Here is a 55,838-nt window from a genome sequence, read left to right as displayed (position 1 = left end):
AGCAGCGCCTCGTGGGAGGCGTAGAACTCGACGGCCTTGAACTCGGCCGGGTCGGTGCCACAGGCCTTCATGAAGTTCAGCGCGTTGTCGATCTCCCGCGCGAGCTGCTCGTAGCGCTGCCCGGAGGGGGAGTTCTTCACGAAGTCCTGGTTCCAGGCGTGCACCTGGCGCAGGTCGGCGTAGCCACCGGTGGTGAAGGCGCGCACCAGGTTCAGCGTCGACGCGGACGCGTGGTACATGCGCTTCAGCCGCTCGGGGTCCGGGATCCGGGCCTCTTCGGTGAAGGCGAAGCCGTTGACGGAGTCACCGCGGTAGGTCGGCAGGGTGATGCCGTCGCGGGTCTCGGTGTCCTTGGAGCGCGGCTTGGAGTACTGGCCCGCGATGCGGCCGACCTTCACGACGGGCACGGAGGCCGCGTACGTCAGGACGGCGCTCATCTGGAGCAGCGTCTTCAGCTTGGCGCGGATGTGGTCGGCGGACACGGCGTCGAAGGCCTCGGCACAGTCGCCACCCTGGAGCAGGAACGCCTCGCCCTTGGCGACGGCTCCCAGTCGGGCGCGCAGCTGGTCACACTCGCCCGCGAAGACGAGCGGCGGATACGACTCGAGGTCCGCGACGACAGCGCGCAGAGCCTCGGCATCGGGGTACGAAGGCTGCTGCGCCGCGGGAAGGTCTCGCCAGGTCGCCTTGGCGGCGGGGGCTTGGGTTTCAGCGTTCACGGTCACCTCGTAAACATTACGTCGTCATTCGTCACGTCCAGCCTTGCGACCACCTGGTGAGACGGAAGTGGCTCGAAGGTTGACGGAGCCCGAAAATACGGAATCCATGGTTCATACCGCTTCATGAGACGGATCCTGCGCCTGGAGGGCGATCTGGGCTAAGGTGCGCAGCATGTACGCGCACTCGAACCAGAACTGGTGGTGGACCGCTCCGGGCGGCCCACTCCTCGCGCGTACGTAAACGACACTACCGACGCGAAGGCCGCCCCGAGGGGCGGCCTTCCGTGTTTTCCACGGACATCACGGAGCCGCTCCTCCCACCGGAAGGACGACCCGCCCATGTCCACGGCACTCAGCCGACTGCTCGACGATTCCTGCCCCCCGTTCGCCCTGCTCCGCCGCCGTACCCCCGGCCGTGACCACGACACCGTCGAGGTGCTCCTCGGCCCGGTCCACGAGGCCGAACGCCTCGCCGACCTGCCCGTGCGGGAGCTGCCCACCCTCGCGCTGGTCCCGTTCCGGCAGATCCGGGAGCGCGGGTTCGACGTGCGCGACGACGGCACTCCGCTGAGCGTGCTCGTCGCCGAGGAGGCGTACGAGATCCCGCTGGCCGAGGCGCTGGCCGCGCTGCCCTCGCACTCGGTCCGGGTCGACGGCGGCGGCTTCGACGTCCCCGACGAGGAGTACGCGGCCACGGTCGAGCGGGTCATCGAGGACGAGATCGGCCGCGGCGAGGGCGCGAACTTCGTCATCCGGCGCACCTTCGAGGGCCGGATCGAGGGCTTCGGCCGGGCCGACGCCCTCGCCCTGTTCCGGCGGCTGCTGGAGGGCGAGAGGGGCGCGTACTGGACGTACGTCGTCCACACCGGGGAGCGGACGCTGGTGGGCGCCAGCCCGGAGGTCCACGTACGGATGTCGGGCGGGACCGTCGTCATGAACCCGATCAGCGGGACGTACCGCTATCCGGCGGGCGGCCCGACCGTGGACTCGCTCCTCTCCTTCCTCGGCGACCGCAAGGAGACCGAGGAGCTGTCGATGGTGGTCGACGAGGAGCTCAAGATGATGTGCACGGTCGGCGACCGCGGCGGGGTCGTGGTCGGACCGCGCCTGAAGGAGATGTCGCACCTCGCGCACACCGAGTACGAGCTGCGCGGGCGCTCCTCCCTGGACGTGCGGGAGGTGCTGCGCGAGACGATGTTCGCGGCGACGGTGACCGGCTCGCCGGTGCAGAACGCCTGCCGGGTGATCGAGCGGTACGAGACCGGCGGCCGCGGCTACTACGCGGGCGCGCTCGCCCTGCTGGGGGTCGACGCGTCCGGGGCCCAGACGCTCGACTCCCCCATCCTGATCCGCACCGCCGACATCGCCCCCGACGGGACGCTGAGGGTGCCGGTCGGGGCCACCCTCGTCCGGCACTCCGACCCGGGGGGCGAGGTCGCGGAGACCCACGCGAAGGCCGCCGGGGTGCTGGCGGCGCTCGGCGTCCGGCCGGCGGCGCCCCGCCCGTCCTTCCAGGGGGCGGCGCGGCTGGCGGAGGACCCCCGGGTGCAGGCCGCGCTGTCGGCGCGACGGGCGGACCTGGCGCCGTTCTGGCTGCGGATGCAGGAGCCGCCCGCCGCACCGTCCGGCCACGCGCTGGTCGTCGACGGCGAGGACACCTTCACGGCGATGCTGGCGCACGTCCTGCGGGTGGCCGGGCTGGAGGTGACCGTACGCCGCTACGACGATCCGGGGCTGCGGGCGGCGGCCCTGGCCTGGGAGGGCCCGATCGTGCTGGGCCCGGGCCCGGGCAACCCGGCGGACGCGGCCGACCCCAAGATGCGGATGCTGCGCGCGCTGGCGGCGGAACTCCTCGGCTCGCACCGGGGCGGCCTGCTCGGCGTCTGCCTGGGGCACGAGCTGCTGGCGGCGGAACTCGGACTGCCGCTGATCCGCAAGGCGGAGCCGGCGCAGGGGGCGCAGACGCGGATCGATCTGTTCGGGGCCGAGGAGGTGGTGGGCTTCTACAACACGTACACCGCGTACTGCGCCGAGGGCGCGGAGCCGGCGGGGGTGGAGGTCTCGCGTGACCCGGTGACGGGTGAGGTCCACGCCCTGCGCTCCGCGGCGGGTGGCTTCGCGGGGGTGCAGTTCCATCCGGAGTCGGTGCTCACCCTGCGGGGGGCGGAGCTGCTGCGCGGGCTGGTGGCCCACGTGACGGCTGCCGCCGTGGCGTAGCGCCGCCGGGCCGTCGGGCGGGGGCCGCTTGGCCGCCGGACCGCTGCGCGGGGCCTCGTCCCCCCGCGCCTCAAACGCCGGCGAGGCCGGATTTCAGCCCGTCCGGCGTTTGAGGACCGGGGTCCGGGGCGGAGCCCCGGGGAACGATGGAAGGGCGGGTAGGGGACCCGGCCCCGCGCAGCGGCAGCCGCCACACTGCGGGTCAGGTGGGCACCAGGGTGTTTTCCGAGCGCCGCCCCGCGAGGTAGTCCGCCACGTTGGCGACCGTCGCGTCGATGATCTGCCCCACCGCGTCCGTCGTGTAGTACGCCTGGTGGGAGGTGACCACCACGTTCGGGAACGTCACGAGCCGGGCCAGGGTGTCGTCCACCACCGCCTCAAGCGACTTGTCCGTGAAGAACACCCCGGCCTCGGCCTCGTACACGTCGAGGCCCACCCCCGTGAACCGCCCCGCCCGCAATTCGGCGACCAGCGCGTCCGTGTCGACGAGCCCGCCGCGGCTGGAGTTCACCAGGATCGCGTCGTCGCGCATCAGCCCCAGCGCCGCCGAGTCGACGAGGTGGTGGGTGGACTCCAGCAGCGGCACGTGCAGGCTGATGAGGTCGGAGGAGGCGAAGAGCTCCTCCTTCTCCACGTACTTCATGCCCAGATCCACGCAGGCCGGGTTCTGCGCGACGTCCCAGCCCAGCAGCTTCATGCCGAAGCCGTGCGCGATCCGGGTGAAGGCCGCGCCGATCTTGCCGGTGCCCAGGACGCCCGCCGTGCGGCCGTGCATGTCGCGGCCCATCAGCCCGTTGAGGCGGAAGTCGAAGTCCCGGGTGCGGTTGGAGGCCCTGACGATGCGCCGGTTGACGGCCATCGCGAGGGTCCAGGCGAACTCGGCCACCGAGTGGGGCGAGTAAGAGGAGACCCGGCTGACGGTCATGCCCAGCCGGCGGGCCTCCTCCAGGTCGATGTTGTTGAAGCCGGTGGAGCGCTGGGCGATCATCTTCGTCCCGCCCGCCGCCAGGATCCGCAGCACCCGGCCGCCCAGGTCGGCGTTGACGCTGGAGGAGACGACCTCGTACCCGGCCGCGATCGGCGCCGTGTCCTCGCTGAGGAAGACGTCGAGGCAGCGGACCTCGTGCCGGCCCTCGAAGGCCCGCTCCAGGAGCGGCTCCTCGTCGGCGGTCACACCGAATGCCAGGATCTCCACGCTTGCTCCCGTCGGTCAGGCCATGGGTCGTTCGTCACCATACGATCCATGGCCCGCCCCTGCCCGGCAGCTCAGCCGAAGAAGACGCCGACTTCCTTGTACAGCGCCGGGTCGACCGTCTTCAGCCTGGCCGTGGCCTCGGCGATCGGGACCCGGACGATGTCGGTCCCCTTGAGCGCGACCATCTTGCCGAAGTCCCGGTCGTGCACCGCGTCGATCGCGTGCAGTCCGAAGCGGGTCGCCAGCCAGCGGTCGAAGGCGCTGGGCGTGCCGCCGCGCTGGATGTGGCCGAGCACCGTCGTACGGGCCTCCTTGCCGGTCCGCGCCTCGATCTCCTTCGCGAGCCATTCGCCCACGCCCGAGAGCCGGACGTGCCCGAAGGAGTCCTTGGTGGCGTCCTTCAGCACCATGTCCCCGTCCTTGGGCATGGCGCCCTCGGCGATGACCACGATCGGCGCGTAGCTCGCCGTGAACCGGGAGGTCACCCAGGCGCACACCTGGTCCATGTCGAAGCGCTGCTCGGGGATCAGGATGACGTTGGCGCCGCCCGCGAGGCCCGAGTGGAGGGCGATCCAGCCGGCGTGCCGGCCCATGACCTCGACGACCAGGACCCTCATGTGCGACTCGGCCGTGGTGTGCAGCCGGTCGATGGCCTCGGTCGCGATGCCGACGGCGGTGTCGAAGCCGAAGGTGTAGTCCGTGGCGGACAGGTCGTTGTCGATGGTCTTCGGTACGCCGACGCAGGGGATGCCGTACTCCTCGTACAGCTTGGCGGCGACGCCGAGGGTGTCCTCGCCGCCGATCGCGATGAGTGCGTCGACCTCGTACTTGGTGAGGTTCTCCTTGATCCGCCGCACCCCGTCCTCGACCTTGAACGGGTTGGTGCGCGAGGAGCCGAGGATGGTGCCGCCGCGGGGCAGGATCCCGCGGACGGCGGGGATGTCGAGGGGGACGGTGACCCCCTCGACCGCGCCGCGCCAGCCGTCCTTGAATCCGATGAACCCGTAGCCGTACTCCTGGTCGCCCTTGCGGACGACGCCCCGGATCACCGCGTTGAGCCCGGGGCAGTCGCCGCCGCCGGTCAGCACTCCGACCTTCATTGCATCTCCCTTCTCCATGACGGCCACGCTAGTGGTGACGCAGGTCACAGCAAGGGGGGTGGAGGGGTCAATTCCGGTGATGTTGAGGGGCGTTGCGTACGCCTGTTCACTCGTACGGGGAGTTCGGGGAGGTAAGTGCGATGTTCGACCGGCGGCCGGGGCCGCCGGTGCCCGGCTACGCGTCGTCGAGGCCGCGCTCTATGGCGTAGCGGACGAGCTCCACCCGGTTGTGCAACTGGAGCTTGCCCAGGGTGTTCTGGACGTGGTTCTGCACCGTGCGGTGGGAGATGACCAGTCGTTCCGCGATCTGCTTGTACGACAACCCCTTGGCGACGAGCCGCAGTACCTCGGTCTCCCGGTCGGTCAGCTGCGGGGCGAGTCGCTCGTCGGGGGCGGTCGGCGCCGGGTCGGTGGCCAGGCGGCGGTACTCGCCGAGCACCAGTCCGGCCAGGCCCGGTGTGAACACCGGGTCGCCGACGGCCGTGCGGCGGACGGCGTCGATCAGCTCCTGGGCGCCGGCGGACTTCAGCAGGTATCCGGTCGCGCCGGACTTCACCGCCTCCAGGACGTCCGCGTGCTCGCCGCTCGCCGACAGGACCAGGACCCGCAGCGCGGGATTGGCGCCGACCAGCTCCTTGCAGACCTGGACCCCGGGCATGCCGGGCAGGTTGAGGTCGAGGACCAGGACGTGCGGGGTGACGGCGCGGGCCCTGCGGACCGCCTCGGGGCCGTCGCCGGCCGTGGCCACCACGTCGAAGCCCGCGGCGGCCAGGTCGCGGGCGACCGCGTCCCGCCACATCGGGTGGTCGTCGACCACCATCACCTTGATCTCGTTCGGCGCGCTCGGCTCGCTCATGGCTTGTCCGTCCTCCCCCTCGGTACTTTCAGTTCCACTTCGGTGCCCTGTCCGGGGACGGACACCAGCTCGGCGCTGCCGCCGAGGTCGCGCAGCCGGCCGCGGATGGACAGGGCGACTCCCATCCGTCCCTCTCCCTCGGCCTGGTCGAGGCGACCGGCCGGGATGCCCGGGCCGTCGTCGCGGACGGTGACGATCACCTCGTCGCCCCAGTCCTCGACCAGGATCCAGGCCCTGGCGCCCTCCCCGGCGTGCTTGCGCACGTTGTCGAGGGCGGCGCCGACCGCCGCGGCCAGTTCCCTCGCGGCGGGCACCGGCAGCTGGACCGGGGTGCCCGGCTCGGCGAAGCTCACCCGGGAGCCGGCGTGCGGGGCGAGGAGGGTCCGCAGATCGACCTCGCCCTCGTCGGCGCCGGGCTCCTCGACCTCGTACGAGTCCACCAGCGCGCCCAGCGACTCGTCGCGGGAGATCCGGGAGGGGTGCACCAGCCCGCTGGAGACCAGGGTGCGCAGGGCCACTTCCTGTTCGCCCGCCATCCGGCCGAGTTCGGCGGCCTCGCCGCCGAGTTCGGTGCCGCGCCGCTGGACCATGGCGAGGACCTGGAGGACCCCGTCGTGGATGTCGCGGGCGAGGCGCTCGCGCTCGCGGGTGGCTGCCTCGATCTCCAGGGCGCGGGCCAGGGTGGCCTCGCTGGCCCGGGCGACCTCGACGACGTAGCCGATGGCGATGGAGGCGACCCACACGAGCAGGACGTTGTGCAGGGTGTCGCGGGTGGGGTCGCCGCCGTGGATGACGAGGTTGGCGGCGGCCACGAAGGTGGACGCGAAGCCGGCCCAGCGCCAGCCGCCCTTGAGGGCGAAGGCCAGGACCGAGCCGGCGGTCCAGATGCTGGGGAGGGTGGGGCCGCCCGCGGCGATCCGCTGGTGGGTGTCGGCGACCGGCGTGAGCAGGATCCCCGCGACGGCGACGGTGAGGTCGGCGCAGAGGAAGCGCTTGGTGCAACTGGCGGCGGTGGCGACCTTGGAGGAGGTGGCCAGGGTCCAGACGGCGAGGACGGCGAGGTAGCCGATCGCGACCATGGGCCGGTCGAACCCCTTGTAGGCGGAGGCGAACAGCACCACCGCGTAGACCATGGTCAGCAGCCGGTAGCCCGTCAGCGCCCGCCAGAGCGGCTGCTCGACCGACATGCGCACGACACGTTCGCGTTTCGCCATTTCCCCCGCCCCCGCTTCCCGCTCCCGCGGGCGGTACCGCCGCCCGTCCTACTCCGCGCTGTCGCCCGTGGCGCTCTTCTCGGCCTTGGCGGCCTTCTCCGCGTCCTTCTCGGCCTTCTCCGCGTCGGCGATCTGCCGCTTGGCCGCCGTCGCGTAGATGTCCACGTACTCCTGACCGGACAGCTTCATGATCTCGTACATGACCTCGTCGGTCACCGAGCGGAGGATGAAGCGGTCCCCGTCCATGCCGTGGTAGCGGCTGAAGTCCAGCGGCTTGCCGATCCGGATCCCGGGGCGCATCAGCTTCGGGACCACCTTGCCGGGCGGCTGGATCTTCTCCGTGTCGATCATCGCCACGGGGATCACGGGCGCTCCGGTGGCCAGCGCCACCCGGGCCAGCCCACCGGGCTTGCCCCGGTAGAGGCGCCCGTCGGGTGAACGCGTCCCCTCGGGGTAGATACCGAACAGCTCCCCGCGTTCGATGACCTCGATGCCGCTCTTGATGGCGGCCTCACCGGCCCCTCGGGCACCGGAGCGGTCCACCGGGAGCTGGCCGACGCCCTTGAAGAAGGCGGCCGTCAGCTTGCCCTTGACGCCCGGGGAGGTGAAGTACTCGGCCTTCGCGATGAAGGTGACCTTCCGGTCCAGCACGGCCGGCAGGAAGAAGGAGTCCGAGAAGGACAGGTGGTTGCTCGCGAGGATCGCAGGCCCCTCGGCGGGAATGTTCTCCAGGCCCTCCACCCACGGCCTGAAAGCGAGCTTCAGGGACCCGCCGATGGAGAACTTCATTGCGCCGTAGATCAACTCGAAAGCCTTCCTGTGTCTGTCGAACAGACCTTATCCCCTGCCTCCCCCGACAGCGGCCCGACGGCCCTGGTCGGTACCAGTCCGGTCGCGTACGGTGAAGTCACACAGAGCAACGCACCCACCTGATGTACATCATGATCAAGGAGACCCTGGTGCCCGTCCTCCCTGGAGCCGAGCCGTTCCGCCACGAGGGCGGAGAGGTCGGCGTCCTTCTCTGCCACGGCTTCACCGGTTCCCCGCAGTCGATGCGCCCCTGGGCCGAGTACCTCGCCGGAAAGGGCCTCACGGTGTCGGTGCCGCTGCTGCCCGGGCACGGGACGCGGTGGCAGGACATGCAGCTCACGGGCTGGCAGGACTGGTACGCGGAGGTCGACCGGGCGCTCCAGGAGCTGCTGGACCGGTGCACGCAGGTGTTCGTGTTCGGGCTCTCGATGGGCGGCGCGCTCACGCTGCGGCTGGCGGCCAAGCACGGGGACGCGATCAGCGGCCTCGTCCTCGTCAACCCGGCCAACAAGGTCCACGACCCGCTGGCCTTCGCCCTCCCGGTGGCCAAGCACTTCATCCGGTCGACGCCGGGCATCGCCAGCGACATCGCGAAGCCGGGCTCGGAGGAGGTCGGCTACGACCGGGTCCCGACCCGGGCCGCGGACTCGCTGCGCAAGCTCTTCTCGCTGGTCGACGCCGACCTGCCGCAGGTGACGCAGCCGGTACTGCTGCTGCACAGCCCGCAGGACCACGTCGTACCGCCCGTGGACTCGGCGCGGATCCTGGCGCGGATCTCCTCGACGGACGTCACCGAGACCCTGCTGGAACAGAGTTACCACGTCGCGACGTTGGACCATGACGCGGAGCGGATCTTCGCGGACAGTTTTGCGTTCGTCGGCCGGCTGGCGGAGAGCGTGGGCAGGGAGGGGGCGGAGGCGGGTGGCTGAGCACGAGGAGCAGTCGGGCGGAGTTCCGCCGCTGGACGAGGAGGCGGCGTGGGCTGCGATCGTCGCCGGGTACGGGCAGGAGCCGCCGGACCCGCCGGGGGCCAGGCCGTTCCGGCCGATCGAGAACCTGCTGCTGCCGGAGGAGGACGTGAAGCCGTTGCCGCCGGGGGCGGGGGCGGGGGCGCAGGCAGGAGCGAAGTCGGGCTCTGAGGACGAGGCGGAGGCCGAGGCCGAGGCGGACGAGCCTGAGCCGCCGGCCGCGGCCGCCCCGTCCCTGGGCAGCTCGGTGGTCTTCGCCCCGGGCGTGGGGATGGTGGGCCCCCGGGACCACTCCCTCGCGGAGCCGAAGGACGAGGACGAGGGTCACTTCGTGCAGCCCGAACCGGAGCTGCCGGAGGCGGACACCACGTCGAAGTTCGCCTGGCTGGCGGTGGTCGGCGGGCCGGTGCTGCTGCTCCTCGCGGTGCTGCTCCAGTGGGAGATGACCTGGTGGCTGACCACCCTGGGCATCGGAGGCTTCCTGGGCGGTTTCGCGACGCTGGTCGCGCGGATGGCGCAGGGCGACGACGATGACGACGATCCGGGGCGCGGGGCGGTGGTCTGACCTTTCGGACGCGCCGCTCGCGGCACGGCGCCGCGCCTTCCTGGCTTCGTGCCGCTGCGGCGGCCTCCGGCCGTTGGTGGCCGGGCGGGGGGGGTGGACCTCGGCTGGGCCCGGTGGGTCGTCTGCGGGTGGTGGGCCGCTGCGCGGGGCGTGGTCCCCTACCCGCCCTTCCACCGTTCCCCGGGCTCCGCCCGGACCCACCCTGGGGCTCCGCCCCAGACCCCGCGCCTCAAACGCCGGCGAGGCTGGATTCGCCCCGGCAGGGCTGGACCTGCCCTGCGGGCAATCCGGCCCCGGCCCGCACCTGGACAGCGCAACCAAATCCAGCCCCGCCGGCGTTTGAGGCGCCGCCGGAGGCAAACCAGCCCGTCCGGCGATTGAGGACCGGGGGTACGGCGGCCGGCCCCGGCAGGGGCGAGCTCCGTCGAGGCGGCCTTGCCCGGGCTACGGCGCAGCCGGGAGGCGGAGGGCCGCCAGGACCGGGAGGTGGTCCGTCGCCGCGTGGAGGTCCGCGGAGGCCAGCCCCGGCAGCCCCGCAGGGACACCGCAGGCCAGCACCTCCACCCCCCGCGAAGCGAACACCGCGTCGATCCGCCGGTCCGGCGCCGCCGCCGGGAAGGTCCGCTCCCCGCCCCAGGGGGACACCGTCCGGCAGTCCTGAAGGGTGGCGGAGAGCCGCCTGAAGACCGGGCCGTCCGGGGTTTCGTTCACGTCGCCGCCCACGATCGCGTACGGCGCGTCCATGGCGGCGACCCGGTCCAGGAGGAGTTCCGCCTGCGCCCCGCGTTCGGTCGCGTTCAGGGACAGGTGGGTGCTGACGACCCCCACCCGCGCCCCCGCGAAGCGGACCACCGCCGTGGCGAGGCCCCGCCGGTGCAGGCCGGGCGTGAGCGGCAGCAGTACGTCCTCCGTGCGCTCCACGAAGGCCCGTAGCGAGCACAGCAGCAGCGGCCCGGCCGCCGTCGCGCCGCCGCTCAGGACCACCAGGTCGGCCTTCGACGCGAGGCGCGCCGCGTGCTTGCGCCACCGGAAGAACAGCGGCGCCTCCTGGATGAAGACCAGGTCCGGCCCGCACGCCCGGATGACCCGGGCCAGCGCGTCCTCGTCGTCGCGCAGCGAGCGGACGTTGTAGCTGAGTACCCGGATCACGGCGGAACCGTCCGGCTCGGTACGGGACTTCGGCAGCGGGGGCAGCGACTGGTCCATGCCCGCAAGATATGCCGCCGCCCGCCGCTCCCCCAAGGGGCGCGGCGGGCGGAACGCCCGGAAGAGTCAGCCCTGGCGGGCCAGGTCGGCCGCTCCGACGAGACCGGCCTTGCCTCCGAGCTGGGCGGCCAGCACCTGCGCGTGCGGACGCCAGGCGCCGCCGACCAGCCAGCGCTTGAAGGACTTGCGGATCGGGTCGAGGACGAGGTCGCCCTCGTCGGAGACCCCGCCGCCGACGATGAACGCCGACGGGTCGAACAGGGACGCCAGGTCGGCGAGGCCCGCGCCGGCCCAGCGGGCCAACTCGCGGAAGGCGTCGACGGCCACCGGATCGCCCTGTCGGGCGGCTTCGCTGATGTGCTTGCCCTCGATGCCGTCGGGGGTGCCGTCGCCCAGCGCGAGGAGGATCGCCGCGTGCTCGGGGGTGGCGTTGGCGCGCTGCTTCGCGTACCGGACGAGCGCCCGCCCGGAGGCGTACTGCTCCCAGCAGCCCTGGCTGCCGCAGCCGCACAGCAGGCCGTCCGGGACGACCCGGATGTGCCCGAACTCGGCGGCGACGCCGAAACGTCCGCGCCGCAGCTTGTTGCCGATGATGATGCCGCCGCCCAGGCCGGTGCCGAGCGTGATGCAGATGACGTCCTCGTGGCCCTGGCCGGCGCCGAAGCGGTACTCGCCCCAGGCCGCGCAGTTCGCGTCGTTCTCGACGACGACGGGCAGGCCGATGCGCTGCTCGACCTTGTCCTTGAGCGGTTCGTGGCGCCAGTTGATGTTCGGCGCGAACAGGACGGTGGCGCGCTTGTCGTCCACGTATCCGGCGGCGCCGATGCCGACGGCATCGATCGTGTGGTTGCTGCTGACCTCGGACACGGCGGCGCAGATGGCCTCCGTGACTCCGTTCGCGGTCGGCGGGGTGGGCACCTTGTACGTCTCAAGGATGGTGCCCTCTTCGTCGACCACGCCGGCCGCGATCTTCGTGCCGCCGATGTCGACGCCGATGGTGAGTCCCATTAGTCCCTCGGTTTCCGGTCAAACCCCGCCAGGGCCAACCGTACCCGAGCGCGCCTGGGGTTCAGTCGAGATCGATCCGCTCGCCGGGGCCTGCGTCGGGGCCGTCGTCGCGGGGGTCGCGGTCGTGGGAGCCCGTACGGGGTGCCGGGGGCTCGTCGCGCGTCCAGCGGCGCTCGTGGCCCTCGACGGCGGAGCGGTAGGCGGCGAGCAGCTCGGACCCGGCGGCCGCGAGGTGGTCGAAGACCTCGGGGTTGCGCTCGATGACGGGTTTGGCCGCGGTCTTGGCCTGGTCCACGAACTGGCGCACCGCGCCCTGGGCCGCGGCGCCGAAGAGCGGGTTGTTCAGCGAGGAGACCTTGTCCGCGACGGCGCCGAAGAGCTTGAAGAGTTCCTCGGCGGCGGTCCCGGTGGTCCCGGCGCCCGCCTGTCCCTGGCCGCGCAGGCGCTCCTTCTCGGCGGCGAGGTCCTCGGCGCAGGCCCTGGCCCAGGCGTCGTCGTCGGTGGGACGGTCGGTGGCCTCGCTCATCGCGGGTTCTCCTTGCGGGGCGTTCGGTGCGGCCTCTTTCGACCTTACCCGAATGGGGGTACGCGGTTCAGGGCGTACGGGGCCACAATCCCGCGTCCGGCGTGAAACGGATGCGGAGCACGCCGTCGGCGAGTGCGGCGCCGGAGACGGAGCAGCGGCGCAGGACCGACGGCAGGGGAACGATCCTGCGGTAGGGGCCCGCGGTGAGGAGCAGCTCGTCGCCGCGGCGGATCAGGTCGAGCTCGCTCTTGCGGGCGCCGGGCAGCGGCACCTCCCAGACGAGCACTCCGTCCTCGGCGCGGCGGTCCTCGACGGCCCAGCCGGGACGGGGGGCGGGCGGCCGGGGCGCGAGCCCTTCCGTCTCCGCGAGGAGGGCCAGGTCCTGCGGGTCCCGCGGGTCCCGGCCGAGGTGGGCGAGGGGGATCACGGGGAGCTCGGCGGCCCACTCGGCGGTGTGCTGCTCCTGCCGGCCGGCGAGGGCGGCGAGCCAGGGGTCGGCGGATCCCCGCGGGAGGAGGCGGTTGGCGACGATCGCGGAGACCGGGAGTTCCTGGAGGGCGAGCCCGAGCCGGCCGAGCCGGAGCGCGTCGGCGGCGGTCGGTCCCGGCTCGGCGACGAGCCGTATCTCGGTGGTGTCGGCCTCGACGACGGCCTGTACGGCGGCGAGCTCCTCGTCCCAGCGGGCGGCGGTCTCGTAGAGCCACTGCGCGGGCATGGGCACGCCGGCGAGCTGGGCGAGTACGGGGCGCAGGGCGCGGGCGGCCTGTCGCTCGGCGGGGAGCAGCCGGGCGAGGTAGCGGCGCAGCTGGGCGGGGAGGGAGAGGGTGGCGACGGCCCGGTGCAGCGGGGGCAGGTCGACGACGACGAGGTCGGTGCCGGGGGCGGTGGCCGCCCGACGGATGGCGCGGAGCAGGGCGAACTCCTCGGCGCCGGGGAGCTCGGTGAGCTCCTCGGCGGTGAGGGGTCGGGCGCCGATCATCCCGAGGAGCGAGGATCCGCGCTCCTGGAGGGCGACGAGCTCGTCGCGGAACTCCCGGCCGGAGTCGACGCGGGCGACGCTCAGTCGTTCGCCGTGCGGGGGGTGGGGGGCGTCGGTGAGCAGCAGCACCCGGCGGCCTTCGCGTGCCGCGGCGAGGGCGGTGGCCGCGGCCACGGTGGTCTTCCCGGCTCCGCCGGGGCCGGTGATCAGGAGGGTGTGCATTGCGCTCCGACTCGGTGGTGATGGTGCCGCTTGCGCGGGCCCTGCGGGGCGCCACCCCACACCCCGCGCCTCAAACGCCGGCGGGGCTGGAATTGCCCTGCGGGCCATCCAGCCCATGCGGCAGCACACGCAGGCTGACCCCGCCGAATCCAGCCTCGCCGGCGTTTGAGGCGCGGGGGTTCGGGGGCAGAGCCCCCGACAGCGGCGCCGCGCCCCGGACCGTGGCCGGGCGCACCCGGACCCGCCGGGCGACCCCGCAGGGGATCAGGCGGATTCGACGCGCTTCTTCAGGCCCGCCAGGGCCCGGTCGATGATGACCTTCTCCGCCTTGCGCTTGATCATGCCCAGCATCGGGATCTTGACGTCCACCGTGAGCTGGTACGTGACCTCGGTCCGCTTGCCCCCGTCCACCGGGGCCAGCCGGTACGAGCCGTCCAGCTGCCGCAGCATCTGGGACTTGACGAGGGTCCAGCTGACCTCGTCCGGGCCGGTCCAGGTGTAGCCGAGGACGTGGTCGTCCTTGATCGCGCCCGCGTCGAGCAGGAGCCGTACCTTCTCGGCGCGGCCCTCGGCGTCGGCGGCCAGTACCTCGGCCTCCTTCACCTCGCCGGTCCACTCGGGGTAGCGGGCGAAGTCGGCGATCACGGCCATCACGTCGGCCGGGGCGGCGTCGATCGTGATGCTTGAGCTGGTGTGTTCCGCCATCGCGGTGGCTCCTCCGGGGAGTGTTCGAGGAAGTGTGCGGCCTCCGGCCGCCGCTCGAAGGCTACCGTGCGTGCGGTGGTCACCACTCCAGGGCCCATGGCCTTCCGGTGGCCGCGAAGTGCCCGACGTTCACGCACTCGGTGTTCCCGATCCGCATCCGCCGTGCCAGCGGCTGGTGCACGTGCCCGAAGAGGGCGTACCGGGGCCTGGTCCGCCGGATCGCGGCGAGCAGGGCCTCGCTTCCCCGTTCGAAGCGCCGGGCCACCGTGTCGTAGCAGAGTTCCGGCACCTCCGGCGGGATGTGCGAGCACAGTACGTCGACCTCGCCGAGCGCCTCCACCTTGGCCGCGTACTCCTCGACGTCCACCTCGTACGGGGTGCGCATCGGCGAGGGCAGTCCGCCGCCGACGAAGCCGAAGACGCGGCCGCCGATCTCGGCCCGCTGCCCGTCGAGGACGGTGATGCCGTGCCGGTCGGCGTACTCGGGCCACAGTCCGGGGATGTCGACGTTGCCGTAGGTGGCGTACGTGGGGGTGGGGAAGGCCGCGAACATCTCGGCGTACTGCCGGCGCACCGCGCCCTCGATCATCCGGTCCCGGTCCATTCCGGCCCACAGCTCCCGGCCGAAGGCGTGCGCTTCGGCGAACCGGCGTGCGGTGCGCAGTTCGACGATCCGGTCGGCGTTGTCGACGCCGAAGAGGTCGGGGAAGATCCCGCGCGAGTGGTCGGCGTAGTCGAGGAAGAGGACGAGGTCGCCGAGGCAGATCAGGGCGTCGGCGCCCTCACCCGCCCTGGCGAGGGCCTCGGTGTTGCCGTGCACGTCGCTGACGACGTGGATCCGTGTGCGACTTTTCCTGCCACGCTCGCTGCCACCCATGCGGCCACCCTAGAGGTGGGGGGTAACCGGAGGTAGGGGAACCGTGGAAGCCCGTCCTACCTGCGGTTACTTCCGAGTCGTGAACGGGGTCGACTACTGTCGGCTCGTAAGGGCCGTGTCTGTGACGCACGGAACATCTGGCCGGTTCCCTCTATCGGGAACCCACTACTCGTGGGTAACGTCCGGTCGGTCCACATGGTGGCGATGGCGCCCAGAGGAGCAGCAGTCTTGCGCGAGTTCAGCCTTCCGGCCCTGTACGAGGTCCCGTCGGACGGGAACCTGACGGATCTCATCCGCCGCAATGCCGCGCAGCATCCGAACACCGCCGTCATGAGCCGCAAGGTCGACGGTCGGTGGCAGGACGTGACCGCGACCGAGTTCCTGGCCGAGGTCCGGGCCACCGCGAAGGGCCTGATCGCGGCGGGCGTCCGCCCCGGCGACCGGGTCGCCCTGATCTCCCGCACCCGCTACGAGTGGGTGCTGATCGACTTCGCGATCTGGACCGCCGGCGGTGTCACGGTCCCCGTCTACGAGACCAGCTCCCCCGAGCAGATCCAGTGGATCCTCGGTGACTCCGGCGCCGTCGCCGTGGTCGTGGAGAGCCCCGGGCACAGCGCGTCCGTCGCCTCCCTGCGGGACCGGCTGCCGGAGCTGCGCGAGGTCTGGGAGATCGAGCAGGGTGCCGTCGAGGCCCTGAAGGCCGCGGGCACCGGGATCACCGACGCCGAGGTCGACGAGCGCAGCAGCCTCGCGGTCGCGGACGACCCGGCCACCATCGTCTACACCTCGGGCACCACCGGCCGCCCCAAGGGCTGCGTGCTGACCCACCGCAACTTCTTCGCCGAGTGCGGCAACGTGGTGGAGCGCCTCAGCCCGCTCTTCCGCACCGGCGAGTGCTCCGTGCTGCTCTTCCTGCCGGCCGCGCACGTCTTCGGCCGCCTGGTGGAGGTGGCCGCGGTCCTGGCGCCGATCCGCCTGGGCTGCGTACCGGACATCAAGAACCTGACCGACGAGCTCCAGTCCTTCCGTCCCACGCTGATCCTCGGCGTGCCGCGCGTCTTCGAGAAGGTCTACAACTCGGCGCGCGCCAAGGCCCAGGCCGACGGCAAGGGCAGGATCTTCGACGCGGCGGCCGAGACGGCCATCGCCTACAGCCGCGCGCTGGACGCCCCGGGCGGTCCGTCCTTCGGCCTCAAGCTCAAGCACAAGGTCTTCAAGAAGCTCGTCTACAGCAAGCTGCACACGGTGCTCGGCGGACGCGGCGAGTACGCGATCTCCGGCGGCGCCCCGCTGGGCGAGCGCCTCGGGCACTTCTTCCGCGGCATCGGCTTCACGGTGCTGGAGGGCTACGGCCTGACCGAGTCCTGCGCGGCGACGGCCTTCAACCCGTGGGACAAAACGAAGATCGGTACGGTCGGCCAGCCGCTCCCGGGTTCCGTGGTGCGCATCGCGGACGACGGCGAGGTGCTGCTGCACGGCGAGCACATCTTCAAGGAGTACTGGAAGAACGAGACGGCCACGGCCGACGCGCTGACCGACGGCTGGTTCCACACCGGCGACGTCGGCACGCTCGACGAGGACGGCTACCTCGCGATCACCGGGCGCAAGAAGGAACTGATCGTGACGGCCGGCGGCAAGAACGTCGCACCCGCCGTGATCGAGGACCGGATCCGGGCGCACGCGCTGGTCGCGGAGTGCATGGTCGTCGGCGACGGGCGGCCGTTCGTGGCCGCGCTGGTCACCATCGACGAGGAGTTCCTCGGCCGTTGGGCCGCGGAGAACGGCAAGCCGGCCGGGGTGACGGCGGCGGAGCTGCGCGAGGACGCGGAGCTGATCGCCGCCGTCCAGAAGGCCGTCGACGACGGCAACGCGGCGGTGTCCAAGGCGGAATCGGTGCGGAAATTCCGCATTCTGCCCTCCCAGTTCACGGAGGAGTCGGGTCACATCACGCCTTCGCTGAAGCTGAAGCGCAATGTGGTCGCGAAGGACTTCGCGGACGAGATCGAGGCGCTGTACCGGGGCTAGTCCCGGCGGTCGTCTACCGGGGGTCCTCGGCGAGGATCCGGGCCATGTTCCGCTCGGCGAGGGCGGTGATGGTCACGAACGGGTTCACGCCGAGCGATCCGGGGATCAGGGAGCCGTCGACGACGTACAGCCCCTGGTAGCCCTTGGCCCGGCCGTACGCGTCGGTGGCTTCGCCGAGTACGCAGCCGCCGAGCGGGTGGTAGGTGAAGTTGTCGGCGAAGGCCCTGTTGCCGCCGAAGAGGTCGTAGCGGTACATCGTGAAGTTCTTCCAGTTGATGCGGTCGAAGAGGCACTTCGCCGCGTTGACCGAAGGCGTGTTCTGGTCCCTGGTCCAGTTGAGGCGGGCCGAGTCGGTGGCCGCGTCGTAGGTGAAGTGCCCGCGCTCCGGGTTCTTGGTGATGGCCAGGTACATCGAGATCCAGTGCTCCAGCCCCATGGGGAGCGGGGCGATCTCGGCGAAGACCGGGTTCGAGGCGTTGTCCCAGTCGTCGATGCCCATGGCGGGCATGGTGGCCTGGTTCGCGCCGACGGTGTCCCAGAGGTGGTTGGCGCGGGCGGTCATGACGTTGCCGTTGTGGCCCCAGCCGAGCCCGACCCCGGGGCTGAGCGCGGGCAGGGCGCCGGTCTCCCGGGCCCGGAGCAGGATCTCGGTGGTGCCGAGGCTGCCGGCGCCGAGGAAGAGCTGCTTGCAGCCGAGTTCGCGGACTTGGGTGACGCGGCCCGTGACGTCGCTGGTCTGCACGGTGAGGACGTACCCGCCGGCCGGGTCCTGACGTACGCCGACGACGCGCTGCATCGTCTCGATGGTGACGTTGCCGGTGCCCAGGGCGGCGGCGAGGTAGGTCTTGTCGACGCTCTTCTTGCCGTGGTTGTTGCCGTAGATGACCTCGCCGGCGAGGGCGGATCTGGTGGCGGTGCCGGCGGCTTCCCGCTTCATGTACTCGAAGTCGTAGACGTTCGGCACGAAGACGGTCTTGAGGCCGGTGTTCTGCGCGTGCTTGCGGGAGATCCGGGCGAAGCGGTACCACTCCGTGGACTCGAACCAGGCGGGGTCGATGTCGTTGACGCCGAGCATGGCGCGGGCGCGGGGGTAGTACGTGCCGTACATCTCGTCGGCGTCGACCTGCGGGAGCACCTCCTGGAAGTACGACCGGCGGGGCGTGGGGGCCATGCCGCCGTTGACGAGCGAGCCGCCGCCGACGCCGCGTCCCACGTACACGGACATGTCGCCGTAGTTCACGCGGTCGAGGACGCCGGGGTACGGGCTGATGTCGCGGTTGACCACGTCGAGCCAGAGGAACTGGGCGAGCGGGGCCTCGGTGCGGTTGCGGAACCACATGGAACGCTGGTCGGGCGCGGAGGTGGAGGGGAAGACCTTGCCGTCGGGGCCGGGGGTGTTCCAGAGCCGGCCCATTTCGAGGACGACGGTACGCACGCCGGCCTGGCCGAGTCTCAGGGCGGCGACGGCGGAACCGTAGCCGGAGCCGACGACGATGGCGGGGGCGTACTGCGCGGCGGCGGGCTCGGCGGCGGCCGCGGATTGCAGCCCGATGCGGGTGAAGCCGAGGGCGGCTGCGGTCTGGAGGGCGCCGATGCCGAGGAAATGACGGCGCGTCAGGTGTGGTGTCATGGCCGCATCATGGGCGGAATCCAGCCTTCCAGCCAGACGTCGCCTTGACAGGCATCTGAGAGACAGTCAGATGTGGCGGGCGCCGCGGGTACCGGGAAGCGGCACGGCCCGAAGACCCGGGGCTCCGCCCCGGACCCCGCTCCTCAAACGCCGGAGGGGCTGGATTGCCTCCGGCGGCGCCTCAAACGCCGGCGAGGCTGGTCTTGCACCGGCGGGCCTCCGTCGGCTTGCGGGCGATCCGGCCGCACCCAGCGGACGGCAGGAGCCGAATTCAGCCCCTCCGGCGATTGAGGCCGGCTACAGAAGCTCCCGCAGGCGGTCCGCCAGGAGGTCCCAGCGCCACTTCTCCTCGACCCACGCCCGGCCCCGTTCACCCATGCGCGCGCGCAGGTCCGGGTCCCGGAGGAGGGTGACGATGCGGTCCGCCGCGTCTTCGGGGGAGCCGCCCCGGACCACCCAGCCCGTCTCCCCGTCGAGCACCGCGTCCGGCGCCCCGCCGGAGTCGCCCGCGACCACCGGCAGGCCCGTCGCGGAGGCCTCCAGGTAGACGATGCCGAGCCCCTCCACGTCCAGCCCACCCCGCCGGGTGCGGCACGGCATCGCGAAGACGTCGCCCGCCCCGTAGTGCGCGGGGAGTTCGGACCACGGGACCGCGCCCGTGAAGACCACCGAGTCCGCGACCCCCGTGGAGACGGCGAGCGCCCGCAGGTCCGATTCGTACGGCCCGCCGCCCACGATCAGCAGCACCGCGTCCGGCACCGCCGACAGGATCGCGGGCATCGCCTCGATGAGGGTGTCCTGGCCCTTGCGCCGCACCAGCCGCGAGACGCAGACCACCACCGGGCGGTCGGTCAGCCCGAGCCGCGCCCGGACCTCCGCGCCGCCCGACTCCGGGTGGAACGTCTTCTCGTCCACTCCCGGCGGCAGTTGGACCATCCGGGCCGCCGCCCGCTCCGTCACCGCCGAGGCGATCCGCGAGCGCGTGTACTCCCCGAGGTACGTCAGCGTGTCCGTGCCCTCGCCGATCCGCCGCAGCAGCTGCCGCGCGGCCGGCAGCTGCGCCCAGCCCGCCTCGTGCCCGTGCGTGGTGGCGACCAGCCGCTTCGCACCGGCCTGCCGCAGCGCCGGGCCCATCAGCCCGAGCGGGGCGGCCGCCCCGAACCACACCGACTCGCAGCCGTGCTCGCGCAGCAGGCCCACCGCCCGCCGGGTCACGCGCGGGGTCGGCAGCAGCATCGTCGTACGGTCGCGCACGACCTGGAACGGCTGCTCCGCGTCGAAGGCCGCGGTGGCCTCGCGGCCCTCCGCGCCGTGCTTCCACGTGGAGGCGTAGACGACGACCCGTTCGGGATCCAGTCGCAGCGCCATGTTGTGGAGGAAGGCCTGGATGCCGCCCGGTCTCGGCGGGAAGTCATTGGTCACGATCAGCGTCTTGTGCATGGCCTGCCGACAGTACCCCCTCAGCCGAGTTCGTCACGCAGGGACTCCTGCCAGGTCCGGGTGAGCGTGTCGGGGTCCGTTCCCAGGGCGTCGGCCAGGGCGTTCGGGAGGGGTTCTCGGCCCGCCGCCTCGTAGAGGCGGACCAGGCCCGCCTCGCCCCATTTCTCCGCGATCAGTCGGCAGGCCAGCCACGCGCCCTCGTACGCCCGCGCCGCCGCCTCCGGGTCGCCGCCGAAGGCGAAGGCCTCCGGACCGGGCAGTTCGGCCGGGACCTCACCGCGGCGGACGGCCCGTGCGAGCGTCGTGGCGCCCTGTGCGGGGGTGGTGGGGGTGCCCCGGTAGGCCGCCCAGTCCGCGAAGCCCTCGGAGAGCCACTGCGGGGTGTCGGCGGTGGTCGCGGCGCGCGTCGCCACGTGCGTGACCTCGTGGGTCAGTACGATCCGCCGGCCCTGCCCGCTCAGTTCCGGGTACGCCTGCGGGTTGACCACCACCCGGTCCGCGGGGGCCGGCCCCGCGCCCACCTGGCCGGTCGTGACGGCCCCCAACCCCCGGTAGGTCTCGGCGGGCCGGCCCAGCAGCCCGGCCATCCCCTCCAGCGTGCCGGGTACGAGGACCACGACCCGCCCCGCCCACGGCCGCGGCCACGCCTCGCTGACGGCCGGTACCGCCCGGTCGGCCTCGGCCGCGATCCCGGACAGGGTTTCGGGGGACTGCCCTTCGCCGCCCAGCACCAGGGAACGCGCTCCGCGGGCCACCGTCACCGCGCCCTGGTCCCACAGCTGCGGCAGGGCGCCGGGGGCGGGCCGGTCGGCCGTGACCCGCCACTTCCCGCCCCGCCCGTCCAGCGTGAGCTCGCGCGCCGAGCCGGCCGGGGCCGTGTCGTGGCCGGCGAGCCGGTAGCGCAGTTCGGCCCGGGCGGTGGCCCGGGTGCCGTCCCGCCGTACCGAGGTGACCTCGTACGACCAGTCCTCCAGCGGGATCCCGGCGAGCCGCCCGGGCGGCACACGCGACCAGGCCGCCACGGCCTGCCGGACGTCCCGCTCGGCGGTGTCCCGGGGGGCGGCGGGCGCGCCGCAGCCGGTCAGCAGCACGTACAGCGCGCAGAGCAGCAGCGGCAGGGCACGTGGGACGGGGCGACCGCGGGACATCCGCCGATCGTACGTGCGCGCTCGGCCCGCTCAGGGGCGGGTCACCGACGACACCGGCATCATCCCGACCGGGTCGTAGCGCACGCGGGCCCCCGGGTAGGGGGCGTGGACCACCTGGCCGTTGCCGACGTACATGCCGACGTGGCTGGCGTCGGAGCGGTACGTCACGAGGTCCCCGGGGCGGGCCTGCGAGAGCGGCACCTGGCGGCCTGCGTGCCGCTGGGCCTGTGAGGTGCGCGGCAGCGAGACGCCCGCCTGCCGGTACGACCAGACCATCAGGCCGGAGCAGTCGAAACCGGAGGGACCGGTCGAACCCCATACGTAGGGGCGGCCGACCGCCGAACGGGCCGCCCTCACGGCGGCGGCGGCTCGGCCGGAGGACGGTCCGAAGTCGGCGAGTTCGGGCAGTTCGGGCAGTGCGTCCTGGCGGCCGCCGGAGCGCGAGGCCCGCTCGTAGTCGGCCCGTTCCTCGGAGGGCATGGCGTTGAGGAGCCGCCGGGCCGCGGCGAGCTTGGCGGTGACGGACCTCTTCTGGGTGGCCACGTCGGCGCGCAGGGCTTCGAGTTCGGCGAGCTTCCCGGAGGCTTCGCGGCGCTCCTGGGCGAGCCGGCGCTGTTCCTCGCGCAGAGCTTCGAGCTGTCGGGCCTGGCGTCCGGTCAGCCGGTCCAGGGCCGCGGACTGTTCGAGGTAGGCGTCCGGGTCGTCGGCGAGCATCAGGGCGAGGGAGGGGTCGATGCCGCCGCTGCGGTACTGGGCTCCGGCGAAGGTGCCGAGGACGCCGCGCATGGTGTTGACGCGTTCCTGGCCGCGGGCCACCGCGTCCTGGGCCCGGCTGATCTCCGCGCGGAGCCGGTCGGCCTTCTCGCCCGCCTCGTTGAAGCGCTCGGTGGCCTGTTCGGCCTCCTCGAAGAGCCGGTCGACCTGGGCGCGGGCGCCGGCCGCCGGGTCCTGCGGGAGCCCGGGGGTCGCGCCCGCGGGGGCGCCGGCCATGACGACCGCGGCGCCTGCCGCCGCGGCGGCCAGGACGGTGACCTTCGTGTTCCGGTCGAGGGCGCTGGACCCGGTCCGGCGATGGGACGCCACGTGAAACCGCTCCCTTCCGCTGCGCGGGGCCCGGGTCCGCCCTCGTGGGCGGCCGTGTGCCGGGTTCCGCGCTGGCAGACAGTAGCGGCGCCGCGGGGCACCGACCAACGACCGTCGGGGGGCACGCACAGTGACGCCCCGTCGGAGACGCAGGTCACCGGCGGGGCGTGTGGTCGCGGCGCACGCGTGCAATTCCCCCGGATGGGCGGTGCGCGGCGCGTTGTGTGACGGGGGAGGTTCCCGGGACCTCGGGGGCCTCAGGGACTCCAGAGGCCCCGGGAATCCCAGGGCCCCCGGGGGTCAGCCGACCCGGACGCCGAACTGGAACGGCATGTTGTCCATGGACTCGTACTTGATGCCGCCGCGCGGGTTCGAGGCGTGCAGCGTCATGTTGTTGCCGGCGTACAGGCCCACGTGGTGCAGGTCGCCGTAGAAGAAGACGAGGTCGCCGGGCTGGAGCTGGCTGCGGCTGATGCGGGTGCCGTCGTTGGCCTGGGTGTAGGTGGTGCGGCTGATGCTGACATTGGCCTGCTTGTAGGCCCACTGGGTGAGCCCGGAGCAGTCGAAGGCGCTCGGTCCGGTGGCGCCCATCACGTACGCGCCGCCCAGCTTGGTCTTCGCGGCCGCGAGGGCGGCTCCGGCGCGGCCGGAGGCGCTGACGTTGCCGAGGTCGACGCGCTGACCGGCGGCGCGGCTGGCCCTGGAGTCCTCGTCCTTGAGCGCGGCGCGCTCCTCCGCGGTGAGGGTGTTGAGCAGGGCCTGGGCCTCGGCGAGCTTCTCCTGCGAGGCCTTCTTCTTCTCGCCGAGCTCCTTGCGGGTGGCGTCGAGGTCGGCGAGCTTGCTCGCGGCCTCCTGGCGCTGCTGGGCGAGGGTGCGCTGCTTGGCCTGGATCCGCTGGACCGCCTCGACCTGCTTGCCGCTCAGGTGCTCGAGGGAGGAGGCCTTGTCCAGGTAGCCGTCGGGGTCCTCGGAGAGGAGGAGGGCGAGCGAGGGGTCGATGCCGCCGGTGCGGTACTGGGAGGTGGCCATCGAACCGAGCGTGCTGCGCAGCTCGTTGATGTCCGCCTGGCCGCGCGCGACCTGGTCCTGGAGCTGCCCGATCTCCTTTTCGAGCTGCTCCTGGCGCTCCTTGGCCCCGTTGAACTTCTCGGTGGCCTGCTCCGCCTCTTCGTAGAGCGCGTCGACCTGGGACTTGACCTCGTCCTTGGTCGGCTTAGCCGGGGCGGCCGATGCGCCCTGGGCGGAGAGGACCACGGCGGCGGCCGCCGTCGCGGTCAGTACGGTCACACGAGCGCGGGTCGGCTGCTTGGGTCGACGGTGGGACGCCACGGGGGCGAGCTCCTTCTTCCTTGGAGCCGCCGAAGAACACACGCTCGGCAGCACCTCCGCCGCCACCCCGAATGAGTGATCTACCGCACGAAGGTTTGAGCAGACCTTAGTGACCTCGCCGTGATCACTTCAAATCCCGTCGCGAAAAAACTTGCTCCCCGACCAGGTTCTTTACCTACAGCGCACGCTGCGTGCAGGGCACTTGACCCTACGTCTCCCAGACTTCCCGCCAATTCGGGCATTGAGGCCAGGAGTTACGAAACGCGCGAAAGCCGCTTCAGGAGCAAGGCGGACGCCACCGGCCGCGCTCCGGCCTTGGCCACGCCGTCGGCGACCTCCCGGTCCGTGGAGACCACGACCACCGGACGGCCGGGCGGCTCCGCGCGCACCAGCTGACGGATCAGCTCGTCCGCCGTCACCCCGGCCTTGGAGAACAACACCCGCACCCCGCGCGGCGGCGCGAGCAGCACCGGGGCCGCGAGCTCCGCACCGTCGAAGACACAGGTCATCTCGGCGCCCGTCTGCGCGGCGAGCATCGACAGACCGCCGAGCAGCCGCAGCCGCTGCTTCTCCAGCGGCATCGTCGGATAGCCGGTCTTCGTCACGTTGTAGCCGTCGACCACCAGATGGGCCTGCGGCAGCGCCAACAGCTGGTCCAGCAGCGCCGGATCGGTCTCCGACAACGCCCGCGCGGCGATGTCCTTCGGTGTCATCCGGCCGGGCTCCACCGCGTCCACGGTGTCCGCGGGACGGGTGTTGACCGGCGGCAGCGCCAGCTCCCGGCGCAGGCCCGCCGCCGCGTCCAGCACCGTGTCCAGCAGCAGCCGCAGCCGCATGTCCTCGATGCTGCGCCCCTCGCGGGTGGCCCGGCGGGAGGTCTCCAGCGCCGTCTCCACCTCCGTGAGGCGGGACTTGAGACGCCGGCTCTCGCTCTCGGCGGCCGCCACCTGCGCGGCCGCCTCCCCGCGGATCCCGTCGATCTCGGCGTTCACCTTGCGCAGGGCGGCCTCGCCGCGCTTGACGTCGCTGAGGGCGCTGCGCAGCTTGCGCTGAAGCGATTCGGCTTCCTTCCGGGCGGCCTCCAGCTCGGCCCGGACCTCCTCGCCCCCCGTGCGCTGCAGTTCCCGTACGTGGGCCAGCTCCTCGCGCAGCCGCTCCAGCTCGCGCCGGGTCTCCTCGCCCACCCGCTCGGCGTCGGCGCGCTGCGCCTCCTCGCCCGCGGCGGCGACCAGCTTGACCCAGCCGACGGGCCGCAGCAGGTACGCGGCGGCCGCCACGTCCAGGGGGTCGGCGGCGGCCGGCGGCGCGCCGGACTCCAGCGCCGAGGCCAGGTCGCCCTGCGCCTCGCGCAGTTTCTCGGCGACCCTGCCGCGGAAGACGCCATCGGTCTCGACGGCCGCGGCCATGGCGTTCCCGGCGAACTTGACCCGCCGGGTCGGGGTGAACCGGGCGTACTGGCGCAGCTGTGCCGGGAGGTCCGCGACCGTCAGTCCGCCGAAGGCGTCCGAGACGAGCGCGACGACCCGACGCCGCACGCCTTCCGGCAGCGGGCGGTCGAGCACCTCGGCGGCGTCGCCGGCCGCATCGGCCGGCTCAGCGCCGCTTGCTGGCTCCACGATCCGTCACCCCTACCCTGATCTACCTGTGGGCGGGGCTCCGTCAGGAGCCGCCGCCCGGCCTGTCCACGAGCTCGATCTGGTCCACCGCGTTGCACCAGCGGCAGCGCACCGACTCGATGGTCTCATTGACCACCTCGCGCTCCTCGACCTTGGGCTCCCCGGCGAGGTCCAGGTGGACGTACTCGACGACCTTCGACGATCGGGTGACGTCGAAACGCGTGAGGTTGCCGCACAGGGTGCAGCGCCACCGGGTGGTGTCGGTCGGCAGGGGAACCGTCATCGGGCCGCTCTCTCATTCGTAGCTGATTCAATCAAAGCCGTCCGCACTGGTCTCGTCGGACCGCAGCTCGTAACCCTACGGCCTGCCACCGCTTCAGGTGGGGCCGGTTGCGTCATGCTCTGTCACATGATCGTAAGGTGGCGGGCCGTTCGCGAGGCCGCCCGGGGACCGGTGGTCACCCATGCGCTGATCGCGGGCTGCGCTCTGGTGTTCGTCCTGGGCCCGGCCTCGGGGCTGAACCCGGTCTACGGCACGGGCGACGAACTGCTGACCGCGGGGACGGAGTACTTCCGGCGCTGGGGCGTGGTCCCGGACGAGCTGTTCACGCGCAGCCCGCGCGCGTGGCTGACGCCGCTGACGGCGCTCTTCGTCCACGGCAGCTGGCTGCACCTGCTCGGGAACATGCTGTTCCTCTACGTCTTCGGCGCGATGGCGGAGGAACGGATGGGCCGCCCGGCCTTCCTCGTCTTCTACGTCTGTACGGGCTACCTGGCGCTCGCCGCGTACGCGGCGGCCAACGCCGGCTCGGACCAGACCCTGGTCGGCGCGTCCGGGGCGATCTCGGCGGTCCTGGGCGCCTTCCTGTGCCTGCTGCCGAGCGCGCGGGTGACGAGCCTGTTCCCGTTCCTCTTCTTCCTGCCGCTGCGGTTCCCGGCGTGGATCGTGCTGCTCTTCTGGTTCGCCCTGCAGGGGGTGGCCGCGCACCGTGCGGGAAGCGGGCCCGGGGTGGCGTATCTGGCCCATCTGGTGGGCTTCTCGCTCGGCTTCCTCTACGCGTGGGCGCGGTATCGGCGTACGACTAGAGTGGGTCGACCAGCGACGGCCACCGAGGGAGACAGCCAGCCGTGATCACCGCGATCGTGCTCATCAAGACCAGCGTGGACCGCATCCCCGAGATCGCCGAGTCCATCGCCGCGCTGGACAGCGTCAGCGAGGTGTACTCCGTCACCGGCACCTACGACCTGATCGCGCTGGTCCGCGTGGCCCGCCACGAGAACCTGGCGGACATCATCCCGGGCCGCATCAGCAAGATCCCGGGCGTCGAGGCCACGGACACGCACGTGGCGTTCCGTACGTACTCCCAGCACGACCTGGAGGCGGCGTTCGCCATCGGCCTGGACGCCTGACGCCTCCGGCGCGGTCGGCGGTACCGGGTCCGGCTGCTGCCGTCCGCCAGTGCGGCGGGGCTGGATGTGGCTGCTGCCGTCCGCCAGTGCGGCTCGAAGCTCGGGGCTCCGCCCCGGCAACGGCGCCGCGGTCAGAGATCCGGCAGGGACTCCCCCGGACGGACCGGACGGCCTTCGGCCAGGTGGAAGACGTAGCCGCGCAGGTACTCCGACAGGGGCCCGTCGATGTGGGCCGCATAGGCCCGCGCCCCGGCCGCCGTGTCGCGGAACTCCTCCCGTTCCGACGTCGCCCACGCGCCCCAGCCCACTCCCATGGCCCACTCCCGCACCCGGCCGCGCTCCCGCCACCAGTCGCGGACCAGCTCGGGCGTCCAGTGGGCGTCGCCGTCGTGGTGGTAGCCGAGGAGGGTCTCCTCGGTGGCGGCCGCGTATAGGTCCCGCACCTCGTGCGGCGCTCGGGGCTGGCGGTAGACGAACTCCTGGCCGTACTGGTCGTCGTACAGGACGAGGTCCGGCGCGTGCAGCCGCCCCGTCAGGCAGGTGTCGGTCTCCGCCCCGTAGAACGGGCCCGGTACGTTCAGCCAGTTGCGCTGCTCCCAGCGCCCCGCCCAGGGGCCGGTGACTCCGTGGGACCTGGCGAACGCGGCGTCGGGCGCGAGGCCGGTCAGTGTGGGGATCGGATCCCAGTAGCTCATGGTCGTGGTCCTGGTCCGGCCCGCTCAGACGGCCGGGACGCAGCGGCCCTCTTCGGTGCGGTACTGCCACTTCGCACCGTCCGTGACGAGTTCCTTCACCGCGTGGACGAAGCGGTCCACGTGCTCGTCGGGGGTGCCCGCGCCGAAGCTGACGCGGATCGCGTTCAGCGAGCGCTCCCCCGGCGCCGCCTCCGGCGCTCCGCACTCGCCCTGGGCCTGGGGCTCGCTGCCCAGCAGGGTGCGGACCAGCGGGTGGGCGCAGAAGAGGCCGTCGCGGACGCCGATGCCGTACTCGGCCGACAGGGCCGCGGCGAAGTGGGAGCTGTTCCAGCCGTCCACGACGAAGGAGATGACGCCGACGCGCGGGGCGTCGTCCCCGAAGAGGGACAGGACGCGGACCGCCGGGACCTCGGCCAGGCCGGCGCGGACCTTGCCGATGAGCTCCTGCTCGCGGGCGACCAGCGTGTCGAAGCCGGCCTCGGTCAGCGCCCGGCAGGCGGAGGCGATGGAGTAGACGCCGATGACGTTCGGGGAGCCGGCCTCGTGGCGGGCCGCCGTGGTGTGCCATTCGACGTCGACGCCGCCGTCCTCGCGCCGGGCGACCTTGCGGGAGGCGCCGCCGCCGGCCAGGTACGGATCGGCCTGCTGGAGCCAGTCCGCGCGGCCGGCGAGTACGCCCGAGCCGAACGGCGCGTACAGCTTGTGGCCGGAGAAGGCGACCCAGTCCACGTCGAGGTCCTGGACGGAGACGGGGTGGTGCGGGGCCAGCTGGGCGGCGTCGAGCACGATCCGCGCGCCGTGGGCGTGCGCGGCGGCGGCGAGTTCCTTCACCGGCCACAGCTCACCGGTGACGTTGGAGGCGCCGGTGACGCAGACCAGGGCGGGACCGTACGGGTCGCGGTCGGCCAGCGCGCGCTCCAGGGTGGCGACGGCCTCGTCCGGGGTGCGGGGGGCGTTGAGGTAGCTGACCTGCGCGTTCGTCCACGGCAGCAGCGAGGCGTGGTGTTCGGTCTCGAAGACGAAGACCTGGCAGTCGGCGGGGAGGACGGCGGCGAGCAGGTTCAGCGAGTCGGTGGTGGAGCGGGTGAAGACCACCTGGTCGGAGGGGCGGCAGTCGAGGAACTCGGCGACCGTGGCCCGGCTCTGCTCGAAGAGGTCGGTGGAGAGCTGCGAGAGGTAGCCCGCGCCGCGGTGGACGCTGCCGTAGTAGGGGGCGTACGCGGCGACGTCGTCCCAGACGCGCTGGAGGGCGGGGGCGCTGGCCGCGTAGTCGAGGGCCGCGTAGGTGACCTCGCCGCCGGTGACGAGCGGGACGGTGACGTCCCGGCCGAGGACCGCGAGCGGTTCGGCACAGGCGGGGTCGACGGTGGCGGCGGCAGCGGCGGTGGCGGCGTTCAGGGTCGCGGACATGGCGGTATCTCCCGGCAGGCAGGGCGGAATGGCTTCGGTGTGCCCGTACGCGGGTACGGCGGCGCTGCGGCCGTCCGGGGTACGGGAGAGACCTCGGAGGAGAAGTGGGGACGTACGCGGGTGTGCGGAAACGACCCTGATCCGAGGGTTGAAGAAGGGGCGGAGTCGCCCTATCGCATTCGCTTGCTCACGGAAAACGCTCCTCGATAGACCAGGACCCCTGGTTTCGAGGGATCCGCGCTTGCCGTAGGCCTTGCTGCCTACGACCTGGTCATCACCCGGGGCACCCCGCCACGGAAGGAGGGTTGCCGGACAGCAAGCCGGGGCCTAAACGCTGTCACTCGTGACCTGATCCGCATCCTGCCACAAGATCGACCGAACGCAAGACCCCGGTCCACATGCTGGACCGGGGTCGTCGCTTTCTCGCCGTTCTCGCGCAGCCCGGCTGCGGCGGGCCTACCGGTTGGTGGCCGTCACCCACCGCTCCAGGGCGGCCCGCGCGGAACCCGAGTCGATCGACTCGGCCGCACGGGTGATGCCGGCCGCGATCTCCTCCTCCAGCGTGCCGGTGCCCGGGTCGAGGGCGACCAGCGCCGCCGCCGAGTTCAGCAGCACCGCGTCGCGGACCGGGCCGGTCTCGCCGGCCAGCAGTCGGCGGGCGACGTCCGCGTTGTACGAGGGGTCCGCGCCGGCCAGCGCCGAGACGTCGACGAGGTCGATGCCGACGTCCCGCGGGTCGAAGGACTGCTCGGCGACCTTGCCGTCCCGGACCCACCAGACGTGCGACGTGGCCGTGGTGGTCAGTTCGTCGAGGCCGTCGTCACCGCGGAAGACCAGCGCGGACGAGCCCCGCTCGGCGAGCACGCCCGCCACGATCGGGGCCACCCGGGGGTCGGCGACACCGGTGGCCTGGGCCCGTACGCGGGCCGGATTGGTCAGCGGGCCCAGGAAGTTGAAGGTGGTGCGGATGCCCAGTTCCTTGCGGGCGGCCGCCACGTGCCGCAGGGCCGGGTGGAACTTGACCGCGAAGCAGAAGGTGATGCCGGCTTCCTCCGCGACCTCCACGACCCGCTCCGGGGTGAGGTTGAGGTTGACGCCGAGCTTCTCCAGCACGTCCGAGGAACCGCTCGCGGAGGACGCGGCCCGGTTGCCGTGCTTGACGACCTTCGCGCCGGTTCCGGCCACCACGAGCGCGGACATCGTGGAGATGTTCACCGTCTTGGCGCCGTCGCCACCGGTGCCGACGATGTCCACCGTGCGGCCCGGCACCTCGATGAGGTTGGCGTGCGCGTACATGGCCCGTACGAGACCGTTGATCTCGTCGACCGTCTCGCCCTTGGCCCGCAGCGCGACCGCGAAGCCGGCGATCTGGGCGTCGGTGGCCTCTCCCCGCATGATCCGGTCCATGGCCCAGGCGGTGTCGTCGGCACTCAGGTCACGGCCGGTCAGCAGGGCGTCGAGGACGCCCGGCCAGCCGCGGGCCGCCACGCTGTCGCCGCCCGCCGGGGTCACAACGTTCATGGTCCGCTCCTGCTGCTCGTCAGAGATCCACGTCGAATGGGAAGGGCTTCAGCCTATCCAGCCCCGGGGACGGCAAAGAGCCCCGTCCAGACACTGGACGGGGCTCTCGCCGTGGCGACACCAGGACTGACCGAAATCAGTCCCTCATGCGGTCAAGCGGGGATCAGTGGTGGCCGTGGCCGGACTGGATCTCCTTGTACTCCTCCACCGTGGGCTTCATGATCTGGTTGCCCTCGGCGTAGAAGCCCTTGCTGAGCTTCGCGCGCAGCTTCTCGCCGGCCTTCACCTTGCGCTCGACACCGTTCTCGTCGACCGTCGGGCCGATCTCGATCGGCTTGTACTGCTCGTGCGAGGTGAGCGTGTGCAGCTTGCCCTGCGGCAGCGGCTCGTGGACCTCGACGAACTCACCGTGCGGCAGACGCTTGATGATGCCGGTCTCGCGACCGTGCAGCACCTTGTCGTGGTCCCGGCGCTGGAGGCCGAGGCAGATCCGCTTGGTGACGATGAAGGCGACGACCGGGACGACGAAGAAGCCGATCCGGACGAACCACGTGATCGAGTTGATCGACAGGTGGAAGTACTGCGCGAACATGTCGTTGCCGCCGCCGATGAGGAGCACGATGTACTCCGCGATCCAGGCGACACCGAACGCCGTGCGGGTCGGGACGTTGCGCGGGCGGTCCAGGATGTGGTGCTCGCGCTTGTCCCCGGTGACCCAGGCCTCGATGAACGGCCAGACGGCGATCGAACCGAGCACCAGCGGGAAGAGCAGCAGCGGGATGAACACGCCCAGGACGAGCGTGTGGCCCCACAGGTTGATCTCCCAGCCGGGCATGGCTCGGATCAGGCCTTCCGGCATACCCATGTACCAGTCGGGCTGCGCACCGGTGGACACGTGGTCCGGGCGGTACGGGCCGAGCGCCCAGATCGGGTTGATCGAGGCGATGGCCGCGACGGCCGCGACGACACCGAAGACCAGGAAGAAGAAGCCTCCGGCCTTGGCCATGTACACCGGCAGCAGCGGCATGCCGACGACGTTGTTGTTCGTCTTGCCGGGGCCCGCGAACTGGGTGTGCTTGTGGTAGAAGACCAGGATCAGGTGGGCCACCAGCAGGCCCATCATGATGCCGGGCAGCAGCAGGATGTGGATCGAGTAGAACCGCGCGACGAAGTCGCCGCCCGGGAACTCTCCGCCGAAGAGGAAGAACGACAGGTACGTGCCGATGACCGGCACGGACAGGATCGCGCCCTCCATGAAGCGGACACCGGTACCCGACAGCAGGTCGTCCGGCAGCGAGTAACCGGTGAAACCGGTGAACATGCCGAGGAACAGCAGCAGGAAGCCGAAGATCCAGTTGACCTCACGCGGCTTGCGGAACGCGCCGGTGAAGAAGACGCGCATCATGTGCACGACCATCGCCGCGACGAAGATCAGCGCCGCCCAGTGGTGGATCTGACGGATCAGGAGACCACCGCGGACGTCGAAGCTGATGTCGAGGGTCGAGGCGAAGGCCTCGGACATCAGGACGCCCTGCATCGGCACGTACGAGCCGTGGTACACGACCTCGTTCATGCTCGGGTGGAAGAACAGCGTCAGGTACACACCCGTGAGGATGATGATGATGAAGGTGTAGAGGCAGATCTCACCCAGCATGAAGGACCAGTGGTCCGGGAAGATCTTGCGCATGTTCGCCTTGGCCAGGCTGTAGATGCCCAGGCGGCCGTCCGCCCAGTCCGCTACGCGCTCGCCGGCAGGCGCTTTGCGCGCCTTCGTGTCAGTGGTCGCAGTGCTCATCCGCGCTCCCAGAATGCAGGACCGACGGGCTCTTCGAAGTCGCCGAGCGCTTCGAGGAAGCCTTCGTCATTCACACCGATCCGCAGCTGCGGAAGCGCGTGACCGGCCGGGCCGAAGATGACACGGGCGCCGTCGGAGAGGTCGAAGGTGGACTGGTGGCACGGGCAGAGCACGTGGTGCGTCTGCTGCTCGTACAGGCTGATCGGACAGCCGACGTGGGTGCAGATCTTGGAGTAGGCCACGATGCCCTCGTGGGACCACGCCAGTTCCCGCTTGTCCTTGATGTCCTCCGGCTTGATGCGGACGATCATCAGGGCGGCCTTGGCGATCTGGACCTGGAAGTCGTGCTGCTCCTCCTCCAGGCCTTCCGGCATGGCGAAGGTCAGCGAACCGGTGAGGACGTCCTCGGGACGCAGCGGCTCCATCGTGTTCTGGTTGATGAGCAGCTTGCCCTTGGCCCACACGGTCTTGCGCAGGCTCTGCTCGGGCAGCGGGCCCGTGTCGCGCAGGAGCATGACGGCGGAGAGCGGCAGCAGGGCCAGCGAGCCGAGCAGGGTGTTGCGGATCAGCGGACGGCGGGCGATGCCCGACTCGTTCGCGCCGTCGGCGAAGTCCTGCAGGACCTTGGCCTTGACCTCCGGCGGAGCGGCGATCTCGTGCCGGTCGTCGGCGACCTCGACGTCGGACATCAGGGTGCGGGCCCAGTGGACCGCGCCCGCACCGATGCAGAAGAGGGCCGTGCCCAGGGTCAGACCCAGGGCGAAGTTGAGCGCGCTCACCTTCCCGACGGGGAAGATGAACACGATCTTGTCGACCGGGATCACGACGTACGCCGTGATGAAGGCGACCGTGGCCAGCATCGACAGCGTGAACAGCATCGCGACGGTGCGCTCGGAGCGCTTCGCCGCCCGCTCGTCGATGTCCTGGATGCGCGGCTTGTGGACCGGGAGGCCCGGGTCCGCGAACGGGTCGTCCGCGACCGCTACGCCACCGTGGTGGGCGTCGCCCTGCTCGCTCGGCAGGTGCTTCTCTTCGGGAATGTCTTGGCTACTCATGACTTCTTGGCCTTAGCGGTGTGGGCCGCGACCCAGACGGCGACAGCGATCAGCGCACCCAGAGCGAAGATCCAGCCGAAGAGACCCTCGGAGACGGGGCCGAGGCCACCGAGCTTCAGGCCGCCAGGGCTGACCGACTTCTCGCCGTTCACGTTCTGGAGGTACGCGATGATGTCCTTCTTCTGCTTCTCCGGCATCGTGCTGTCCGGGAAGGAGGGCATGTTCTGCGGGCCGGTGAGCATGGCCTCGTAGATGTGCTTCGGCTCGACGCCCTCGAGGTTCGGGGCGTACTTGCCGTTCGTCAGCGCGCCGCCCTCGCCGGTGAAGTTGTGGCACTGCGCGCAGTTGTTGCGGAACAGCTCACCACCCTTGGCGATGTCGGCACCCGCCGGGCTGTACTGCTTCTCGGTCGGCACGACCGGGCCGGCGCCGAGGGACGCGATGTACGCGGCGAGCTGGTCGATCTGGGCCTGGGTGTAGATGGCCGGCTTCTTCGGCACCTGGGCGCCGGGCTGCTGGGCGGGCATACGGCCCGTGCTCACCTGGAAGTCGACGGCCGCGGAGCCGACGCCGACCAGGCTCGGGCCGTCAGAGGAACCCTGACCGCCGGTTCCGTGGCAGCTTGCGCAACCCACGGCGTAGAGCTTCTGGCCCTCCTCGATCGCGAGGGACTGGGCGGTTTCATCGGCCTGCGCCTTGCCCGCGGGGGCGAAGGCGGCGTACAGCCCCCCAGTGGCCGCCAGCGCGAGGAGTAGAACGACGACCGCCGCCAGCGGATGGCGTCGTCGTGCGGAGAGCTTTTTCACGGATTACCCCGGTGTCAGGATCTTCTGCGTCGGTGTTTCTGGATGGTGTGCCGGACGCGGGTCCGGCGACGGGTTCGCTACTTGATCAGGTAGATCGTCGCGAAGAGGCCGATCCAGACGACATCGACGAAGTGCCAGTAGTAGGACACGACGATGGCCGACGTGGCCTGTTCGTGGGTGAACCTCTTGGCCGCGTACGTCCGGCCGAGGACCAGCAGGAAGGCGATGAGACCGCCCGTCACGTGCAGACCGTGGAAGCCGGTGGTCAGGTAGAACACCGAGCCGTACGGTCCGGACGAGAGGCTCAGGCCCTCGTGCTTGACCAGCTCGGTGTACTCGAACACCTGGCCGCCAATGAAGATCGCACCCATGACGAACGTGATGATGAACCACGTCCGGAGCTTCTTCACATCACCGCGCTCGGCCGCGAACACGCCGAGCTGGCAGGTGAGGGAGGAGAGCACCAGGATCGTCGTGTTCGTCGCCGAGAAGGGCAGATTCAGGAACCCAGCCTGTTCTGTCCAGTACTCGGGTCCTGTCACGGATCGCAGGGTGAAGTACATCGCAAAGAGGGCCGCGAAGAACATCAGCTCGGAACTCAACCAGATGATGGTTCCGACGCTGACGAGGTTCGGCCGGTTGACCGTCGGGTGCGCGTGCCCGGTATCTACTGTCGTTGCTGTCGCCACGACCGACATTATGTCGGTCGCTTATCCCGCCCTCACCCCGGGGGGTGCCGTTCGGAGTGTCAGGGGCGTGTGCAAGGCCCGAACGGCCCATCGGATGACCCCTGTGCGGGCTCACGTGCGACATGTCCGAACCGATGTTGACAACGCATCGGGAGGAGTAGCATCCCGCGCAACATCAACGTGATTCACGGGAACGTGGAGGAACGAAATGCGGGCGACTGCGCGGGTTCTGGTCTACAGCGACGACGCGGGCACCCGGGAGCAGGTGCGGCTGGCTGCGGGGCGTCGACCGGCCGCGGACCTGCCGCCGGTGGAGTTCGTGGAGTGCGCGACGCTTCCGGCGGTCCTGACGGAGCTGGACGCGGGCGGCGTCGACGTGTGCGTGCTGGACGGCGAGGCGGTCCCGGCCGGGGGCATGGGTGTGTGCCGGCAGATCAAGGACGAGATCTTCCGGTGTCCCCCGGTGCTGCTGCTGATGGGGCGCCCGCAGGACGCCTGGTTGGCCACGTGGAGCCGTGCGGACGCGGCCGTGACCCTGCCCGTGGACCCGGTGGAGTTCCCCGAGGTCCTGGCGGGCCTGCTGCGCTCCCGGCTGTCCCTGGACGCCTGACGCTCCGACAGGGCGTCTCCGGGGCCCTGGGAGGGCCCCGGAGGGGTTCGGAGCGGTCAGGGGGACGGCGGGGCGGCAGAGGTGGCCGGGGCCGGGGAGGCGCCGGGGCCCCTGCGGCCCCCGGGTCTCAGACGGTCGGGCGCAGGCGGGCCTGGTCCATGGGGTTGCGGCCTTCCTGGGTGCCCTTGAGCAGGTAGCTGCCCTGGCGCCAGTCCTTCCAGTCCATGTTCCAGTCGCCGTAGCCGTTGCCGAAGACGTCCATGTCCTCGCCGATGCTGTTGATCACCTGGACGATGTCGCCCTCGGTGATGTTCTCGTAGAACCAGGCGGCGTTGCCGGTGCTCATGCCGGTGCAGCCGTGGCTGACGTTCTCGTAGCCCTGGGAGCCGACGGACCACGGCGCGGCGTGCACGTATTCACCGCTCCACGTCACCCGGGTGGCGTAGTAGACGGGGAGGTTGTAGTACTCGCTGCCCCCGATGCCGACGGTGTCGCCGCGCATCTGGACGTAGTACTGCTTCCCGAGCACCACCTTGATGCCGTTGCGGGTGGAGAAGCCCGGCTTTCCGGTGGTCACCGGAATGGTGTTGATCACTTCTCCGTTGCGCTTGAACGTGAGGTAGTGCGAGGCGGCGTCCGTGGTGACCTCGACGCGGTCGCCGATCTCCAGCTTCAGCGGCTTGGCGCCGGCCCCGTAGAGGTGGTCGGAGATCCTGACGCCCTCCAGGTTGCTCCGTACGGAGACAGTGGTGTTGGCGGGCCAGTACTCCTTGGGGCGGTAGTGCAGCTTCTTGTCGTCGACCCAGTGCCAGGCCCCTTCGACGCCCGTGGGCGTGTCGACGACGAGTCCCCGTTCGACGACGGCGCGGGCGGCCTTCTCCTTGACGGGTTCGCTGAGTTCGGCCGTGATGGGCTGCCCGACGCCGTATTTGCCCGCGTCCGGGCCGAATTCGACCTTGAGGACGCCCTTGGCGGGCGTGGTGTCGAAAGCGGCCGTACGCCGCCCCTGGGCGCCCCTGCCGTTCTCCGTGCTCACGGTGACGGTGTAGCGGACGCCCGCGGCCATCGGGACGGTGTTGTGCCAGCGGTCACCCTTCGCGGACAACTCGCCCGCCAGGCGCCGGCCGTGGGTGTCCACGACCATGACGTCGGTGATGCGGGCCTCTCCCCCCTTCGTGGTGACTTCGAGGGGCTTGTCGGGGTCCACGGGGCGGCTGCCGACGGTCTGGTTGAAGGCGACCTGATCGCCCGCGTCGTACGGGCGCGCGGACAGCGGGTTGTCGTCGCCCGACCCACAGGCGGTTGCGCCGGCCCCGAGGGACGCGACCAGCACGGAGCAGCTGAGTACCGTCCAAAGACGCGGTGAGTGGTTCATGGGCTCAACGCTATGAAGATATGACAATTACGGCGCGCGGGGTGACTGCAAACGAGGGGCCCGGACTCCTCCATCGGAGGTGTCCGGGCCCCAGGTGCCTCGCGGCGCTGCCGCGCGGGTGTTGCTACTGGTTCGCGTTCTCACCGCGGTAGTACTCGTACACCCAGCCCCACAGGCCGATCACGAGGATCGGGGCCGAGAAGTACATGAGCCACCAGCCGAAGATGACGCCCATGAAGGCGAACGCGCCGCCGATGCCCAGGAAGAGCGGCATCCAGCTGTGCGGGGAGAAGAACCCCAGCTCGCCGGCCTCGTCCGCGACGTCGGCCTCCAGGTTGTCCTGGGCCATCTCGTCCACGCGCTTGGCCGTGAAGGCCAGGTAGTAGCCGATCATGGCCGTCAGGCCGAAGGTCAGGAACAGCGCGGTGGTGCCGACGGGCTCCTTCGACCACACGCCGTACACGACGGCCATGATCAGGACGAACAGGGAGAGCCAGAGGAACATCTTGCCCTGGATCTTCACTTGCCGGCCTCCTTGCTGCCGCCGGTGACGGCCGCCTTGGTTCCGGCGTGGTCCTCGAGGTGGTCGAGGGCCGCGATCTCCGGGTGGTGCAGGTCGAACGCCGGCGATTCACTGCGGATGCGCGGCAGGGTGAGGAAGTTGTGCCGCGGCGGCGGGCAGGAGGTCGCCCACTCGAGCGAACGGCCGTAGCCCCACGGGTCGTCGACCTCGATCTTCTTGCCGTACTTGGCGGTCTTCCAGACGTTGTACATGAACGGAAGCATCGACAGGCCGAGCAGGAAGGAGCTGATCGTGGAGATCGTGTTCAGCAGGGTGAAGCCGTCGGCGGCGAGGTAGTCCGCGTAGCGACGCGGCATGCCCTCGGCACCGAGCCAGTGCTGCACCAGGAACGTGCCGTGGAAGCCCACGAACAGGGTCCAGAAGGTGATCTTGCCGAGGCGCTCGTCCAGCATCTTGCCCGTGAACTTCGGCCACCAGAAGTGGAAGCCGGAGAACATCGCGAAGACCACGGTGCCGAAGATGACGTAGTGGAAGTGCGCGACGACGAAGTACGAGTCGGAGACGTGGAAGTCCAGCGGGGGCGAGGCCAGGATGACGCCGGTCAGGCCACCGAAGGTGAAGGTGACCAGGAAGCCGACGGCCCAGAGCATCGGGGTCTCGAAGGACAGCGAGCCCTTCCACATGGTGCCGATCCAGTTGAAGAACTTCACACCGGTCGGGACCGCGATCAGGAAGGTCATGAAGGAGAAGAACGGCAGCAGCACACCGCCGGTGACGTACATGTGGTGGGCCCACACGGTCACCGAGAGGCCGGCGATCGCGATCGTCGCCGCGATCAGACCGATGTAACCGAACATCGGCTTGCGGGAGAAGACCGGGATGACCTCGGAAATGATGCCGAAGAACGGCAGCGCGATGATGTACACCTCTGGGTGCCCGAAGAACCAGAAGAGGTGCTGCCAGAGCAATGCGCCGCCATTGGCCGCGTCGAAGACGTGCGCACCGAACTTGCGGTCCGCCTCCAGCGCGAAGAGCGCGGCGGCCAGGACCGGGAAGGCGAGCAGGACCAGGACACCGGTCAGCAGCACGTTCCAGACGAAGATCGGCATGCGGAACATCGTCATGCCCGGAGCGCGCATGCAGATGATCGTGGTGATGAAGTTGACCGAACCGAGGATCGTGCCGAAGCCGGAGAAGGCCAGACCCATGATCCACATGTCGCTGCCGATGCCCGGCGAGCGGACGGCGTCGGTCAGCGGCGAGTAGGCGAACCAACCGAAGTCGGCCGCACCCTGCGGGGTGACGAAGCCGGCCACCGCGATGATCGAGCCGAAGAGGTACAGCCAGTACGCGAACATGTTCAGCCGCGGGAACGCCACGTCGGGCGCGCCGATCTGCAGCGGCATGATCCAGTTCGCGAAACCTGCGAACAGCGGCGTCGCGAACATCAGCAGCATGATCGTGCCGTGCATCGTGAACGCCTGGTTGAACTGCTCGTTCGACATGATCTGCGTACCCGGACGGGCAAGCTCGGCGCGCATGAAGAGCGCCATGATGCCGCCGATGATGAAGAACACGAACGACGTGAGCAGGTACATCGTGCCGATGGTCTTGTGGTCGGTGGTGGTGAGCCACTTGACGACCACGTTGCCCGGCTGCTTGCGCCGTACCGGCAGCTCGTTCTCGTACGAGTCAGCTGCGGCGGCACCCTGGGATTCGTTGAGGATGCTCACAGTTTGTTCGTCTCCGCATTCCGGGCCGGGTCGGTCTGCTTGATGCCGGCCGGCAGGAAGCCGGTCTGACCCTTCTCCGCGAGGCCCTTCAGGTACTTCTGGTACTCCGCGGGGGAGACCACCTTGACGTTGAAGAGCATGCGGGAGTGGTCGACGCCGCAGAGCTCGGCACACTTGCCCATGAAGGTGCCTTCTTCGGACGGAACGACCTCGAAGACATTGGTGTGGCCCGGGATGACGTCCTGCTTGAACAGGAAGGGAACCACCCAGAAGGAGTGGATGACGTCATTGGACGACAGGATGAAGCGGACCTTCTCACCCTTGGGGAGGACCAGGGTCGGCCCGGGGTTGCCCGTCTCCGGGTTCTTGTCGCTGGGGACACCCTTGACGTAGACGCCTTCGGCGCCCGCCGGGAAGTCCTTGGTGAAGCGGTCCGGGATGGAGGCGAGCTCCTTGGGAACCTCGCCCTTCTTCGGGGTGGCCGCGTCTCCGTCGACGTTCTCGACGTAGTTGAAGCCCCAGCTCCACTGGTAGCCGACCACGTTGATCGTGTGCTGCGGCTTGGTGAGCTCCAGCAGCTTCGACTCGTCACGCGCGGTGAAGTAGAAGAACACCGAGACGATGATGAGCGGGACCACCGTGTACAGCGCCTCGATGGGCATGTTGTACCGGGTCTGCGGGGGGACCTCCACCTTCGTCCGGCTGCGCCGGTGGAAGATGACGGACCACAGGATCAGGCCCCAGACGAGGATGCCCGTGATGAGTGCGGCCGCCCAGGATCCCTGCCACAGGGAGAGGATGCGCGGACCCTCCTCGGTTACCGGTGAGGGCAGTCCGAGGCGGGGGAAGTCTTTCCAGTTATACGAGCAACCAGTGGCGGTCGCCAGGACCACGCCCGCAGTCAGCGCCTGCAGCAGCTTCCGCCGCATCGGGCGCCGCGGCGAGCGGTCGGAGCCGTAGGGACTCACGTAGCGCCTTCCCGAGAGTCTCGGCCCGCGCGGCCGGCCGCGGCCGTGTTCGGGTCGGTCGCCGGCCCTGACGCAGGCAGGGGTTTGGATGTTTATGCGGACCAAACCCTACTGGACGCTATTTGAGGTCGCGCGGGGAGGGTGCCCAACGCGCCGCCAGGGCCCCCGAAGGGATGGATCCGCCGTCCGGGGGACGGATCCGGAACCCCTGAATGGCGGGCTCCGGAAGCCATCTGACGGCCCCTGACCTCGGTCGCGGTCGGGCTGCGGCTAGCGTGCCGGTATGCCGTACTTCGACGCCGCGTCCGCCGCCCCCCTGCATCCCGTGGCCCGCCAGGCCCTGCAGGCCTCCCTGGACGAGGGCTGGGCCGATCCGGCCCGGCTCTACCGGGAGGGAAGGAGGGCGCGGCTGCTGCTGGACGCGGCGCGGGAGGCCGCCGCGGAGGCGGTGGGCTGCCGGGCGGACGAGCTCGTGTTCACTCCTTCGGGGACGCACGCGGTTCACGCGGGGGTCTCGGGAGTCCTCGCGGGGCGCCGGCGCGTCGGGGACCATCTGGTCGTGTCCGCGGTCGAACACAGTTCTGTACTCCACGCCGCCGAGGCGCACGCGGGGCGCGGCGGGTCGGTGACGCAGGTCCCGGTGGACCGGTTCGGCGCGGTGGCTGCCGCCGGGTACGCCGAGGCGCTGGGCGCTTCGACCGCGCTGGCCTGCCTGCAGTCGGCCAACCACGAGGTGGGCACGGTCCAGCCGGTGGCAGAGGTGGCGGAGGTCTGCCGCGAGGCCGGGGTGCCGCTGCTCGTGGACGCGGCGCAGTCGCTGGGCTGGGGTCCGGTCGAGGGCGCCTGGTCGGTGCTGGCCGCCAGCGCGCACAAATGGGGCGGGCCGCCGGGGGTGGGGCTGCTGGCGGTCCGCAAGGGGGTCCGCTTCTCGCCCCAAGGCCCCGCCGACGAAAGGGAGTCGGGCCGCTCCCCCGGTTTCGTGAACCTCCCCGCGATCGTGGCGGCGGCGGCCTCGCTGCGGGCGGTCCGGGCCGAAGCGGAGGCGGAGGCGGCCCGGCTGCGAATCCTGGTGGACCGCATCCGGCGGCGGGTGGTCCGACTGGTGCCGGACGTGGAGGTGGTGGGCCACCCCGACGTCCGTCTTCCCCACCTGGTCACCTTCTCCTGCCTGTACGTGGACGGCGAGACGCTGCTGCACGAGCTGGACCGGGCGGGCTTCTCGGTCAATTCGGGGTCGTCCTGCACCAGCTCCACGCTGACGCCGAGTCATGTGCTGCGGGCGATGGGGGTGCTGTCGGAGGGGAACGTACGGGTCTCACTGCCGCCGGGCACGCGGGCGGAGGAGGTCAACGCGTTCCTGGAGGTGCTGCCGGGCGCGGTGGCGGGCGTGCGGGAGCGGCTGGGGGTGCGCGAACCCGCCGCCGTGGCGCCCGTGGCGGACTCGGTGGAGCTCGACGCGCTGGGCCTGCGCTGCCCGCAGCCGGTGATCGAGCTGGCCCGGGCCATCACCTCCGTCCCTGTCGGCGGCACGGTGACGGTCGTCTCCGACGACGAGGTGGCGCGGCTGGACATCCCGGCGTGGTGCGGGATGCGGGGGCACGAGTACCTGGGCGAATCGCCCCGCCCGACGGGCGTGGCGTACTCCGTCCGCCGCCTGGTCTGACGCCGGGCCTCCGCCCCGGACCCCACTCCTCGATCGCCGGAGCGGCTGCTTTGCCTCCGGCGGCGCCTCAAACGCCGGCGGGGCTGATTTTGGCCGGGGCACATCCAGCCCCGCCGGCGTTTGAGGCGCGGGGGTCCGGGGGCGGAGCACCCGGCAGCGGCCGCCGCACCCGCTGGACGGGGTCGGGCCCCGGCGGCGCCGCACCCGCGGGACACGGCGGAGCCCCAGCGGCGGCGGCTGGGGCCCCGTGAACCGGACCGGAGGTCTTCAGGCGGAGAGGTGGGACTGGACTTCCGCCGCCGCCTCGTCGCCGTACGCCTTGGTGAAGCGCTCCATGAAGTGCGCCCGCGCCAGGGTGTACTCCTGGGTGCCCAGGGTTTCGATGACCAGGGTCGCCAGCATGCAGCCCACCTGCGCGGCGCGCTCCAGGCCGACGCCCCAGGCGAGCCCCGTCAGGAACCCGGCGCGGAAGGCGTCGCCGACGCCCGTCGGGTCGACCTTCGCGTTCTCCTCGGGGCAGCCGACCACGATCGGCTCCTCCCCGACCCGCTCGATCCGCACGCCCTGCGCGCCCAGCGTGGTGACCCGGGTGCCGACCTTGGACAGGATCTCCGCGTCCGTCCATCCGGACTTCGACTCGATGAGGCCCTTCTCGTACTCGTTCGAGAAGAGGAACGTCGCGCCCTCCATCAGGGTGCGGATGTTCTCGCCGTCCATGCGGGCGATCTGCTGCGAGAAGTCGGCGGCGAAGGGGATCGCGCGCGTGCGGCACTCCTCCGTGTGGCGGAGCATCGCCTCGGGGTCGTCGGCGCCGATGAGGACCAGGTCCAGCCCGCCCACGCGGTCGGCGACGGACTTCAGCTCGATCAGGCGGGCCTCGCTCATCGCGCCCGTGTAGAAGGAGCCGATCTGGTTGTGGTCGGCGTCCGTGGTGCACACGAAGCGCGCGGTGTGCAGCACCTCGGAGATGCGGACGGACTCGGTGTCGACGCCGTGCCGGTCGAGCCAGGCGCGGTATTCGTCGAAGTCGTAGCCGGCGGCGCCGACCAGGATCGGGCGGCTGCCGAGCTGCCCCATGCCGAAGCAGATGTTCGGGCCGACACCGCCCCGTCGGACGTCGAGGTTGTCGACGAGGAAGGAGAGGGAGACCGTGTGCAGCTGGTCCGCGACCAGCTGGTCGGCGAAACGGCCGGGGAAGGTCATGAGGTGGTCGGTGGCGATGGAGCCGGTGACTGCGATGCGCACGGCGTGGACGCTCCTGCGGAGGACGGCAAGGGACAGTCAAAACTACCCGGTGAGCGGGCTCCAGCCGAACGCCCGAAACTACCCCGTAGTAGGTCTTTCTTCGCACGAGCCGCGGTGCCTACGGTGCCTCCATGACCTACACCGACGGTTTCGGCTACTCCGAGTACACCTCCGAGCGGTCCGGCGCGGAAGGCTCGCGTCAGCCCGGTTTCGCCGGCCTCCTGGGCGACTGCGCCCGAATGGCACCGCATTGGGCGGTTCCGGCGGGCCCCCGGCCGGTCCGGGTGGCGCCCTCGCAGATCCACGGGATCCGTGTGCCGGCGGCCTCGGCCCGGCTGATCGCGGGCACGGCGGCGTACGGGGACCAGTAGGGAACCGGTTGCGCGTCTGTTCCGTCACACCCGCATCAGCCATGCGGGACCGGTGAAGGAGCGATGCGGTGACCAGCGAACGACCCGATACGGGCGATGCGGCCGACAAGGTCGACACGGCCCCCACGGCCGATCCGGCCGGCACGTCGGACGTGGCCGACCTGGCCCATGCGACCGACCTGGCGGATGTGGCCCCCACGGCCGTCGCCCCCGACGCGGCAGCGACTCCACGCGCCGGCCGACGTCGGCCCGCCTGGGCCGTCGCCTCGATCGCCGCCGCCGTGTTGCTGGCCGGCGGCGGGACCGCGTACTGGGCGTCCGCGGCCCACGGCGACGGCACGGCGGGCGGTCGTACGGGCGACAGCGCGGCCTCCGCGCCGCGTGACGCGGGAGATCCCCCGGGGCCGGGCATCGCGCCCGGGGAGCCCGACCCGTCCGGCGGGCCGGTCACGTACCGGGCCGACGTGAAGCTCCCGGACGGCCCGGCGACGGCGCCCGCCTACGCCGCGTCCGGGGAGGTCACCTCCGAGGAGGTGGCCCGGCTGGCGACGGCCCTGGGCATCCAGGGTGCTCCGCGGCTCGCCGGGGAGACCTGGCTGGCCGGGGAGTCCGCGGACGGCTCCGGGCCCCTGCTGACGGTGTCCGCGAAGGCGCCGGGGACCTGGAACTTCGCCCGCCACCAGGGCAACGGCAACGGCACCGGGGACAACTGCGTCCGGGGCAAGGACACGTGCGGCCCGGCGACCCTCCCGCAGGACGGGGCCGATGGCGGCGCCGGCGGAGCGAGCGCCGGCAAGCCGCTGTCGGAGGAGGCCGCCAAGGCCGTCGCCCGCCCCGTGCTGGCCGCCGCCGGCCTGGACGGGGCCGCGCTCGACGCCCGGCTCGTCCAGGGCTCGGTACGGGTGGTCAAGGCGGACCCGGTGTTCGGCAAGCTGCCCACGCAGGGCTGGTCGAGCACGGTGAGCGTGGCCGGCGACGGCTCCGTGGTGGGAGGCAGCGGCGAGCTGAAGGCCCCCGTACGGGCGGCCGAGCAGCCGGTGGTCGGGGCCGTGGAGGCACTGGCCCGGCTGAACGCGCGGTCGAGCGGCCAGGAGGGCACCGGCCCCGGGCCGAGCGGCTGCGCGACCTCCGTCCCACTGGATCCGGACACCGCCGTCGCGTCGACGGACACCCCGCCGTGCAACCCGGACCCCCGGCCGATGAAGCCGCCGCGCACCGAGACGGTCAAGGGGGCCTCGCTGGGCCTGGTCCCGGGGACGGTCGACGGGGTGCGGGGCCTGGTCCCGGCCTGGATCTTCGAGGTGGCGGGCCGGGACGGCGCCCCCGGGCGCTCGGTGACCGAACCGGCCGCCGCGCAGGCTCCCCCGCAGACCACTCCCGGCGGGAAGGACGGCCGTACCGTTCCGGGGTTCTCGTACGCGGACGCGGACCGGAAGCTGACCGTGAACTTCTGGGGCAGCCCGTGCAGCACGTACGCGCTGGAGGCGCGGGAGTCCGCCGAGTCGGTGCTGGTGAAGATCACGGACACCCCGAACCAGCCTGGCCAGGCCTGCATCATGCTCGCGCAGGAGATGTCCGCGACGGCCACGCTGCAGCAGCCGCTGGGCTCGCGGAAGGTGCTCGACGCGACCACGGGCAAGCCGCTCCCCCGGCAGTAGCCCCCGGGGTTCCCGGGTACGACGTGGGCCCGCCTCCGGTCGATGCGACCGGTGGGCGGGCCCTCGTCGTGGATTCCTGCCTGGCTTAGCTGAACGAGTCGCCGCAGGCGCAGGAGCCCGTGGCGTTCGGGTTGTCGATCGTGAAGCCCTGCTTCTCGATGGTGTCGACGAAGTCGATGGAGGCGCCGTGGAGGTACGGGGAGCTCATCCGGTCCGTGACGACCTTCACACCGTCGAAGTCCTTCACGACGTCGCCGTCGAGGGAACGCTCGTCGAAGAAGAGCTGGTAGCGCAGGCCGGAGCAGCCGCCGGGCTGGACGGCGACGCGGAGCGCCAGGTCATCGCGGCCTTCCTGCTCCAGCAGGGTCCTGACCTTCTCGGCGGCGGCGTCGGACAGGAGGATGCCGTCGCTCACAGTGGTCTTGTCGTCCTGTACGGACATCTACATTCACTCCCGAAGTGGGCGGCTCCCCGCGGGGGGCGGGGAAACGTCGGACTCTTGCCGTCGGTGGCAACGAGCGGGACCGCGATTTCATTCCGGACCCGACGCTTGTTTCAGATATTCATGCTCGCACACCGCGCGGGGGACGGGCCCGAACGGAAGGGACGGATCCGCGGGCTGATGCGTCACATTGACGCTATCGGCATCGTCAAACTGACATGAAGCGGTTATGATAGATAGCGTCATATAGACGAGAAGCCGAAGCGATCTTCCAGAAATCCGGTCTTCCGACCCTCCGGAAGCCCCTTGTCGCAGAACAGAAAGGGTGCGTGTCGTGACCACCGCCCAGCCTTTGGACGTCCAGCCGACGCCCCTCGCCCTGCTGCTGCTCGGCCGCGAAGCCGACCCGAAGAGCGAGCGCGGGGTGGAGTGCCCCGGCGACCTGCCCTCTCCGTCCGACCCGGACCTGGTGGCGCGCGCCCGCGCCGCCAAGGAGAAGCTCGGCGACAAGGTCTTCATCCTCGGCCACCACTACCAGCGTGACGAGGTCATCGAGTTCGCGGACGTCACCGGCGACTCCTTCAAGCTGGCCAAGGACGCGGCCGCCAAGCCGGAGGCCGAGTACATCGTCTTCTGCGGCGTGCACTTCATGGCCGAGTCCGCGGACATCCTGACCTCGGACGACCAGAAGGTCGTGCTGCCCGACCTCGCGGCCGGCTGCTCGATGGCCGACATGGCCACCGCCGAGCAGGTCGCGGAGTGCTGGGACGTGCTGACCGAGGCCGGCATCGCCGGTTCGACGGTTCCCGTCTCGTACATGAACTCCTCCGCCGACATCAAGGCCTTCACCGGCAAGCACGGCGGCACGATCTGCACCTCGTCCAACGCGAAGAAGGCCCTGGAGTGGGCCTTCGAGCAGGGCGAGAAGGTGCTCTTCCTCCCGGACCAGCACCTGGGTCGCAACACCGCCGTCCGCGACATGGGCATGTCCCTCGACGACTGCGTGCTCTACAACCCGCACAAGCCGAACGGCGGCCTGACCGTCGAGGAGCTGCGGAACGCGAAGATGATCCTGTGGCGCGGGCACTGCTCGGTCCACGGCCGGTTCTCGGTGGACTCGGTCAACGACGTGCGCGAGCGCATCCCCGGCGTCAACGTCCTGGTGCACCCCGAGTGCAAGCACGAGGTCGTCGCGGCCGCGGACTACGTCGGCTCGACGGAGTACATCATCAAGGCGCTGGAGGCGGCCCCGGCCGGCTCCAAGTGGGCCATCGGCACCGAGCTGAACCTGGTCCGCCGCCTGGCGAACCGTTTCGCCGCGGAGGACAAGGAAGTCGTCTTCCTCGACAAGACGGTCTGCTTCTGCTCGACGATGAACCGCATCGACCTCCCCCACCTGGTGTGGACCCTGGAGTCCCTGGCCGAGGGCAACCTCGTCAACCAGATCCAGGTCGACAAGGAGACCGAGAGCTTCGCGAAGCTCGCGCTGGAGCGGATGCTGGCGCTCCCGTAGGGGCGTGGGCCCGTCCGGCCCGCAGACGCCCGAAGGGGCGGCACCCGTTGGGTGCCGCCCCTTCGGCATGCGGTGGGCGGGCGGGGCCGTACGGCCCCGTCCGGTCAGACACCGGCCGGCGTCTCCTCCTCCCGGGGGGCGACCACCGTCAGGCGGGCCTCGCGCTTCGCCGAGCGCTTGGCGCGGCGGCGCTCCTTGCGGAGTTCCACCATCGTGTAGAGCGTCGGCACCAGGAGCAGCGTCAGCAGCGTGGAGGTGACCAGGCCGCCGATCACCACGACCGCGAGCGGCTGCGAGATGAAGCCGCCCTCACCGGTGACGCCGAGCGCCATCGGGAGCAGCGCGAAGATCGTCGCCAGGGCCGTCATCAGGATCGGGCGCAGGCGGTGCCGGCCTCCCTCGATGACGGCTTCGACGACGCCGAGGCCCTGGGCCCGGTACTGGTTGACCAGGTCGATCAGGACGATCGCGTTGGTGACGACGATGCCGATGAGCATCAGCATGCCGATCATCGCCGGGACGCCCATCGGGGTGCCGGTGACGAGGAGCAGGCCGATGGCGCCGGTCGCCGCGAACGGGATGGAGACCAGCAGGATCAGCGGCTGGACCAGCGAGCGGAAGGTCGCGACCAGCAGCATGAAGACGATCGCGATGGCCGCGAACATGGCCAGGCCCAGCGAGGCGAACGCCTTGTCCTGGTCCTCGGAGACGCCGCCGATGGAGGCGGTGGCGCCCTCGGGCAGCTTCAGGGCCTTGATCTTCGTCTGGAGGTCGGCGCTGACGGCGCCGGTGTTGTCGCCGACCGGCCGTGCGGTGATGGTGGCGGCGCGGGCGCCGTCGATCCGTGTCATCGCGACCGGGCCGGGGACCTCCTTGACCTCGGCGATGTCACCGAGCTTGACGGGGCCGACCGGCAGGGCCTGCAGCTGGGCCAGGGTGGTGGCCGGCTGCGCGGACTTGATGACGATGTCCCGCTCGGTGTCGTCGAGTACGGCCTTGCCCGCCGGGTTGCCCCGTACGGCCTGCGCGACGATCCCGCCGAGTGCGGCCTGGTTCAGGCCCAGTTCGGCGGCCTTGGGGGTGGCGGTCACCGAGATCCGGGGCACGGACTGGGAGAGGTCGCTCTGTACGTCGGTGACGTTCTTCAGGGTGGCCACCTCGGCGCGGACCTGCTCGGCGGCCTTGGCGAGGACGCCGGCGTCCCCGGCCTTGACGACCACGCTGAGGTTCTGGTTGCCGAAACCGTCGCCCGCGGCGATCCGGGTCTCGCCGATGCCGTCGAGGGCGGCGAGCTTGCCCTCGATCTGCTTCTTGACGCCGTCGGCCTTGCCCGAGTCCTTCAGGGAGACCTGGTACGAGGCCTGGTTGGAGCCGGTGCCGCCGCCGAAGGCCGCGAGGAAGCCGGAGGAGCCGACGGTGACCTGGTAGCTCTTGACGCCGTCGACCGAAGCCAGCACCTTCTCGATCTTGCGGCTCGCCTCGTCGGAGGCGGCCAGGGAGGTGCCGGGGGCCAGTTCCTGCTTGACCGTCAGGACCTGCTGCTCGCCCTGGTCGAAGAAGTTGGTCTTGAGGAGCGGGGTCATGCCGAAGGTGCCGAGGAGGACGACCACGGCGATGGCCACGCTCGTCAGCCGGCGGCGGGTGGCGAAGCCCAGGACCCGGACGTAGAGGCGCTGGAGCTTGGCCGCCGCCTCCTTCTCCTCCGCGTCGCGGCGGGCCTTGGCGGCGCTCTCGGCGTCCCCGGCGGTGATGCCCTTGGGCGCGCTGAGGAACCAGTACGACAGCACCGGCACGACCGTGAGCGAGACGATCAGCGAGGCCAGCAGGGCCGCGGTGACGGTGAGCGAGAAGGAGCCGAAGAGCTCGCCGATCATGCCGCCCACGAGGCCGATCGGCAGGAAGACGGCCACGGTGGTGAGCGTGGAGGAGGTGACCGCGCCGGCCACCTCCTTGACCGCGGTGAGGATGGCGCTCTCGCGCTCCTCGCCGTAGCCGAGGTGGCGCTTGATGTTCTCCAGGACCACGATCGAGTCGTCGACGACGCGGCCGATGGCGATGGTGAGCGCGCCCAGCGTCAGCATGTTCAGCGACAGGTCGCGGGTCCACAGCACGATCAGCGCGAGGACGACGGACAGCGGGATGGAGACCGCCGTGACCAGCGTCGAGCGCAGCGAGGCCAGGAAGACCAGGATCACGATCACGGCGAAGAGCAGGCCGAGCATGCCCTCGGTGGTGAGGCTGGAGATCGACTTGGCGACGGCCGGTCCCTGGTCGCTGACGACGGTCAGCTCGGCGCCGGCGCCGAGGGTGGAACGCAGCGCGGGCAGCTTGTCCTTGACGGCGTCGGAGATGGCGACGGCGCTGCCGTCCTTGTCCATCGTCATGACGAGGGCGAGGCTGGGCTTGCCGTTGGTACGGGTGATGGAGACGGCCTTGGCGGCCTCCTGCTTCACCGTGGCGACGTCGCCGAGGCGGACGGCGGGCTTGCCCGGTCCGGCGCTCAGGCGCAGGTCCTGGACCTGGGCGAGGGAGGTGTAGCCGGTGCCGACGCGGACGGTCCGGTTCTTGCCGGCCTCGTCGAAGGAGCCGGCGGGTACGGTCGCTCCGCCCGCCTGGAGGCCCTGGGCGAGGGCGGCGCCGTCGAGGCCGGCGGCCGCGAGCCTGGCGTCGTCGGGGGTGACGGTGACCTGGAGGTCCTGGACGCCGTCGACGGTGACCTGGCCGACGCCCTCGATGTCCGAGAGGACCGGGACGACGGAACGTTCCAGCTGGTCGGCGAGGGCCTGCTGGTCCTTGTCGGAGGTGACGGCGAGGATGACCGTCGGGATGTCGTCGGTGGAACCGGCCACCACCTGCGGGTCCACCTCGGCGGGCAGCCGGACCCGGGCCCGGTTGACGGCCTGCTGGACGTCGGCGACGAGCTGCTTGGTGCCGCTGTCGCCGTAGTCGAACCTGGCCATGATGAGGGCGTTGCCCTCACTGGCGGTGGAGGTGATGCCGGTGACTCCGTCGACGCCCTTCAGCATGGCCTCGATCGGTTCGACGACCTGCTTCTCCACCACGTCGGGCGAGGCGCCCTGGTACGGCGCGAGCACGGACACCATCGGCAGTTCGATGGACGGCAGCAGCTGCTGCTTGAGCTGCGGGATGGCGATGGCGCCGAAGAGGAGCGCGACGAGCGACACGAGGCCGATCAACGCCCGTTGGGCAAGGCTGAAGCGGGACAGCCAGGACATGGGTGTGGGATCTCTCTGCAGTGGGAACGCAAGGGCGTTTCCAGCCTGTCCCGCGGTCGGGGCGTCCCGCGTCGCCCCCAGGTCCCGTCCTTATGTGGCACATACCGCGTCCGCAGTACGCCGCACTACTGCACCGCGTACACCGCTACTCCGCGCGGGGCCGGACCAGTCCCGATTCGTACGCGATGACCACCAATTGGGCGCGGTCGCGGGCGCCGAGTTTGGCCATGGCCCGGTTCACGTGGGTCTTGACGGTGAGCGGGCTGACCTCCAGCCGGCCGGCGATCCCGTCGTTGGACAGCCCGGCGGCCACGTGTACGAGGACCTCGCGCTCGCGGCCGGTCAGGGCGGCGAGGCGCTCCGCGTGCGACCCCGCCGTGGCCGCGGCCGGGTCGGCGCCGCCGCCCTGCGCGAGGAAGGTGGCGATGAGCCCCTTGGTGGCGGCCGGGGAGAGCAGCGCCTCGCCGGCGGCGGCCACGCGGATCGCGTTCAGCAACTCCTCGGGCTCGGCGCCCTTCCCGAGGAACCCGGAGGCGCCGGCCCGCAGGGCCTGGACCACGTACTCGTCGACCTCGAAGGTCGTGAGCATCACCACGCGCACGGCGGCGAGTTCGGGATCCGCGCTGATCATCCGGGTGGCGGCGAGCCCGTCGGTGCCGGGCATCCGGATGTCCATGAGCACGACGTCCGCCCGCGTCTCGCGCGCGAGGGCGAAGGCCTGCGCCCCGTCGGAGGCCTCCCCGACGACGTGCATGTCGGGTTCCGAGTCGACGAGCACCTTGAAGGCGGAGCGCAACAGCGCCTGGTCGTCGGCGAGGAGCACCCTGATGGGCGCGGCGGCGGTCGGCCGCGTCGGAGTCTGGTCCACGGGGTGAGCGTACGTGGGCCGTTGCCCGCGGGGGTCAGCCGAGGGCGAGGACGATCAGGGTGGCGGTCGCCGCGGTTTCGGCGACCGCACCGAAGACGTCGCCGGTGACCCCGTCGAAGCGGCGCACGCAGCGGCGCAGCAGGAGTTCGGCGGCGACGAGGGCGGCGAGGACGGCAACCGCCGCGCGGGCGGCGGCCGGAAGGCCCAGCGGGAGGGCGGCGGCGGCCGCGGCCACCGTGGTCAGGGCCGCCAGGGCGGCGGCCGTGCGGCGCGGGACCACGCCGGCGACGGCCGCGCCGAGGCCCTCGGGGCGGGCCGCCGGGACGCCGTCGCGGGAGGCGAGGGTCATGGCGAGGCGGGCGGCCACGGCGGCGGTGACGGCGGCGAGGGCGCCGCGCGCCCAGCCGTCGGCGTACGCGTCGGACAGGGCGGCGACCTGCACCAGCAGTGTCAGCACGAGGGCGACGACGCCGAAGGGACCGATGTCGGACTGCTTCATGATGCGCAGCGCGTCCTCGGCCGGTTTGGCACTGCCCAGGCCGTCCGCCGTGTCCGCGAGGCCGTCCAGGTGCAGCCCCCGGGTCAGGGCCGCCGGTACGGCGACGGTGACGGCCGCGGCGAGCAGCGGGCCGCCGCCGAGCGCCAGGAGCAGTACTCCGGGAACGGCGGCGAGCAGGCCGACGACCAGCCCGGCGAGCGGGGCGCAGGCCATGCCGGTGCGGGCGGCGGGGCGGTCCCAGCGGGTGATGCGGGCGGGCAGCACGGTGAGGGTGCCGAACGCGAAGCGCACGCCGTCGAGGAGCGTGGCGCGGTCCGCGGGCGGCGTGGGCGCCGGTTCTTCGTACGAATCTGTCATCGGCGCGAACGCTACCCGCTCACCACGAGCGGTAAATTGCCCATTACCCACCAAAGAGGGAGGCAGTGGGATGGGTCACTGGTGGTATCGGAACATCGTCGAGCCGGGGAAGCTGCCCATGCTCCTCGCGCTGCTCGCCTTCGTGACGTCGTTCCTGGTCACCCGTGTGATCACCCGGCTGATCCGGGCCGGTCGGGGCCCCTTCAAGAACATCACCCCGGGCGGCCTGCACGTGCACCACGTGGTGCCCGGCGTGATCCTCGTGATCATCGGCGGCTTCGGGGCGGTCGGCAGCGCCCGCCACGGCCTCGCCGCCTGCCTCTCGGCGGTGATCTTCGGCCTCGGCGCGGGCCTGGTCCTGGACGAATTCGCGCTGATCCTGCACCTCGACGACGTGTACTGGAGCGAGGAGGGCCGCAAGAGCGTCGAGATCGTGGTCCTGACGGCGGCGCTGGTGTGCCTGGTCCTCGGCGGCTTCCTGCCCTTCGGGGTCAACGACCTGACCTCCGAGGAACGGCAGAGCCGCGGGCTGGTCGCCATGAACACGGCCACCAACTTCTTCCTGGCCCTGATCGCCCTGTGGAAGGGCAAGGCCCGCACCGCGATCTTCGGGGTGGTCATCCCCTTCGTGGCGCTCGTCGGCGCGATCCGGCTGGCCCGGCCCGGGTCCCCGTACGCGAAGAGGTTCTACGCGAACCGCCCGCGCGCCCGCGCCAAGGCCGGGCTGCGCGCCTTCCACCACGACCGCCGGTGGGCGGCGCCGCGGCGCAAGTTCGAGAACTTCATCGGCGGGACCCCGGACCCGAGGCAGCCGGCCGCCGTCTCCCCGGAGAAGCCGGAGAACCGATGACGGGCCCGCCCCATGCCCCGGGGACGGGCCCGTCGTCGTGTCGTGGTGACCTGCTCAGCCCGGAATCAGGCCGTCGTCACTGAGCATGTCCCTGACCTCGTCCAGCGTCGCGTCCGCGCCGGGCAGGATCAGCTCGGACGGCTCCAGCGCGTCGTCGGGCAGCGGCTCGCCGAGCCGCCGTACGGCTTCGAGCAGCGCCCCCAGTGTCCGCCGGAAGCCCTCCTCGTCACCGCCCTCCATCTCCTCCAGGAGCGCGTCGTCCAGCGTGTTGAGCTCGGTGAAGTGGCCGTCGGCCACCTTCACCTGACCTTCCCCCATGATGCGGACAATCATGACGGGCCCCGTCCTACTGCTTGTCGAACCGGTGCGGGCTCTGCGACTGCTGCTGACCGGCGCCCGGGGCGCCGCCCTCGATGGCCTGCTGCTGGGCGGAGGGACCACCCGCGAGCTCCGCCTTCATCCGCTGGAGCTCCAGCTCCACGTCCGTACCGCCCGACAGGCGGTCCAGCTCGGCCTGGATGTCGTCCTTCGAGCCGAGTCCGCTCTGGTCGTCGAGCGCGCCCGACGCGAGCAGCTCGTCGATCGCCCCGGCCCGGGCCTGGAGCTGGGCGGTCTTGTCCTCGGCCCGCTGGATGGCCAGGCCGACGTCGCTCATCTCCTCGGAGATGCCGGAGAAGGACTCCGCGATCCGGGTCTGCGCCTGGGCCGCCGTGTAGGTGGCCTTGATGGTCTCCTTCTTCGTACGGAAGGCGTCCACCTTGGCCTGCAGCCGCTGGGCGGCCAGCGTCAGCTTCTCCTCCTCGCCCTGGAGGGTCTGGTGCTGCACCTCCAGGTCGCTGACCTGCTGCTGGAGCGAGGCGCGACGGGACAGCGCCTCACGGGCCAGGTCCTCACGACCCAGCGCCAGCGCCTTGCGGCCCTGGTCCTCCAGCTTGGCGGACTGCCCCTGCAGCTGGTTCAGCTGCAGCTCCAGCCGCTTGCGGGAAGTCGCCACGTCGGCGACTCCGCGGCGCACCTTCTGCAGCAGCTCCAGCTGCTTCTGGTACGAGTAGTCGAGGGTCTCGCGCGGGTCCTCGGCCCGGTCAAGGGCCTTGTTCGCCTTCGCGCGGAAGATCATCCCCATACGCTTCATGACACCGCTCATGGGCTTCGCGCGCCCCCTTCTGGACGGACTGTGTTCCAGGTCACCGACAAGACCCACAGTACGGGGCCTGTCTCCATTACCGCACTGTTCGAGTACGGATGTGCTCCTCCTCCAGGACGACTCCGCTCCCGCCGTATCAGGCGTAAGGAGTAGGTGCGCCCCCGAGGAGACTCGCACCCTGGAAGACGCCCGCCGTTGCCGGATCGTTCCCCGCCGGGGTGGGGCCCATGCGCTCGACAACGTAGGGTTGGGTTTGTGTTTGGTAGCCGCTCCTCCAAGGAAGAGAAGGCCGCCGCCACCGACAAGGTGAGCGCCGACCTCTCGCAGCCCCGTGACCCGCAGGCCCCGAAGGGCCGCCCGACGCCGAAGCGTGCTGTGGCCCAGTCGCAGCGCAAGGCCGTGGTGGCCTCGACCGGCAATCGCAAGGAAGACGCCAAGCGGGCTCGTGAGCGCCGTCGCGTGGAGATGGCCAAGCAGCGCGAGGCGCTGGCCAGCGGCGACGAGCGCTACCTGCCCGCGCGCGACAAGGGCCCCGTCCGCCGGTTCGTCCGCGACTACGTGGACTCCCGCTTCTCGGTCGCCGAGATGTTCCTGCCCCTGGCAGTGATCATCCTGGTGCTGAGCATGATCCGGCAGCCGCAGATCCAGAACATCGCGCTGCTGCTGTGGCTCGGCGTGATCGCCCTGATCATCGTCGACTCCATCGGCCTGGTCTTCCGCCTGCGCAAGGCCCTGAACCAGCGCTTCCCGAACGAGCCCCGCCGCGGCGCCGTCGCGTACGGCCTCATGCGCACCCTCCAGATGCGCCGGCTGCGCCTGCCGAAGCCGCAGGTCAAGCGCGGGGAACGGCCCTGAGCGGATTTTCCGAGGGCGCCCGGCTCTGGCTGGAGGGCCTGGGCGGACTGCGTAACGCCGTCCGCCAGGAACTCGTGGGCCGGCAGGTCGACGAGCAGATCTCGCAGCGCTTCCCGGTGGGACAGCGGCTGCGCGTCCTCGACGTGGGCATGGGCCAGGGCACGCAGGCACTGCGGCTGGCCCGTGCCGGACACAAGGTGACGGGCCTGGAGAAGGACTCCGGCATGCTCGCGGTCGCCCGTGCGGCGCTCGCCGCCGAGCCGGCGGGGATCCAGGACCGCGTCCTCCTCATGGAGGGCGACGGCCGCGAGACCGGCGCGCACTTCACGCCGGGCAGCTTCGACGTGGTGCTGTGCCACGGGGTGCTGATGTACGTGCCCGAGCCGGACGCCATGCTCGCCGGACTGGCCCGGATGCTCGCCCCCGGCGGCCTCCTCTCCCTGCTGGTCCGCAACGGCGACGCGCTCGCCATGCGGCCGGGGCTGGACGCCGACTGGAAGGGCGCGCTGGCCGCCTTCGACACCGTCGACTACACGAACCGGCTCGGCCTGGACGTACGCGCCGACCGCCTGGCCGACCTGACGGCCACCCTCGCCGGGATCGGGGCGCCGCTGCACTCCTGGTACGGGGTGCGGGTCTTCACCGACGGGACGGAGGCGGGCGGGTCCCTGCCGGCGGACGAGGAGCTGGAACGCCTCCTGACCGCCGAGGACCGCGCGGGCCGCACCGATCCCTATCGGGGGGTGGCGGCGCTGCTGCACTTGTGCGGGGTCCGGGGGCAGTAGCCTCCCCCGCCGGTGCTCGGCGTCCCGTCCCTTGCGCGTACCCCCGCGCCGGCGGGGCCGGGTGCGCGGCTGGGCGCCGAACGCCGGTGCTCGGCGGGGCCGGCCCGTGCCCGTACCGCCGCGCCGTCGGGGCCGGGTGTGCGGTGGGGCGCCCCCGCAGGGCGTCGAACGGAACCCGTTCGCCTTGCCGGTGCCGCATGGGGTTCGACGCCCGGGGAGGTGCCCCGCCGCGCGCCCGGCCCCGACGGCCCACCCTGCGGCCCGGCCCGGTCAAGGCGGTGCCGCTGCGCGGAGCCGGTCCCCTACCCGCCCTTCCACCGTTCC

Annotated in this window: 52 protein-coding genes and 1 riboswitch (1 of these 53 running past the window's edge); of the genes, 15 read left to right on the top strand and 37 right to left on the bottom strand. The window is 71.3% G+C overall.

Annotation, left to right across the window (positions count from 1 at the left end; translation table 11 throughout):
* Nucleotides 1-725 carry the 5' portion of a class II 3-deoxy-7-phosphoheptulonate synthase gene (locus ACFYZL_RS37540; RefSeq protein WP_388685356.1) on the bottom strand. It extends 631 nt beyond the left edge of the window, so 725 of the gene's 1,356 nt are visible here — the first part of the coding sequence; its start codon is at nt 723-725; its stop codon lies off the left edge, out of view.
* Between the two features lie 166 nt (nt 726-891).
* On the opposite strand from ACFYZL_RS37540, the gene ACFYZL_RS37535 reads away from it, so the two are divergent.
* Nucleotides 892-960, top strand: coding sequence for a trp operon leader peptide (locus tag ACFYZL_RS37535; protein WP_202203957.1), 69 nt, complete (start codon nt 892-894; stop codon nt 958-960).
* Nucleotides 961-1,058: 98 nt separating this feature from the next.
* Nucleotides 1,059-2,936, top strand: a complete 1,878-nt coding sequence (locus ACFYZL_RS37530) for an anthranilate synthase family protein (RefSeq protein ID WP_388685354.1) — start codon at nt 1,059-1,061, stop codon at nt 2,934-2,936.
* Between the two features lie 202 nt (nt 2,937-3,138).
* On the opposite strand, the gene ACFYZL_RS37525 is transcribed toward ACFYZL_RS37530, so the two are convergent.
* From ACFYZL_RS37525 to ACFYZL_RS37505, 5 genes are all read right to left on the bottom strand, one after another.
* On the bottom strand, nt 3,139-4,131 hold the full coding sequence (locus tag ACFYZL_RS37525) for a 2-hydroxyacid dehydrogenase (protein WP_384757223.1): 993 nt from the start codon (nt 4,129-4,131) through the stop codon (nt 3,139-3,141).
* A gap of 71 nt (nt 4,132-4,202) precedes the next feature.
* Entirely contained in the window at nt 4,203-5,231 is a 1,029-nt protein-coding gene (locus ACFYZL_RS37520; protein WP_384757245.1) for a 6-phosphofructokinase, read from the bottom strand.
* A gap of 175 nt (nt 5,232-5,406) precedes the next feature.
* Nucleotides 5,407-6,087: a response regulator gene (locus ACFYZL_RS37515; RefSeq protein ID WP_384757225.1), complete on the bottom strand. Its 681-nt coding sequence runs from the start codon at nt 6,085-6,087 to the stop codon at nt 5,407-5,409.
* Nucleotides 6,084-7,301: a MacS family sensor histidine kinase gene (gene macS, locus ACFYZL_RS37510; RefSeq protein WP_384757228.1), complete on the bottom strand. Its 1,218-nt coding sequence runs from the start codon at nt 7,299-7,301 to the stop codon at nt 6,084-6,086. Before macS ends, ACFYZL_RS37515 begins: the two co-directional genes overlap by 4 nt.
* A gap of 48 nt (nt 7,302-7,349) precedes the next feature.
* The gene (locus tag ACFYZL_RS37505; RefSeq protein WP_384757248.1) at nt 7,350-8,090 is read right to left on the bottom strand and encodes a lysophospholipid acyltransferase family protein; all 741 of its coding nucleotides are present in this window, start codon (nt 8,088-8,090) and stop codon (nt 7,350-7,352) included.
* 170 nt (nt 8,091-8,260) lie between these two features.
* Between ACFYZL_RS37505 and ACFYZL_RS37500 the strand changes: the two genes are divergently transcribed.
* Both ACFYZL_RS37500 and ACFYZL_RS37495 read left to right on the top strand, forming a co-directional pair.
* Nucleotides 8,261-9,040, top strand: a complete 780-nt coding sequence (locus tag ACFYZL_RS37500; RefSeq protein ID WP_384757251.1) for an alpha/beta hydrolase — start codon at nt 8,261-8,263, stop codon at nt 9,038-9,040.
* Nucleotides 9,033-9,644 (top strand): hypothetical protein, encoded by a 612-nt coding sequence (locus ACFYZL_RS37495; protein WP_388685350.1) that lies wholly within the window; start codon nt 9,033-9,035, stop codon nt 9,642-9,644. The genes ACFYZL_RS37500 and ACFYZL_RS37495 overlap by 8 nt, the downstream gene beginning before the upstream one ends.
* A gap of 444 nt (nt 9,645-10,088) precedes the next feature.
* Here the strand turns inward: ACFYZL_RS37495 and ACFYZL_RS37490 are convergent, their stop codons facing one another.
* From ACFYZL_RS37490 to ACFYZL_RS37465, 6 genes are all read right to left on the bottom strand, one after another.
* On the bottom strand, nt 10,089-10,850 hold the full coding sequence (locus ACFYZL_RS37490; RefSeq protein WP_384757233.1) for an endonuclease/exonuclease/phosphatase family protein: 762 nt from the start codon (nt 10,848-10,850) through the stop codon (nt 10,089-10,091).
* Nucleotides 10,851-10,916: 66 nt separating this feature from the next.
* On the bottom strand, nt 10,917-11,858 hold the full coding sequence (locus ACFYZL_RS37485) for an ROK family glucokinase (RefSeq protein WP_388685347.1): 942 nt from the start codon (nt 11,856-11,858) through the stop codon (nt 10,917-10,919).
* A gap of 61 nt (nt 11,859-11,919) precedes the next feature.
* Entirely contained in the window at nt 11,920-12,384 is a 465-nt protein-coding gene (locus ACFYZL_RS37480) for a DUF5304 domain-containing protein (protein ID WP_388685345.1), read from the bottom strand.
* Nucleotides 12,385-12,451: 67 nt separating this feature from the next.
* Nucleotides 12,452-13,585 carry an ArsA family ATPase gene (locus ACFYZL_RS37475; RefSeq protein WP_388685342.1) on the bottom strand — a complete coding sequence of 378 codons (1,134 nt, stop codon included), beginning with the start codon at nt 13,583-13,585 and terminating at the stop codon, nt 12,452-12,454.
* A gap of 264 nt (nt 13,586-13,849) precedes the next feature.
* On the bottom strand, nt 13,850-14,290 hold the full coding sequence (locus ACFYZL_RS37470; protein WP_384587422.1) for an SRPBCC family protein: 441 nt from the start codon (nt 14,288-14,290) through the stop codon (nt 13,850-13,852).
* Between the two features lie 79 nt (nt 14,291-14,369).
* Nucleotides 14,370-15,167, bottom strand: a complete 798-nt coding sequence (locus ACFYZL_RS37465) for a metallophosphoesterase (RefSeq protein WP_384750465.1) — start codon at nt 15,165-15,167, stop codon at nt 14,370-14,372.
* 228 nt (nt 15,168-15,395) lie between these two features.
* On the opposite strand from ACFYZL_RS37465, the gene ACFYZL_RS37460 reads away from it, so the two are divergent.
* Nucleotides 15,396-17,192 carry an AMP-dependent synthetase/ligase gene (locus ACFYZL_RS37460; RefSeq protein WP_388685339.1) on the top strand — a complete coding sequence of 599 codons (1,797 nt, stop codon included), beginning with the start codon at nt 15,396-15,398 and terminating at the stop codon, nt 17,190-17,192.
* 13 nt (nt 17,193-17,205) lie between these two features.
* On the opposite strand, the gene ACFYZL_RS37455 is transcribed toward ACFYZL_RS37460, so the two are convergent.
* From ACFYZL_RS37455 to ACFYZL_RS37425, 7 genes are all read right to left on the bottom strand, one after another.
* On the bottom strand, nt 17,206-18,822 hold the full coding sequence (locus tag ACFYZL_RS37455; RefSeq protein ID WP_388685337.1) for a GMC oxidoreductase: 1,617 nt from the start codon (nt 18,820-18,822) through the stop codon (nt 17,206-17,208).
* A 297-nt stretch (nt 18,823-19,119) separates the two neighbouring features.
* Nucleotides 19,120-20,262 carry a glycosyltransferase family 4 protein gene (locus tag ACFYZL_RS37450; protein WP_384750474.1) on the bottom strand — a complete coding sequence of 381 codons (1,143 nt, stop codon included), beginning with the start codon at nt 20,260-20,262 and terminating at the stop codon, nt 19,120-19,122.
* A 20-nt stretch (nt 20,263-20,282) separates the two neighbouring features.
* On the bottom strand, nt 20,283-21,410 hold the full coding sequence (locus tag ACFYZL_RS37445) for a hypothetical protein (RefSeq protein WP_384750477.1): 1,128 nt from the start codon (nt 21,408-21,410) through the stop codon (nt 20,283-20,285).
* 30 nt (nt 21,411-21,440) lie between these two features.
* A complete protein-coding gene (locus ACFYZL_RS37440) occupies nt 21,441-22,493 on the bottom strand; it encodes an NlpC/P60 family protein (RefSeq protein WP_388685334.1) in 1,053 nt (350 codons plus the stop codon).
* 300 nt (nt 22,494-22,793) lie between these two features.
* Entirely contained in the window at nt 22,794-23,822 is a 1,029-nt protein-coding gene (locus tag ACFYZL_RS37435; protein ID WP_384750483.1) for an NlpC/P60 family protein, read from the bottom strand.
* A gap of 254 nt (nt 23,823-24,076) precedes the next feature.
* Nucleotides 24,077-25,441 carry an NYN domain-containing protein gene (locus ACFYZL_RS37430; RefSeq protein WP_388685365.1) on the bottom strand — a complete coding sequence of 455 codons (1,365 nt, stop codon included), beginning with the start codon at nt 25,439-25,441 and terminating at the stop codon, nt 24,077-24,079.
* Nucleotides 25,442-25,481: 40 nt separating this feature from the next.
* Entirely contained in the window at nt 25,482-25,721 is a 240-nt protein-coding gene (locus ACFYZL_RS37425; protein WP_384587438.1) for a hypothetical protein, read from the bottom strand.
* 114 nt (nt 25,722-25,835) lie between these two features.
* Between ACFYZL_RS37425 and ACFYZL_RS37420 the strand changes: the two genes are divergently transcribed.
* Nucleotides 25,836-26,570: a rhomboid family intramembrane serine protease gene (locus ACFYZL_RS37420; RefSeq protein WP_388685329.1), complete on the top strand. Its 735-nt coding sequence runs from the start codon at nt 25,836-25,838 to the stop codon at nt 26,568-26,570.
* Nucleotides 26,567-26,848: an Lrp/AsnC family transcriptional regulator gene (locus ACFYZL_RS37415; RefSeq protein WP_008738815.1), complete on the top strand. Its 282-nt coding sequence runs from the start codon at nt 26,567-26,569 to the stop codon at nt 26,846-26,848. Before ACFYZL_RS37420 ends, ACFYZL_RS37415 begins: the two co-directional genes overlap by 4 nt.
* Before the next feature lie 131 nt (nt 26,849-26,979).
* On the opposite strand, the gene ACFYZL_RS37410 is transcribed toward ACFYZL_RS37415, so the two are convergent.
* The 7 genes from ACFYZL_RS37410 to ACFYZL_RS37380 form a co-directional block, all read right to left on the bottom strand.
* Complete coding sequence (locus ACFYZL_RS37410; protein ID WP_384750490.1) at nt 26,980-27,543, bottom strand: ferredoxin; 564 nt, start codon at nt 27,541-27,543, stop codon at nt 26,980-26,982.
* A 24-nt stretch (nt 27,544-27,567) separates the two neighbouring features.
* Complete coding sequence (locus ACFYZL_RS37405; protein WP_388685362.1) at nt 27,568-28,941, bottom strand: aminotransferase class V-fold PLP-dependent enzyme; 1,374 nt, start codon at nt 28,939-28,941, stop codon at nt 27,568-27,570.
* 244 nt (nt 28,942-29,185) lie between these two features.
* Nucleotides 29,186-29,302, bottom strand: a riboswitch (SAM riboswitch).
* 107 nt (nt 29,303-29,409) lie between these two features.
* Nucleotides 29,410-30,474 carry an anthranilate phosphoribosyltransferase gene (gene trpD / locus ACFYZL_RS37400; RefSeq protein ID WP_384750493.1) on the bottom strand — a complete coding sequence of 355 codons (1,065 nt, stop codon included), beginning with the start codon at nt 30,472-30,474 and terminating at the stop codon, nt 29,410-29,412.
* Nucleotides 30,475-30,637: 163 nt separating this feature from the next.
* Nucleotides 30,638-32,269: a cytochrome bc complex cytochrome b subunit gene (locus ACFYZL_RS37395; RefSeq protein ID WP_384750496.1), complete on the bottom strand. Its 1,632-nt coding sequence runs from the start codon at nt 32,267-32,269 to the stop codon at nt 30,638-30,640.
* A complete protein-coding gene (locus ACFYZL_RS37390) occupies nt 32,266-33,324 on the bottom strand; it encodes a Rieske 2Fe-2S domain-containing protein (RefSeq protein WP_384750499.1) in 1,059 nt (352 codons plus the stop codon). The genes ACFYZL_RS37395 and ACFYZL_RS37390 overlap by 4 nt, the downstream gene beginning before the upstream one ends.
* The gene (locus tag ACFYZL_RS37385) at nt 33,321-34,130 is read right to left on the bottom strand and encodes a c-type cytochrome (protein ID WP_384750502.1); all 810 of its coding nucleotides are present in this window, start codon (nt 34,128-34,130) and stop codon (nt 33,321-33,323) included. Before ACFYZL_RS37385 ends, ACFYZL_RS37390 begins: the two co-directional genes overlap by 4 nt.
* Nucleotides 34,131-34,207: 77 nt before the next feature.
* Entirely contained in the window at nt 34,208-34,828 is a 621-nt protein-coding gene (locus ACFYZL_RS37380; protein WP_376658781.1) for a heme-copper oxidase subunit III, read from the bottom strand.
* A gap of 199 nt (nt 34,829-35,027) precedes the next feature.
* Between ACFYZL_RS37380 and ACFYZL_RS37375 the strand changes: the two genes are divergently transcribed.
* Nucleotides 35,028-35,429 carry a hypothetical protein gene (locus tag ACFYZL_RS37375; RefSeq protein ID WP_384587461.1) on the top strand — a complete coding sequence of 134 codons (402 nt, stop codon included), beginning with the start codon at nt 35,028-35,030 and terminating at the stop codon, nt 35,427-35,429.
* Nucleotides 35,430-35,556: 127 nt separating this feature from the next.
* On the opposite strand, the gene ACFYZL_RS37370 is transcribed toward ACFYZL_RS37375, so the two are convergent.
* The 4 genes from ACFYZL_RS37370 to coxB form a co-directional block, all read right to left on the bottom strand.
* Nucleotides 35,557-36,804 carry an Ig-like domain-containing protein gene (locus tag ACFYZL_RS37370; RefSeq protein WP_384750506.1) on the bottom strand — a complete coding sequence of 416 codons (1,248 nt, stop codon included), beginning with the start codon at nt 36,802-36,804 and terminating at the stop codon, nt 35,557-35,559.
* 124 nt (nt 36,805-36,928) lie between these two features.
* A complete protein-coding gene (locus tag ACFYZL_RS37365) occupies nt 36,929-37,327 on the bottom strand; it encodes a cytochrome c oxidase subunit 4 (RefSeq protein WP_384587467.1) in 399 nt (132 codons plus the stop codon).
* Nucleotides 37,324-39,060, bottom strand: coding sequence for a cytochrome c oxidase subunit I (gene ctaD, locus ACFYZL_RS37360; RefSeq protein WP_384587471.1), 1,737 nt, complete (start codon nt 39,058-39,060; stop codon nt 37,324-37,326). Before ctaD ends, ACFYZL_RS37365 begins: the two co-directional genes overlap by 4 nt.
* On the bottom strand, nt 39,057-40,028 hold the full coding sequence (coxB, locus tag ACFYZL_RS37355; RefSeq protein ID WP_384587474.1) for a cytochrome c oxidase subunit II: 972 nt from the start codon (nt 40,026-40,028) through the stop codon (nt 39,057-39,059). The genes ctaD and coxB overlap by 4 nt, the downstream gene beginning before the upstream one ends.
* Nucleotides 40,029-40,311: 283 nt before the next feature.
* On the opposite strand from coxB, the gene ACFYZL_RS37350 reads away from it, so the two are divergent.
* The gene (locus ACFYZL_RS37350; RefSeq protein WP_384750511.1) at nt 40,312-41,691 is read left to right on the top strand and encodes a cysteine desulfurase/sulfurtransferase TusA family protein; all 1,380 of its coding nucleotides are present in this window, start codon (nt 40,312-40,314) and stop codon (nt 41,689-41,691) included.
* Between the two features lie 267 nt (nt 41,692-41,958).
* Here ACFYZL_RS37350 and ACFYZL_RS37345 read toward each other — a convergent pair whose 3' ends face one another.
* Nucleotides 41,959-42,936 (bottom strand): carbohydrate kinase family protein, encoded by a 978-nt coding sequence (locus ACFYZL_RS37345; protein ID WP_384755409.1) that lies wholly within the window; start codon nt 42,934-42,936, stop codon nt 41,959-41,961.
* A 131-nt stretch (nt 42,937-43,067) separates the two neighbouring features.
* On the opposite strand from ACFYZL_RS37345, the gene ACFYZL_RS37340 reads away from it, so the two are divergent.
* Nucleotides 43,068-43,307 carry a hypothetical protein gene (locus ACFYZL_RS37340; RefSeq protein WP_384596553.1) on the top strand — a complete coding sequence of 80 codons (240 nt, stop codon included), beginning with the start codon at nt 43,068-43,070 and terminating at the stop codon, nt 43,305-43,307.
* Nucleotides 43,308-43,375: 68 nt separating this feature from the next.
* Nucleotides 43,376-44,965: a hypothetical protein gene (locus tag ACFYZL_RS37335; RefSeq protein WP_384755412.1), complete on the top strand. Its 1,590-nt coding sequence runs from the start codon at nt 43,376-43,378 to the stop codon at nt 44,963-44,965.
* Nucleotides 44,966-45,050: 85 nt separating this feature from the next.
* Here the strand turns inward: ACFYZL_RS37335 and erpA are convergent, their stop codons facing one another.
* On the bottom strand, nt 45,051-45,407 hold the full coding sequence (gene erpA, locus ACFYZL_RS37330) for an iron-sulfur cluster insertion protein ErpA (protein WP_030010511.1): 357 nt from the start codon (nt 45,405-45,407) through the stop codon (nt 45,051-45,053).
* A 325-nt stretch (nt 45,408-45,732) separates the two neighbouring features.
* On the opposite strand from erpA, the gene nadA reads away from it, so the two are divergent.
* The gene (gene nadA, locus ACFYZL_RS37325; protein WP_384737151.1) at nt 45,733-46,920 is read left to right on the top strand and encodes a quinolinate synthase NadA; all 1,188 of its coding nucleotides are present in this window, start codon (nt 45,733-45,735) and stop codon (nt 46,918-46,920) included.
* A 104-nt stretch (nt 46,921-47,024) separates the two neighbouring features.
* Here the strand turns inward: nadA and ACFYZL_RS37320 are convergent, their stop codons facing one another.
* The 3 genes from ACFYZL_RS37320 to ACFYZL_RS37310 all read right to left on the bottom strand — a co-directional run bounded on the left by ACFYZL_RS37320 (nt 47,025) and on the right by ACFYZL_RS37310 (nt 51,880).
* Nucleotides 47,025-50,156, bottom strand: a complete 3,132-nt coding sequence (locus tag ACFYZL_RS37320; RefSeq protein ID WP_388685320.1) for an efflux RND transporter permease subunit — start codon at nt 50,154-50,156, stop codon at nt 47,025-47,027.
* 145 nt (nt 50,157-50,301) lie between these two features.
* Complete coding sequence (locus ACFYZL_RS37315) at nt 50,302-51,024, bottom strand: response regulator (RefSeq protein WP_384755419.1); 723 nt, start codon at nt 51,022-51,024, stop codon at nt 50,302-50,304.
* 34 nt (nt 51,025-51,058) lie between these two features.
* Nucleotides 51,059-51,880 carry an adenosylcobinamide-GDP ribazoletransferase gene (locus ACFYZL_RS37310; RefSeq protein ID WP_388685317.1) on the bottom strand — a complete coding sequence of 274 codons (822 nt, stop codon included), beginning with the start codon at nt 51,878-51,880 and terminating at the stop codon, nt 51,059-51,061.
* Nucleotides 51,881-51,950: 70 nt separating this feature from the next.
* Between ACFYZL_RS37310 and ACFYZL_RS37305 the strand changes: the two genes are divergently transcribed.
* Nucleotides 51,951-52,730 (top strand): hypothetical protein, encoded by a 780-nt coding sequence (locus ACFYZL_RS37305; protein ID WP_384755424.1) that lies wholly within the window; start codon nt 51,951-51,953, stop codon nt 52,728-52,730.
* Between the two features lie 54 nt (nt 52,731-52,784).
* On the opposite strand, the gene ACFYZL_RS37300 is transcribed toward ACFYZL_RS37305, so the two are convergent.
* On the bottom strand, nt 52,785-53,063 hold the full coding sequence (locus ACFYZL_RS37300; protein ID WP_388685313.1) for a hypothetical protein: 279 nt from the start codon (nt 53,061-53,063) through the stop codon (nt 52,785-52,787).
* Nucleotides 53,064-53,076: 13 nt separating this feature from the next.
* Nucleotides 53,077-53,874, bottom strand: coding sequence for a PspA/IM30 family protein (locus tag ACFYZL_RS37295; protein ID WP_384595139.1), 798 nt, complete (start codon nt 53,872-53,874; stop codon nt 53,077-53,079).
* 255 nt (nt 53,875-54,129) lie between these two features.
* Between ACFYZL_RS37295 and ACFYZL_RS37290 the strand changes: the two genes are divergently transcribed.
* Both ACFYZL_RS37290 and ACFYZL_RS37285 read left to right on the top strand, forming a co-directional pair.
* The gene (locus ACFYZL_RS37290) at nt 54,130-54,729 is read left to right on the top strand and encodes a DUF3043 domain-containing protein (protein WP_384755430.1); all 600 of its coding nucleotides are present in this window, start codon (nt 54,130-54,132) and stop codon (nt 54,727-54,729) included.
* A 74-nt stretch (nt 54,730-54,803) separates the two neighbouring features.
* Nucleotides 54,804-55,514, top strand: coding sequence for a class I SAM-dependent methyltransferase (locus ACFYZL_RS37285; protein ID WP_384755433.1), 711 nt, complete (start codon nt 54,804-54,806; stop codon nt 55,512-55,514).
* Nucleotides 55,515-55,838: the final 324 nt, after the last annotated feature.

This window comes from Streptomyces sp. NPDC001717, assembly GCF_042892775.1.
Taxonomy (GTDB): Bacteria; Actinomycetota; Actinomycetes; order Streptomycetales; family Streptomycetaceae; genus Streptomyces.
The sequence above is the reverse complement of the archived record's forward strand: the minus strand, read 5'-3'. Positions and strand labels throughout refer to the sequence as shown.

Excerpts from the sequence above, each read along its gene's own strand:
- ACFYZL_RS37530 (WP_388685354.1), top strand. The coding sequence starts at position 1,059 with ATGTCCACGGCACTCAGCCGACTGCTCGACGATTCCTGCCCCCCGTTC.
- ACFYZL_RS37520 (WP_384757245.1), bottom strand. The coding sequence starts at position 5,231 with ATGAAGGTCGGAGTGCTGACCGGCGGCGGCGACTGCCCCGGGCTCAAC.
- ACFYZL_RS37515 (WP_384757225.1), bottom strand. The coding sequence starts at position 6,087 with ATGAGCGAGCCGAGCGCGCCGAACGAGATCAAGGTGATGGTGGTCGAC.
- macS (WP_384757228.1), bottom strand. The coding sequence starts at position 7,301 with ATGGCGAAACGCGAACGTGTCGTGCGCATGTCGGTCGAGCAGCCGCTC.
- ACFYZL_RS37505 (WP_384757248.1), bottom strand. The coding sequence starts at position 8,090 with ATGAAGTTCTCCATCGGCGGGTCCCTGAAGCTCGCTTTCAGGCCGTGG.
- ACFYZL_RS37490 (WP_384757233.1), bottom strand. The coding sequence starts at position 10,850 with ATGGACCAGTCGCTGCCCCCGCTGCCGAAGTCCCGTACCGAGCCGGAC.
- ACFYZL_RS37485 (WP_388685347.1), bottom strand. The coding sequence starts at position 11,858 with ATGGGACTCACCATCGGCGTCGACATCGGCGGCACGAAGATCGCGGCC.
- ACFYZL_RS37480 (WP_388685345.1), bottom strand. The coding sequence starts at position 12,384 with ATGAGCGAGGCCACCGACCGTCCCACCGACGACGACGCCTGGGCCAGG.
- ACFYZL_RS37475 (WP_388685342.1), bottom strand. The coding sequence starts at position 13,585 with ATGCACACCCTCCTGATCACCGGCCCCGGCGGAGCCGGGAAGACCACC.
- ACFYZL_RS37470 (WP_384587422.1), bottom strand. The coding sequence starts at position 14,290 with ATGGCGGAACACACCAGCTCAAGCATCACGATCGACGCCGCCCCGGCC.
- ACFYZL_RS37465 (WP_384750465.1), bottom strand. The coding sequence starts at position 15,167 with ATGGGTGGCAGCGAGCGTGGCAGGAAAAGTCGCACACGGATCCACGTC.
- ACFYZL_RS37455 (WP_388685337.1), bottom strand. The coding sequence starts at position 18,822 with ATGACACCACACCTGACGCGCCGTCATTTCCTCGGCATCGGCGCCCTC.
- ACFYZL_RS37450 (WP_384750474.1), bottom strand. The coding sequence starts at position 20,262 with ATGCACAAGACGCTGATCGTGACCAATGACTTCCCGCCGAGACCGGGC.
- ACFYZL_RS37445 (WP_384750477.1), bottom strand. The coding sequence starts at position 21,410 with ATGTCCCGCGGTCGCCCCGTCCCACGTGCCCTGCCGCTGCTGCTCTGC.
- ACFYZL_RS37425 (WP_384587438.1), bottom strand. The coding sequence starts at position 25,721 with ATGACGGTTCCCCTGCCGACCGACACCACCCGGTGGCGCTGCACCCTG.
- ACFYZL_RS37420 (WP_388685329.1), top strand. The coding sequence starts at position 25,836 with ATGCTCTGTCACATGATCGTAAGGTGGCGGGCCGTTCGCGAGGCCGCC.
- ACFYZL_RS37410 (WP_384750490.1), bottom strand. The coding sequence starts at position 27,543 with ATGAGCTACTGGGATCCGATCCCCACACTGACCGGCCTCGCGCCCGAC.
- trpD (WP_384750493.1), bottom strand. The coding sequence starts at position 30,474 with ATGAACGTTGTGACCCCGGCGGGCGGCGACAGCGTGGCGGCCCGCGGC.
- ACFYZL_RS37395 (WP_384750496.1), bottom strand. The coding sequence starts at position 32,269 with ATGAGCACTGCGACCACTGACACGAAGGCGCGCAAAGCGCCTGCCGGC.
- ACFYZL_RS37390 (WP_384750499.1), bottom strand. The coding sequence starts at position 33,324 with ATGAGTAGCCAAGACATTCCCGAAGAGAAGCACCTGCCGAGCGAGCAG.
- ACFYZL_RS37380 (WP_376658781.1), bottom strand. The coding sequence starts at position 34,828 with ATGTCGGTCGTGGCGACAGCAACGACAGTAGATACCGGGCACGCGCAC.
- ACFYZL_RS37375 (WP_384587461.1), top strand. The coding sequence starts at position 35,028 with ATGCGGGCGACTGCGCGGGTTCTGGTCTACAGCGACGACGCGGGCACC.
- ACFYZL_RS37370 (WP_384750506.1), bottom strand. The coding sequence starts at position 36,804 with ATGAACCACTCACCGCGTCTTTGGACGGTACTCAGCTGCTCCGTGCTG.
- ACFYZL_RS37350 (WP_384750511.1), top strand. The coding sequence starts at position 40,312 with ATGCCGTACTTCGACGCCGCGTCCGCCGCCCCCCTGCATCCCGTGGCC.
- ACFYZL_RS37340 (WP_384596553.1), top strand. The coding sequence starts at position 43,068 with ATGACCTACACCGACGGTTTCGGCTACTCCGAGTACACCTCCGAGCGG.
- erpA (WP_030010511.1), bottom strand. The coding sequence starts at position 45,407 with ATGTCCGTACAGGACGACAAGACCACTGTGAGCGACGGCATCCTCCTG.
- ACFYZL_RS37320 (WP_388685320.1), bottom strand. The coding sequence starts at position 50,156 with ATGTCCTGGCTGTCCCGCTTCAGCCTTGCCCAACGGGCGTTGATCGGC.
- ACFYZL_RS37310 (WP_388685317.1), bottom strand. The coding sequence starts at position 51,880 with ATGACAGATTCGTACGAAGAACCGGCGCCCACGCCGCCCGCGGACCGC.
- ACFYZL_RS37305 (WP_384755424.1), top strand. The coding sequence starts at position 51,951 with ATGGGTCACTGGTGGTATCGGAACATCGTCGAGCCGGGGAAGCTGCCC.
- ACFYZL_RS37300 (WP_388685313.1), bottom strand. The coding sequence starts at position 53,063 with ATGATTGTCCGCATCATGGGGGAAGGTCAGGTGAAGGTGGCCGACGGC.
- ACFYZL_RS37295 (WP_384595139.1), bottom strand. The coding sequence starts at position 53,874 with ATGAGCGGTGTCATGAAGCGTATGGGGATGATCTTCCGCGCGAAGGCG.